The organism is Flavobacterium sp. J372 (genome assembly GCF_024699965.1).
GTDB lineage: Bacteria > Bacteroidota > Bacteroidia > Flavobacteriales > Flavobacteriaceae > Flavobacterium.
The window spans coordinates 1-57,218 of record NZ_JAJOMZ010000005.1 but is presented as its reverse complement, the minus strand read 5'-3'; the positions used below and the strand labels follow the sequence as shown (position 1 = coordinate 57,218).

The window sequence follows — 57,218 nt, the reverse complement described above, 5'->3', positions numbered from 1 at the left end:
CATCCAGGCGGTAGCCAGTGCGCGTGCAGCATCAATGTTCCACAGTTGGGCGGCAGCGCGCACACGCCTTTGTACGGGCCAAGCGCGTTATTATGCTGTACGCGCAGCCGGTAAACACTTCTTACCTGGCCATTGTCCATCTCTCACGGGGAAGTGTACAACAATTTCATTATTAGTAATTGAAAGAATTTTTTTAACGCTTTCATCAAGGCCCAGTAACGTAAGCAGCTTTCAAACTGGTTTTTTACGTTTTCATACATTTATTCTGTAAGGGCTTTTGTCGCTGTTGCCATTGCTATTTAATTTACAACCTGTTATTTAATATTAAGCGCTCATTTAAAAAAGCGTACAATATATGTTGCTGTCGTTAAATGCTGAAACCTTTTTCATTAATACTTCCCGAGAAATCCCATTAAAATAACCTATACGGCAAAAATAAGAACGACTTAAAAAGGCACACTGAATTGCATATGTGATACTCTTAATAAATCAGCATCTATGTAATCATCTAATAGTCAGTCTTATAAATTGGGGAAAACTAAAACGTTTTTCTTGCAAAATTTTCTGTTGCTAAATATATTATCTTAGTGGCAAACTATCAGATTTGAAAGCAGTTTTGTGCTATATAGCATTTTATAATCGGACTAATTCCCCGGGCCTGCTGGGCGGGCGGCGCCTCTATACTTACCGTGCCCCTGCTTGTTTACGCATTGGGTGTATCACCTGTTATTGCAACCGCCTACTCACTATTTATTGTGAGGAACAACATCTGCTTTGGCGCTGCGCAGAATTATTATAAAGACAATTTAGCTGTAAAACAGGCCTGATGATTGCTTTGCCATCATTTATTGCAGTATTGCTTACACGAAGATACAATGGTTCCTGCCCTTCCCTGAAATATATATTGATCTGGCGGTTGGTTGTAGAACCCGGTGCATCATGACCTTGTTATCATGGTGCTTGGGTCTCGGATAAATGATTAGGTGCTGCAATATCACTTATTTTTATGAAAAGTGATGAATCTGCATCTGTAAAAAAATTCAGCTACATTTATGTATTGCCTTTTTTAGTCATACTTATTGGTGCAATAATGGGGCTCGTAGGCTCCGGAAGCGGAGGCTTTATGTTTATACCTTTTTCATGCTTGTTTTCTTTTGTGGATTTGCTCATGGGAAAAGCCAAGTCGGCACCTCGTTGTTGATAATAGCTCTAAATTCACTTACAGGCCTATTGGCGATTTGCAGGAACATTAGTATCAACTGGTCTTTTTCTCCCGGTCCTTTTCTGTGGTCCAGTTTTTGGCAGATAGCCTCAGGAAGCCACCTGCACAGGTAACACCAAATGAAAACCAGTTCAAGTGTGGTTTTGGTCGGTGTATACTGCTAATGGCAGCCTTTACACCGGCAAAAGAATTTATAGGCCTTTAACCCAACTCACAAAACAAAAACATTAGTGAAAAATACAAAAAATAGATACCGGATGGGTGGTACAGCACGCTTATTACCCTTGAAAGTAATGGTCGAGGCCGCAATCTTTTGGATCCTGATACGGGAGGTCGAGTCTTATATTGATAAAGCTGCCAAAGACTTGTAGAAAATTAAATATATTTTTGAAACTCATTTCTCATGCCGATTTTGTCTCGGGACATTTAGACCTTTCATAAAAAACGGGTGCGCAAATTGTTTGAGTACCCGTCGGCAGAGCTCGGGTTTCAGCGGGCATATTGCCACAGACGGGAAGAATCCAAAGTCGGGAAGTATACTGTAAGGGCTATCCACACCCCAAATCACACAAGGTAAGCACCCGTTACCTGCTGATGAGAAAATAACAAATAGTAGACGTAAATTGAGTAACTGGCGAGATACATTGTTTATAGAGGATGTAGGGAAGGCCTGAATCTCGTGCAGGGACTCCACCCCTAGAACTCATACAGGAAGTGCTTGCAGGCCATTTATATGATTCGCTGCGTAATAAAATAATGCCGTTGCCGGATGATATTACTGGAGTATCCAAGCCACGGCGCAGGCAGTGCTCGGGGCAAAAACATGAGCAAAGAAACGACTGATACATTGGGTAACCAGAAAAAGTGAATTATGCCCTGCGTGCAGACATGACTAAAGAAGAATTCACCAAAGAACTTGACGGCCTCGGCGCTCCCCGGCCTATTTTCCTCAAAACGTGATGCTGAACATAAACGGTGGCCAAAGCCTTGATAAAATTGGTGGAGCGCGGCGGCAGGGCACTTTCTCCCGAGGGATTGAAACAGCAGAGCAGGTAACACAGAAGCTATAATTCTTGATGTTCGCCATGAAGATGATTTTTGTGTAGACACACATACCTGGTTCAATATTTATAAGTCTGAATCGGAAATTTTGCCCCCATGGGTTGGTGCACTTATCATGGCTGTTAATCAGCCATTACTGCTTGTAACCCCGAAAGGTAAAGAACAGATGGCCAGAACCCGCCTAGGTCAAAGCATTGGGTTTGATAATACATTGGGGTATCTTAAAGGTGGAATTTCAGCCTGAAAAATGCAGGTTTTGAGACTGACAGCCTTGCAAGCATATCGCCGGAAGAATTTGAAACAGCTATAGCCAATGAGGAAAGAGATACAACAATTGACTCACGCAAGCCCGGGGGGGAGTTTTCCGGCGGGCATATACTTGAAGCCGCGAATATTCGGCTTATTAACGTAAATGAAAGATTAAAAATGAAATACCTGACAGGTATTTCTATATTCATTGTGCAGGCGGCGAAGTAGAAGTGTGATTATGGCCAGCATACTTAAGGGCCGCGGAATACATAACATGACTAACGCACAAAAAGGTTTTGCGGGAATTAAAAACACCAATATACCAACAACGCTTAACAGTGCTGCCTGCAGTTAATTATTTTTCAATTGCAAAATATCTTAATGAAAGTAATTTAGATTATTGGTACTATAACAAATACAGAAAAAATAAATGAAAAAGTACATTTTATTTTTTGCTGTAGCAGGCATGATAGTAACATGTAGAAAGCTTGGCAGAAAATGAGTTTGAAATTACAGGGAAAATTGACAAGCCAACTTGACGGTAAAAATGTAATTCTGGGAAAACAAGGCGGAATGATGGGCTTTGTACCTGTTGATACCGCAAAGGTTGAAAATGGTAAATTTACTTTTAAAGGTACAGTAACCGACCCCTCTCTACACGTTTTAAATGTTGAATTTTGTGCTGGCTGGCAAACAGAGATTATTCTTGAAAACGGCGAGATAGAAACCCGATGTTGATGTAAAAGATTCAATCTTCAATACGTAAAAAGCGTAGCGGCATTCAACAATGATAAGTTTTCTGATGAGTACCGCTAGACCAAAGGACAAACAAGATGCGCCGTGAAATGATGGACTCGTATTAGCGAAAATCGCAAATGATGCAAATGCATTGAAGCGCGGATCGTAGTCTCAGGATACTGTTGCTATGAATAAACTTAACAAGAAGTATCAGGAACTTTCCTTAAAAGAATGCAGGATAATGCGATTAGATTTTGTTGAAAAAACCTAAGGCATATATGGCGGGCGGTGCAGCTTATAACAGTCAGATGGTTAGCATGCAGACAAAACCGATAACTGAACTTTTACTGAAATACTACGATAAGTTTGATGCTGACCTGAAGAAAACCAAAGAAGGCAAAGAGCTTGCTGAAATGATTAAAAACAATGGTATGCCCGCACCTATGGCACCACAATCTCCGGAGGGCAAAAGCGGCTGCACAGCCGGGTGAAAGCGCAGGCAGCGGGCTTTAGTGCGCCAAACCCCGACGGAAAAACTGTTTCAATTTAAAGAAAGTTCTCCTCGGTAAAGTAACTAATGTAGAATTCTTTTGGGCATCAGGTGGTGCGGCCCATGCCGTAAAGAGAATCCTAGCGTGTTGGCGCTTTATAACCGTTACCACAAAGGAAAGGCTCAATACCAAGGGCGTTTTGCTTGATATTAATAAAGCAAAGCTGGAAAAAGCTATTGCTGCAGATAAGCTTGAATGGACACATGTAAGCAATCTTAAAAATGGGACGAGCCTATTGCCAAGCTATATCGTGTTGAAAGTATACCTGCCACATTTGCACTTGATGCAAAAAGGTAACATGAAGGAGCTGAAAACCCTCTCGTGGATCTGACCTTGTCTAAAATTAAAGCACTGATTGAGGCCAACAATTTCGGAAATATTTATATTGAAGGCTGCCATTGAGCAGCCTTTGGTCTTTAAACAGCTTCACTCCCAGCCTATTAAAAATACTTATTAAAATAGCTCTCACAGATGTCTTACTTTGACCTGAAAAACAACAATACATATGACGCAACCGCTTCAGCAGGTGGAGATACTCGCTTTTAAGCGGCCAACGAGGATTGAATTCAAGCCGTTGGGGAAACCTTCGTGGTAGTTCGAATCCCGCTCTCCCCACGAAAAAGGGCGAATACGGAAAATCAAGCTTTTCCAAATTTTACAAAAACCCACGGCATGGTCTATAAAAACCTGCGAAATCAATGATTTGCAGGGTTTTTTTATTTCCCTGCACTTCACCAGAATTTGGAAAACGGCACCACAGTTCTCTAGGCAAAATCCCGGCAAAATACAGCGCAGAAAAATTTTGCCACAAGATGGTAATTTTAGGTTGTTGCTTTTTTTAAAAGTATTTCCATACATTAGCTGTAGTATACGGTATTTTATATGAATTTAATTAAAATTTAGGGAAAGTGTACAATACAGGATTAGCAGATTTTGAGTTGGCAGCCGTATAGGAGGCTTAATGATACAGAAATTCAGGATTTCCTGAAAATGTTTGTATCCAGATCTGTGAGAAAGAAACAATTAATTGTACAACCCGGCTTTACCGTGATCTAAGAGATTTTATATTGTAGACGGGGCACTACGCTCATTTGTAATCAATGAATCTGGGCAGGAAATTACCATTGCTCTTGCTGTCAAAGACTGGTGGATTACAGATTATAAACTCCTATATTTATCAACAACCAGCCACTTTATTTGTTGAAGCACTCTCCCATTCTGTGATTATGGAACTCTCCCTTTGATGACGAAAAATATTTAAAGCAACTCAACCCTAAATATGAGTCCTTTTCCGGATCATAGCAGAAAGGGGCTTAGCGGCACAACAGAGGCGTATGATAGCCCTTCATACTCAAACTGCTGTGCAGCGTTATGAAAATTTTGCCAGGCAGTATCCGCAAAGGGGAAGCTTTTATACAAGAGGATTCCACAATATATTATTGCTTTTTTTAGGCATGTCTACAGAGTTTTTGTCAAAAATCAGGAATAATAAACTCTGAATGTTGAACTACTTCAACCTTATTTTTTAAAATACTTCATTTTCCCTGTCAGCATCCAAAGTGAACTTTGTACTGTAATCAAAATACAATGCAAAATGAAAGCACTTTTCAGCCCGTTAAGCCTGCGGGGCTTAACTTTAAAAAACAGGATTGTACTGTCGCCAATGCAGCAAGTACAGTGCACAAAACGGAAAGCCCGGCCAATGGCATCTGGTCCATCTCGAGAAGCCGCGCTGTAGGGGATCGGGATTGGATTTTAACCGAAGGCACCGCAGTGCCTCCGGAGGCGTGTACCTTACCAGATGTTGGAATCTGGAACCAGGAACAGGTACAAGCATGGAAAGAAATTACAGACTTTGTACATGCGCAAACTGTAAAATAGGTATCCGGGCTATGGCATGCAGGAGGTAATGCCAGTACAAGCCATCTTAGAGCAGGGCTTTAAACCATTAAAAGCTAAAGACGGAGGATGGAGTCCTAAAAGCTCTGCAGCAAATCTCCAATTAATGAACACCAAACTTCACAGGAAATGACTTTGGAAGAAATTGAAAAAGTAATAAATGATTTTCAGCAAGCTGCAAAAATGCTTTAGACGCCGGATTTGACGTTATTGAGCCTTATGCCGCCCACGGTTATCTGCTGCAACAGTTTTATTCGGCTTTAACTCAATAAAAGAAAAGACATGTATGGCGGCGGTTTTGAAAACAGGATCCGGTTGTTGCGGAGGTAGTAACCCCAGTAAGCGTGAAGTAATACCTGCTACTATGCCATTATTTGTACGGCTCTCGGCAGTTGATTACAGCAATAGTATAGATGCGTGGACTATGGAAGAAAGTGTAAGGCCAAGTGAAAACCTGAAGGAATTGGGTGTAGATTTTGCGAACGAGCCTGGAGGCGTTTTTGTACAAGGTTGATCAAAACATTGCGAAGTCGTGGATACAGCAACTGCCACTGGCAACAAATCTATTCGTAACCACGGTAAATATTCCTGTAGGGGCCGTGGGAATGATTGTGGATGCGTTTCAGTCTAATGAGATCATCGAGAACAAACAGGCAGATCTCGTGGTAATAGCCCGTGAGCATTTACGTGATCCTTATTTCGGCATTCATGGGGAAATGGTTGAACCTTGATGACCCGTAGAAATTACATGGCAATGCATAAAAGGGCATTTTAAAATTAAAAATTTATCTAATAATGGAAAACAATGCTGGATTATTCTCCCATTTCCTGGTATGGAGCCGTTTCTGCCGCTTCAGGTAGGGATGAATAGTAAATTAGCGAAAACCGGAGTGTAGGTCCTGTGCATGCCTCAATGATCTCTTTTGCTATTGGGGTAATAGCTTTGGTCATGTGGAGAATGTTTTACCGTCCCAAATGGGGGGGGAATGCAGTGTTTAAAAGATGCCCCCGCATCGGCCCGTCGGGAGGAGCTTTCGAGCAATTTTATGTCACGCCAATAGTGGGCTTTTCCTAGAATTGGTCTTGGAAATGACCTTCTTCGGACCTCAGTAGCAGCTCCTGATTACCTCTGTGCTCATGGAGAACCTTTAATATTATGGGTGCCTCAGGAACACAGTATCAGCTTTGGCAGAATTATTGGTATTACCCTGATTGGAGAAGTGGCTTATTATAAATTTGAAAATATTAAGCCCTAAATCTCGTGAAGCAACTAATTATAATCATTAGGTTTATATAAAAGCCCCTCATTTATCACGAGGGGCTTTGTTTATAAGAACTTATACTATAATATTATACGTTAAAACGTAAGTGCATAACATCACCGTCTTTTACAATATATTCTTTTTTCTTTTCTCTCAACGCGTAGCTTCCCGGCTTCTTTTACTTTTGCTTCAGAACCGAATGCTACATAGCCATCGAACGCTGATGACTTCGGCACGGATAAAGTCCTTTTCAAAATCGGTATGGATAATTTCCTGCTGCCTGCGGCGAGGTATCACCTACCTGTATTGTCCAGGCCCTTACCCTCTTTTACCCCGGCTGTGAAGTAAGTTTGCAGTTTTAAAAGTTTATAAGCAGCCCCGAGTAAAGCTGAAGCTCCGGGCTCTTTAAGGCCAAGGTCTTCTAGAAACACTGGCGCTTTCTTCGTAAGTTTCCAGTTCAGTAATATCGGCCTCTGTACCAACAGCCAATACAATAACCTCTAGTGACTTCTCTTCTTTCAGCAAGTTCACGAACCCACTCTACATATTTATCTACCGAGAGCGGCGGAGTCCTTCATCAACATTACAGAAACATAAAAGCACAGGCTTTGTAGTAATCAGCTGGAAGCTTTCCATCAGGTCGGTTTCATCCTGGTTCTTTGGCTGTACTACTCCTGGCAGATTTACCCTGAAGCAGCACTGCTTTTTTATATTTTCAGGCAAAGCATCTTCAACAACTGCTTCTTTAATACCGGCTTTTGCAGTGCGCTTTACTTTTTCAAGACGTTTTTCTACAGTTTCAAGGTCTTTTAGCTGAAGCTCAATATCAATAGTTTCTTTATCACGTATCGGGTTTACACTGCCGTCAACGTGCACAATATTGTCATTGTCAAAGCAACGCAGTACATGGATGATGGCATTACACTCACGGATGTTCCCCAGAAACTGGTTACTAAGCCCTTCGCCCTTACTGGCACCCTTTACAAGCCCGGGCGATGTCCATAATTTCAACAGTTGCAGGTACCACACGCTCAGGGTTTACCAGCCCTTCAAGCTTTTGCAGCCTGGGGTCGGGTACATTCGACCACACCCACGTTTGGCTCAATAGTACAAAAACGGAAAGTTGGCGCTTTGTGCCTTAGCGTTTGACAAACACTTAAAAGTGTTGATTTACCCACGTTTGGTAATCCTACAATACCTGCTTTCATGTAAAGTTGTTATTTTAAGGGTGCAAAGATAATCATTTAGGCTGTTGAATTAATAAGATAATTAGACCTTCGGTTTTTGACTAATGGCGTGTTGCTTATGGCTAAGCAGACTTTATGACTACTTTATCTTTTCTTTATCAACCATTTTAACAATACGCAGGTACTTTGTAGGCGTAAAACCCATTAAAACGGAAAATCATGAAAAATATAGCTTTAGCATTGGCACTGGCTTTGGGGCTTTCTGTAAATGCACAGGTAAACAGGAATGTTACACAGGAAACTACAACTAAGCGTACCACAGTAAACAATGGTGTACAGGAGTAAAAAGTACCGAAGTAAACTAAACACGCACAGCGCAGCAAGAACTTGATTTTAAAGATGCTGAATCAAATAAATTAAAAAAGACTTGAGGGACCACTCCTGTAGCGGTAACAACCCCTACGCAACGGTGTCGCGTGATGGTATCCCTACACAGGAAATTGACCCGCCAAGCTACTACACCCTGAATGGCCAACGCTATCAGTTTGTTACAGACAAAACCGGTTACCGTGTGATTTCGGGTGATAACCAGAACTTTGGTACAATGAGGAGAACATCAAATAACAACTATATTTACCGAAGCGGCACTACAACATCAATTGGTTACTTTGATAAAGCACGGAAACTTTGTAGCTGAAAGTTATGATGATAAAACCGATGGTGTTACAGTGCAGACATACAGCCGTGTAAGGCCGTAAAAATTCTGAAAGATCACAATATATACTCTATGAAAAGAAAAATCCTGAAGTTATGCGCTCAGGATTTTTTATTACACTAATGTTAATTACTCATCGCCATGTAAAAACGCCTGAGGATTAAGCAGCGTTTCTTCGCTTTCCACGTGATTTTCGTCAGGCACACAGCAGTCTACCGGGCATACTGGCAGCACACTGCGGCTCATCATGGAAACCCTTACATTCAGTACATTTATCAGGTACGATGTAGTATATATCGTCCTGATATCGGCGTATGAGGCTCTTCAGCATCAATCTCCTCGCCTGTCGGTAAAACAATCCTTCCGCGAAGTTTGGTTCCGTCTTTGTAGCGCCAGTCATCAGCGCCCTTATATATCGCAGTATTAGGACATTCAGGTTCGCATGCCCCGCAGTTTATACATTCATCTGTTATAACGATAGCCATAGCTTGTCTCAAGTATTTTAGTAGTAAATTTGCACCAAAATTACGCCCAAAACTATTCATACGCAAATACATTAGCATTACTTTAGCAGCACGTAAAGCAGCATTCGCAGAACTTGGCAGGTTTTTATCGCAGTTTCATGAAAATGGAAGTGTGGAAGATGCAATTGTAAAAAAATAATTCACCCTTTTTGAAGACTTTTTACAACTTATACAATTGTCGCAGTCACACAATCGCTGGTTTACGCCTTGAACAGGTTTATTTTGCGATTGAATCATGGGCTGAAGCGCTCAACTCCTCAAAATCTTGATAAATGGCTATCAGCCTATGATACAGAGAATGTTCATCCTAAAAAGTAGGCCTTATACTGGCAGGGAATATCCCGCTTGTAGGGTTTCATGATTTTTTGAGTGTATTGATCACAGGCCATAAAGTTTTGGTGAAAACATCAATCAAACCACCAGCAACTCTTGCCATTCCTGGCAAAATACCTCATCACAATTGAACTGAAATTTGCTGACTATATTACATTTATTGAAGGAAAGCTTGAAGGCTTTGATGCCGTTATTAAATAGGCAGCAACAATACCGCCCGCTATTTTGAATACTATTTTAAAGACAAGCCGGCTATCATCCGTAAGAACTGTAACCCCCGGTATAATGCTCACAGGCGATGAAACCAAAGAAGAGCCATAAAGCGCCGGGCGAAGATATTTTCAGGTATTTTGGCTTAGCCAGCCGTAATGTATCGTAAGTTGTTTGTGCCTGAAGGCTATGACTTTACAAAGTTTTTTGAAGGATGTAGGTAACACTTAAAAGATGTTATTGTTATGAGAAATAGATGTTAATAACTATGATTTATAACAAAAGTGTTTTTCTCCTGATGAGTAATTTCAAAATTCTTGATAAATGGCTTTTTTGACGATTAAGGAAGATACCGGCTATGGATCACCCATATCGAGTGTTTTTTACGAGTACGATGAAACGATGTGAAAGTTGCTTGAAAAATGAGGCTTGAAGCGTGGATTAATCAACCAATCGTAATGTGTTGTAAGTCAACCTAAGATACCCAATAAAAATAGCTTTTGGCTAAAGCTCAGCATCCACGTTTGGGACTATGCCGATAATGTGGATACAATTTCATTTCCGCCGTACTATAGCCGAATTATTATGATTTTTTTTCTGCGATATTTCTCCCGCATTTTGCGGAATTGGCACGCAATGAATTTAACTGTCTATTAACAGACAGAAAATTAAGAAGCAATTCCTCAGTGTGGGTCCTTCGGTCCTTCCTATGGCGGGAGGTTTTTAAAAGCGCAGTAGCTGTAAATCTGATTCTTAACGGTGCAGAAGTATCTCACTTCTTGAACCATCGCAACCCGCAGTTAAAGATTTTGCAAAAAGTACAATGGACTACGCCCGTGCTCTGCCTCCTGGTTCTATGGGCCTTGAGGCGAAAGGCCATCAGCATTTATTTCTTGCTAACCATGTGCTTGATTCTGAACTCAGTGGGTACCTTACAAACTCAGAATTGAAAACCAAAGCAAAGTGGTCTGATCTCTGATACTGGCAAATTCGGGCTGAAGAAAGCAACAATTGAAAAAAATAGTTTCACTCTGGGCAACATGTGAGATTTGTAGTATCTTCAAAATAGACAATTACAACTCCATATCCCGAAAGAATTATAACATTCCAATATTAAGATTATTTCCATTGTACCTGGATTATATCACCATTTTCAAGTAATTTTAGATGTCTGGTTTTCTTCCTAAAACAAATGTTTGAACTAAGTGCGATATGACGGGACGATTTTATGAGCCAGATTTTTTAAGTTCGAATTGATATTGATACAGCAGGAGGTCAGAAAAATATAAATCATCGGTACTTTCAACAATTGCCTTTATAGAAAAGAAAGATTTTATTTGGAAAAGAATTTCAAATATTCCGGGAATTACTTGGACCTCTGGCGCTAAGTACATCTAATGCGCCAAATAATGCACAACACAACCATCTCAAGTTTCCGCAGTGGCTACATCCCATCCCCACCCTTCAATGGTTAAAGGCTAATGGCGCGGGTATTTTCAGCTATGGAAAAACGAAACACCTCTAAAAAGCAGAACTGATATACAAAGAAATTGAATCGTAACCCGCCATTTGTTGGTACTAAGAAAAAGAAGCATGACTGCCTCGAAAAACGAACTGCACCCTTCTACCAAAGATGCTTGAGGCAACACACCGAAACGTTTGATAAATTGTAGTCAGCACATATGGGCATCCTCAACCCAGGTCACGCAGAAGGGTTGGGCGATTTATGGGCGCCCATCTGCTAATCTACAGCGCGTGTTATTGAAAGCGCGCAGGTGCTTGTAAGATAGAACCTGAAAGCAAACGCGAATATAAACCATTGGAAAAGCTCAGCCTAGCCAATCACACTTAAGAGACAACAGCCATACATCAAAAAGAAGGGTAATCAGACCATAAATCTGAATCCAAACCTGAGAAACTGAAAATAGTTGAAGCAATGACTTTATTTCAAAAAAGGTATAGCTGTACTTGAAACAGCTTATTTTTGAATCATGGAACACCAAAAAAGAAGGGTAGAAACAGGGTGGAGCTAATCACAACTAACGCCAATGAACATCGAGCGCGAGCCACTGGTGCGCAGTGCTACAAAAGTACCCAAAAAATATATTATAGATGCATGTCCGGATCTGCACCTATTGGGTCAAAGTGGCGTAGGCATGGATAATATTATGTTGACTAGCGCCCTCGCTGAAAAGTATATATCCACTTTATTAAAAACACTCCTCGGGTCATCATCGCAGATCTCTGTTGCGGAGCTTGTGTCAAGGGCCACGATTCACCGTATACGCGCTTTACATGATGGGACAGAGGAATATGCCGTTCGGAGGCCGCTGATATTACTAATTTTAAAGGCCAAATAAGCTGCTTATGCTAATGGCATTGAGCCTTCGTGGCAAAAACTCTTGGTCATTATTGCTCTCTGCAAAAATAGGTCGCTCGGTAGCGCGAATTGCTTTAGGTCTTTAGCATGTGCGGGTTATAAAGATGAATAAGTCAGGGAGGCAACGCCGATTATACGGCCGGATTTCGCCAATGGCCAGTTCGGCTGGATAAGCAAGAGACAATCAATATCTGGGCCTGGAAGATATGGTCAGTATGGCAAGCTGATCTTATGAACACCGCAAATGTGGGTACTGTATACTGAGGTGATTTGTCAAGCTGAAATTAGTGGTACATAGAACCTATAAGGCCTGTTGATTTGTAAGGATGAATCAACGGATCACGCGGTGGCATTGATCGATACGCGAAGCTGTCCTGACGATGCACTTCGAGCCATGTAAAGCTGAGACGGTGCGGGCTCTTGATGTTTTGTATTATATAATCGGAAACCGGCAGTGGTGGTGTTGATGCAATCAAAAATGTTCCTCTTACACCCAGATTAATATTGAAAAAGCGTCTACGCTTGAAGCGCAGGACAGGATAGAAATACAGAACCTGTTTATGAGATAACAAGCCTGTTAAAAACTAATAATACTGAATCATGCCTTGCCGAAATATTATGAAGCGGCCTATTGAGTGCTTTTTGCCTGCTATTAGAAATAAAAATACAATATGACGGCGCGCACTAAGCCGGTAAATACCGGGCAAACGGGCAAACTAGTTTATTGTTCGTGGTGGATTTATGAAGGTTTCCTGGCAGGAAATGGCAATCGAAGATACAAAACTTAACTTCTTTTGAGAACGCAATGCATTGCAGGGTAAAGAAGCGGTAAGGCAACATATGGCAGAAGTTTGACAATGGACAAACGAAATTCACGTTAATCCAACTTAATTGCTGCTGTAACTTGCTGCACCACGGGCTACTAGCAGACAATATTAGAAAACTTGAATCCGGCCGGATAGCATCAATGATTATTCGTGATGGGGGGTTCATGATTCACGAACTGCAAAAACGGCTGAGTTAAAGCGCTTTTGTAATTGAAAAAGAGTAACAGACACTGACGCGCCAAATTTGATTTAAAAACGCGCCCACTGGCGCGCTTCTCGCTTTGTACTTTAAGGTAAACTTATCCAGTAATCATATCTTGAATGATTTGCGCCTTTGCCAATGATTTGAAAGAAGCTGGGCAACCTTGAATTCTTCAAACAGTAAACTGTCACAGGGCAAATGGTAGCGGGCTGCCAAAACGTGATGATCACTTACAGCCAAGCGATGAGCTGGAATGGGAAAATGTGACTTTGTTTGATAGGATCTGGGCTTGAATTTGGTTTGGTTTGGTCGGCAAACCCAAAGAGGTAGATTTCAAGGAACAGCATTATCTTGAAAATAAGAACATACTGATGGGTGACAGAGTGGAATAACCGCTTCAACCAGAATAACCGTTTTTAAGCGATATGCGTATAGAATATTTCTCAAATGAGAAATTTATGGTTATAAAGCGGAATTACATGCTCTACAATTACCTTGTTTACTTTCAACAGAAAACCAAGAGGCTTGGCGGAATGTGGTCCCAGAATTTGGGTTTTCAATAAGACACCAGCTGAAACACATTTTTGAGGCTAATTCTCTTATGGACACATAATGATTTATATGGAATCCGGAAAGAGTAAGGCTTTCTTTCTTCATTACTTTCTCCTGGTGTTTGAATGGCAAGAGTACATTTGCAAAAACTTATACCAGTAATGTCCGGCTTTGGATTAGTACTGAGTAGGTATAGCTTATCTTGAGCTTGAGCGACTGGAAGCCATCTGGAACCAGCCAAAAAAAGATTACAACCATATGCATACAATGCCAGGGCTCGTAATATCATTGCTGCTTGTTTTCCGTACAAATACGAGCTTAGGACCGCTGGTGGTAATGCCGCAACAACGTGGAAGCATTGGTAAAAAACATTTAATTTTGCATTGAAAGCTGGCAGTAATGCTGATTGAAAGAGTGATAAAGAGATTATGCGCAGTTGTATTCCCGCTTATGCTGAAATACTTAGATAAGCATTTGGAAAAACGAAGATATAAAACCACTGAAACTTTTCGATGATGCCATAACTCTCGGGAAAAGACCATGATAGCCTCAAGTCGAATCAGCTCGCTAAGAGTATTACCGGAAAACTCAATGAGTTTTACTTAGCAGGTAAAATAACAGAGTGACTAGGTTGGATCGTTACTTAATGCGGAATGTACAAATCATTTACCGACATCTGAGGTGCTTGTGAACGAATTAAGAACACGCCCATACCCTACTTTCACAGTAAGCATTCAATTAAGAAATTTATTTTCTTTGGCGTGACGGTGCGCTTTAGCCTTTGGGTATGTTCTCCAATTAGGGTATTATGTAGAAAAGGTTGTGGGCTTTATATTTTATGGGCTGATAAGCCTGAATTAATTGCCGAAGAAATTGAAGAACCATTTCCGGGCAATGATCCTAACGACCTGCCAACAAAAAAGATTGCATCCAATAGTAAAAAAGAATGTGGATGGAACTTCTGTGGCCAAAGCCAAGAAGCACAACAAAACAACAACCCTGGCAAAGATGCCAGCTGACGATAAAGTTGACAACAATGCGCACTATGATGATAAAGGCGCGGTAAACAACCTCGTGATGATGAGCGGGACCAAAAAAACAGCCTGATTTGACTGGGAACCGCCGAAGACAGCCGCACAGGCAGGAAACAAATAGGTGGCGTTTATTTTTGCTGAGAACTTGCGAAAATATCAGTGCCAGAAGCCCGTTACATATTTATGAGGAATTTTTTACTTATTTCTTGTTCTTTCGATGGCCCGCGTCGGTAATCAGCGTAGCCTGACACCCTGGCAAAGGCACCTGCTACAAATTTCAAAGCAAAAGAAACCTGGGAAAACAGCATCCTCCCCAAGCCTGAAGCGCCGAGAGTATTCTCGATATGAACTCCGCCTAAAGAAAGGAGTCCTGCTTGCCTTTAGGATTGAAAGCAATAAAGATGAGTCTAGTATGATGCAGCAGGATAAATAATTTGAGTACAACTTCCAAAGTAAGCCGCTAATACTTAGAGTAATCGTGTTACTATAAAACCAAAGTGCGGAGGAAAGTCTCTGAACGCCCATGATGGCGGCAACCGCAGGAGTTGGGGCGGGGGGGACAAAATCGCTATAGATGATAGCACTTTCAAGACGTAGATTTTCGGGTGCTGAAGATGGCGACATGATCAAAAGCATCGGGTAAAGGATGTAACGCGCGGTTATAAAATATTACGCCAAAGCGAAATCAGCTTCAGTCAATACAGGTAACATTTTGCAGCCCGGTTTCAACAAGGTGAGACGCGAGGCGCCTAATCAGGGCTTACTCCGTCCTAACACAGAGGACTTCAGGTGTATGTGATGAATCAAACTACTCCCAGCCAATGAATGGAACCTGGGCCACAGGATTTGAAAAAGCCATATTTGACATTCGTGAAGGAGTAAAAAATTATCTGAGCACCTAAGTCTCCTTTATTGTGCCAGCAACTACGTATCAATCTTAATTCTCGCCAGGTATTAACTCAACCAAAAAAGGAATTACCATGTAAAAAAATGAGAAATTCCAGGCAATATATAAATAATATTCCTGTAGTAAAATTGGAAGTCGGACTTCTAAAAGCGATGCACAAACCGGTAATAACCCGAGGGACACTTCAATGCCGGCAATAGCAACCATGAATTTGACGAAAGAAAAACAAATAAGGGGACGAAACAAAACGTAATAGCTGAGAAATAAACAAGCCATGGAAAGACAGCATCTCAGCTCTTTAAGCTAATCAATTTCGGATTAATTCTGTCGTATCTAAGAAAATATCTTGGAAATGATACCTTCACTCAACAGGCATCACTCAAGATCGCAACTCCTATAGCCACTCATTGCTTCGGTATAATCTGTGTTTACGTTTGAATCTTCGGCTTCTTCAGTTCTTTCAAACCACACTCTAAAAGGGGTGTAAAAACGCCAAAAAAATCAATAGCGTTAAAAACGAACAAATCTCAGCAAAGAGTATAATCTTTTCTTTCGGCGTTAGCTGTATCCTGCTATCGTCTGGCTTTTTAGAAACTTCTACCAGCTCCATAAATTACTTTTAACACCATAAATTGATAAAATATAACACTCGAAAGCTAAAGTCGCTAAAAATCCATGCTGGTGCAGAGGATTTTTTATTGCTAAGCGAGCTTAAAACCTCAGTAGCTGGGCGGCTTCTCTGAATCATTCATCGATATAGGGAACTCCTAATTATTCCTCGTCTCTTTTAAAGCGGTCGTTAATGAAGTCCATGGCTTCAACTGGGTTCATATCAGCAAGGTATTTCCCTCATGATCCACATACGCTGTATTGTCTTTTCATCAAGGAAGAAGGTCATCCCTCCTGGTGCTTGATGATGCCGGGTCAATAGCGAGGAAAATACGCTGTTGGCAATCTTCCTGTCAAGCTGAAGCTCCATGTTGCCGGTACCTTTAAATTCACCAAAGATAACCTCATCCATCTTAGAGCCGGTAACGGAAGGCGAAGTAGCAATGATACTAAGCGAGCCACCGTTCCTCGATATTACGAGGCCGCACCAAAGAAACGCTTAGGTTTTTGTAGCGCATTGGAAACAACACCACCGCTCAATACCTTACCCGATGCCGGCTGAACTGTGTTGTATGCATGTGCGCGGCGACGGTTATCGAGGTCACAGGTATCACGACATCATGCCCGCATTCTACAGGGCGCGTGGCTTTTTCAAGAACGATGTTGGCAAGCATACACGTCGGTCGGCAGGCTCATCAAAAGTTGGTGCGCAATAACCTCTCCCCTAACGCTGCGCTGCATATCGGTAACCTCTTCCGGCCGTTCATCAATTAGTCAAACGATAAAGATACACTGCAGGATGGTCGGCAGCTATTGGAATTGGCTATATCTTTCTTTAAGAGGTGGCATTTGTCCTTTACCAGTTTTAGGCTGGGCCACAATCATACCGCGCTGGCCCTTACCTATAGGCGAAAACAAGTCAATGATACGTGTGGATACAGAGCTCTGCCTGCCTGCAAGGTTAATTTCTCTTCAGGGAGCGGCGTAAGGTGTTCAAACCTGCAGCCTAGCTCGCGCAACTACCTGCGGGTCATGGCTATTTATTATTAAGCACCCTCTGACAAGCGGAAAATATTTCTCTCCTTCTTTTGGAGGGCTACCACACCTTTTACAGTATCACCGGTTTGGTAAGTCCGCAAAGGCGTATCAGTGAAGTTGACAGACAACTATCATCAGGAGAAAGCAAGTTAAGTTGTAATCACTTGAGCGCAGGGAAGCCATGAAACTCGTCTGGCATCATTTCCTGTACGCCTTCGCTTCCTATTATACCGTCAAACTCATAGTCTGGCTCGCACTAAATTGTAGTTCAGGTTGATTTTCAGCGTTGCGCTGCGGCGGCCTGGGTTTTCACGTTGCCGGCTGATTTTCCCTACCAGACTGGCTGTCTTTTGCCTGGGTTTGGCTCGCCCTTCATTATTTAAATATATCACGATGATTATGGTACTTCCGCCGGGTGGTTAGGGGTTGTTGGCATTAGCACGCTCAATCATAGCCTGCCTTTCCTCTTCCGTCAGTACACGTTTCTCTCTGGCCTGTTATCGTTATTATCAGCTTTTTGCTCTTGCCTGTTGTCACGATTTTTTTTGCTCTCAGGCAGTACTTTGTTTTCGTGCGGCTCTTCGTTTTGCGCTTGTTCAGCTACAGGAACAACATTTTCAGCCTCAGCCGGTTTTTTGATGATAATCCTTTCCTTTTGGCGTACGCTCTGTATTTTTAATTTCTGCAGGCGCTTCAGGAGCAATCACTTCAGTCGCAGGAGCATCTTTACTTATCCTTGCACGCTTAGGGCTTATCGGCAACAACTTTTCCCCTGCTTTTTCTTTTAGCGGTACAACCTTATCAGGGTTTGCAGCCTGGTGGTCAAGTATCTGGTAAACCAGTTCTTCTTTTTTAAACCCCTGTACTTACTGATATTGGCTTTCTTGGCAATTTCCTGAAGTTCAGGCAGCTTCATCCTTATTAATTCAGAAATTTCGAACATGTATAATTAAATGGTTAAATTAAAGGGTAATTTCAAAATGTGTGGGGAAGTAATTTTTTGAAAGGCAATGCTTCGCAGAATGAAGCACTTATGATTTTGTATGGCAATATTACGAATTAATTTTACTATCCAATAGCAATTATAAAAGAAAAACATATTTTTGTACAGCAAAACAGCAGGTATGATACAAAGAATACAGAGCGTTAACATGTTTGCGGCACTTATTGCCTCGGGTGTATTGCCTTTGTATTTCCATTATGGGTAACCAAAAGCGGCATGGAGTACTACTTTATGCTCAACCTTGCGTTTGTAGTTTTGTTCAGCTTCGAGCACCACGTTGTGCATCATCAGCATCTTTACTTATAAAAAGAGGCAAAAGCAGTTTGTAATGAACCGGCTGAACATATTGCTTAACTTGATTTTACTAGGCTTATTTATATACCAGTCACTAAATTTATCCGGAGAGACCGATCCTGAAAAGGTGGTTTCTAGAGAAGGGTATTGGGATGTTTCTTCCTATCATTTCTATCGTTTTCCTCAGCCTTGCCTAACAGGGCTGTAAAAAGGACGAAGATCTCGTAAAATCTGTTGACAGGCTTAGATAACTCTATTAACTTAGTTTTATTAGTGCGTAAAGAATCCGGAACCTGCCAGTTCCGGGATTTTTTTATTTTAACCCCTTTTCCCCAGCTCTATCACTTCAAGGTTTTGCACTTTGCCTTTCTCTACTTCAAATCGCAGCATAGTACGCACCTGGTGAAATCCTGATATGCCTGCCGCGCCGGGATTCATGTGCAGCAGATTCAGCTTCTGGCTCAAACTGCACTTTGAGTATATGTGAGTGTCCGCAGATAAACAGCCCCGGCGGGTTTGCTGTAATCTCGCTGCGTATAGCGGGACTGTACTTGCCCGGGTAGCCGCCAATGTGGGTAATCCATACATCAAGACCTTCACAATCAAAACGGTTATGCAACGGGAACTCAAGCCTTGCTTCACCATTATCTATAGTCCCGTAAACTGCCCTTAATGGCTTCTTTGATGGCATCGGTAACTTTCAGGTCACCGATATCACCTGCATGCCAAACCTCATCAGCCAGCTTTACATATTTTAATATAGTACCATCCATGTAACTGTGGGTATCGCTAAGCAGAAGGATTTTTTCATTTTCTTGGTTAAAGAGTAAAGCAAAGTTACATAGTTACAAAGTCATTTACACCACTTTTTTTAAAAACTGAAACTTTATTTCTCTGAAGCTTTGCAACTTTAACTTTGCGACTTATTGAGTATCTTTGCAAGTGCAACAAACACAGCCTTGAGATACTTCATAGAATTTGCTTATAACGGGAAAAATTACTGCGGATGGCAATACCAGCCTCATAGCCCGTCGGTACAGGAAACACTGAACAAAGCCCTATCTACCCTACTTCGGACGCAGATTGAAGAAGCAGGGGCGGGCCGTACCGATACAGGTGTTCATGCCCGCCAGATGTTTGCAATATTTTGATTATGGTGAGTGTTATAGACTCTGATTCGCTGACGCAAAACTGAACTCTTTTGCCGAAGGATATCGTCGTGTACCGGTTTATCCCGTTACATGATGATGCCCGGGCAAGGTTTGATGCTGTGAGCCGTACATATGAGTACCACAAATACATACTTTTAAAGATGCTTTTGACCACGAGGGCAGCTGGTATTTCTTTCATAAGCTGGATGTTGATGCCATGAACGAAGCCGCTAAAATACTTTTGAATATAGTGATTTCCAGTGTTTTTCTAAAACACATACCGATGTAAAAACGTACATTTGCGATAATAAAAAAGCGTACTGGGCACAGAATGGCAGCAAGCTGGTGTTTACAATAACTGCCGACCGTTTCCTGCGGAATATGGTGCGCAAGCAATTGTAGGGACATTGGTAAACATCGGGCTGGGAAAACATCTGTTGAAGACCTGAGAAAAAGACCATCGAAAGCGAGGACCGCAGCAATGCTGGCGCATCGCCAGCCTCTCGAATATGGGTTATATCTTACCAAAGTTGAATACCCTTACATTAAAAGCCGTTAGATTAATAATGAAAGCCAAAACATCATCATTTAAAAAAGTAATGCACTATGTTGCCCCTTACCGCTCGCGGTTTGCCTGGGTTATAGTTTTGCCATCACACTCTCTATATTCGCTGGGTACGTCCCTATTTACTTAAGCAAACAGTTGACAGCCATATTGTACAAAAAGACAGTACAGGACTGTTATTTTACATTATGCTCATGGCCGGGGTGCTTCTGCTTGAAGTAGCTTCGCAATACTATTTTACATATTAAATGAATTGGCTCGGGCAGGATATCGTGAAAGATATCCGTGAAAAACTGTTTCGCCACATCGGCGCTTTCCGTATGAAGTTTTATGACAATGAGCCTGTGGGTAAGCTGGTTACGCGTACTGCTTTCGATAGTGGAGTCGATAGCACGCATCTTCAGCCAGGGATTGTTTATGATCATCAGCGATTTGTTAAAAATGGTGGTTATCCTCGGTGTCATGTCTCTACATGAACTGGAAGCTTACCATCATCGTGTTGCTTGGGGCCATGCCGATATTGGTTTAGGCCACACGCATCTTCCAGAAGAAAATGAAAGGTGCTTTTGAGGAAGTCCGTACACAGGTAGCCAACCTAAATACCTTTGTGCAAGAGCGGGTTACAGGGATGAAGATTGTGCAGCTTTTTAACCGTGAAGATATTGAGTACGAAAAATTCAAGCAGATAAATAAAAAGCATAATGATGCCTGGCTGAAGAATATTCTTTTACAACTCTATCTTCTTCCCTATTGCTGATATCATCTCGTCGCTAACCCTTGGTTTCGTAATATGGTACGGGGGTATTAGTATCATCAACGGCGATAACATTACCACACCAGGTGACCTGTTTGCCTATACCATGTTCATCCCGATGCTGTTTAACCCACTGCGCCAGATTGCAGATAAGTTCAATGAATTGCAGATGGGTATCATCGCATCTGACCGTGTGTTTGAATTGTTGGAATCTGAAGGCCAGGTACAGAAAAACGGGACAATTGAGGCAACCCACTTTAAAGGTAACCTTGAGTTTAAAGATATTCGCTTCAGCTATATTGACGGTGAGGAAGTAATCAAAGGGATTAACCTTGCTGTACCTGCCGGGCAAACCGTGGCCATCGTAGGCTCAACCGGTGCGGGTAAATCTACCATCATTAACCTGCTGAACCGTTTCTACGAGATCAACAGCGGAACTATTACTATCGATGGGGACCAACATAGACGATTTTACCCTCGACAGCCTTAGAAAGCAAATAGGCATTGTGTTACAGGATGTATTCCTTTTTGCCGATACCATCCTCAACAATATCACCCTTTATGACCCCAACATAACCCGCGAACAGGTGGTTGCCGCGGCGAGGGCTATTGGTGTACATGACTTCATTAACAGCCTGCCGGGCGGTTATGAGTACAATGTAAAAGAACGCGGCGTGATGCTGTCGTCAGGCCAAAAGGCAGCTTATAGCGTTCCTTAGGGCTTACGTGAGTAATCCGAGTATATTGATTCTGGATGAGGCGACATCTTCTGTTGATACCTACAGCGAAGAACTGATCCGCAACGCCACGGAGAAAATCACCCAGGGGCGGACTTCAATCGTCATAGCCCACAGGCTTGCAACGGTAGTAAACGCTGATAAGATAATCGTAATGGACAAAGGCCGGATTGTTGAAGAAGGCCGCCATTATGAGCTTATCAACCGTGAGCAGGGCTATTACAAGAATTTGTATTATTCACAATTTGCGGTGGAAAGTGAAGGATAATCATCAAAAGTATAATTCATGGACAACCAGATCAAATCACTGCAAAATCAGATTCGACAACTTCGCCTTGCTTTATTAAGCCTGTCGGGAATATTAATTATTGCCATGTTAGCATCCTTTACATTTGAAAAAAATGATATTATACGAACGAAAGGAATAATCATAGAAGACGTAAATGGCAAGCCTTTTATAATGATGGGCAACCCAATACCAACGCATAAGCTTCGCGACAGGAAAGATACAATGGCAGGCCTTGTGTTTCTGGACGAAAAAGGCACTGACCGACTTTATATGGGAAAAGACGGAAAATTACAAATGGGCGGAAAACTTGAGGACCGAAATTCTGCAGGATGGTCTTATATCATTAATGACACTACAGGAGATGAAAGGGGTGGTTTTGGTTTCGCAGATGATGAAGACCGCATTGGCTTAGGGGCTTGATTATGGCGGAAAGGACGGTGGCGAGGCAATTTATCTATATGCTTCAAACGATATAGCGTACCTGCTTATGAATACTAATACTAATGACAGGGTAAGGCAGCGCGCAGTTTTATGGCATGAAACTAAAAATGATCTGACACAAATAAAAATAGGTGATAAAACAACTGATGAAAGGCTTGTATTGCGTACGGTAGGAGAAAAAGCTGTTATTTCTTATAAAGCTGACGGTAAAAACAAGAACATCCTGGAATAGTGAGGTGAAACTATCAAATTCACTTTTAACATTTTACCATAATCAAATAAATACCTATTTTCGTACGCATAAATTAAACCTGCAAATTACATTACCATGAAATACGATATTATAGTTTTAGGCAGCGGCCCCGGCGGATATGTTACAGCCATTAGGGCTTCACAGTTAGGCTTTAAAACAGCAGTTATAGAGAAAGAAAGCCTTGGCGGAATCTGCCTTAACTGGGGATGTATCCCTACCAAAGCGCTACTTAAAAGTGCACAGGTTTTTGATTACCTGAAGCATGCAAGTGATTACGGACTTACCGTTAAAGAATTTGACAAAGACTTTGGCGCCGTGATACAACGCAGCCGCGGCGTAGCTGACGGCATGAGCAAGGGTATACAGTTCCTTATGAAGAAAAACAAGATCGACGTTATCGAAGGCTTTGGCAAAGTGATGCCTGGTAAAAAAGTAAGCGTTGAGAAAGACGGCAAGAAAGAAGAATATTCAGCTGACCATATCATCATTGCGACAGGCGCACGCTCACGCGAATTGCCTAACCTGCCGCAGGATGGTAAAAAAGTAATTGGTTACCGCCAGGCAATGACGCTTCCTGAGCAGCCAAAATCAATGATAGTTGTTGGTTCAGGAGCTATTGGTGTTGAGTTTGCACATTTCTACAATTCAATGGGCACGCAGGTTACTATTGTTGAATTTATGCCAAACATCGTTCCGGTTGAAGATGAAGACATTTCAAAACAATTTGAGCGTTCGCTTAAAAAATCGGGCATAAACATTATGACCAATGCATCTGTTGAGAAGGTTGATACATCAGGCAACGGCGTGAAAGCTACCGTAAAGACAGCAAAAGGTGAAGAAATCCTTGAGGCTGATATATTGCTTTCTGCAGTAGGCATTAAGTCGAACATCGAGAACATAGGCCTTGAAGAAGTTGGCATCGCGACAGATAAAGATAAAGTTCTTGTAAATAAATATTACCAGACAAACATACCGGGTTACTACGCTATTGGCGACATCGTTCCGGGCCAGGCGCTTGCACACGTAGCTTCTGCTGAAGGTATTCTTTGTGTGGAGAAGATTGCCGGGCTGCACGTAGAGCCGCTTGATTATGGCAACATACCTGGCTGTACCTATGCAACACCAGAAATCGCTTCTGTCGGCCTTACAGAGAAACAAGCTAAAGAAAAAGGCTATGAGCTGAAGATTGGTAAATTCCCATTCACAGCTTCAGGTAAGGCAAAAGCTGCAGGAACACCAGATGGTTTCGTAAAGGTTATCTTTGACGCCAAGTACGGTGAGTGGCTTGGCTGCCATATGATTGGCGCCGGCGTAACCGATATGATTGCCGAAGCTGTTGTGGCGCGCAAGCTTGAAACTACAGGACATGAGATAATCAAGTCGGTTCACCCTCACCCTACCATGAGTGAAGCTATCATGGAAGCCGCTGCGGCTGCTTATGACGAGGTGATACATATATAGATTTAATATCTAAGATTTCAGAATTAAATCCGTTCTCATTGAGGGCGGATTTTTTTATGCAGTACTTAGAAAATAATTTGGTACTCTTTTCTAAATGCCTATTTTTGGAAAAACTTAACGTATGGCTCCAGCAAAATCAATTCAGCCCGCTGCAACAAAGCGTAACAAATATATAGCCTCGCTGCTGGCGTTAACCGTCGGAATTTTTGGGATACATCAATTTTACCTCGGCAACAAGAAAGTTGGGAAAGAATTTCTGTTCACTTGTATTTTCATAATCCCTATAATTCTTGCTTTTTTCAGGGTATTGGGTTATTATTCATGAGTCAGCAAAAGTTTGATGAAAAATACAATATGAAACATTGTATTGACTGCGATGAAGATTTGGGAATCATGTCAACTGAGACATACTGCTCAGACTGTGCACCGTCTTCTTCATCAGAAAAATTGTCTTTCAGATCAGGATGATAGTGATAGTGAGATTTATATCGATTCAAAAGGAAATTTAGTGAGCCGGACCGACATAAAAAAGAAAAACCAAAAATCGCTTAAAGTTTCACCAGCATCAACCAAAGAAACCCTTGATGACATTATGAAGGAGATGGATGAGCTTGTAGGCCTTGAAGGCGTGAAAGAAGAGATCAGTACACTTGTAAATTTCATAAAGGTTCAGAAACAAAGGGAAAAAGCAGGCCTGCAGTCTTCAACGTTATCTTACCATATGGTGTTTACAGGTAATCCGGGAACAGGTAAAACAACTGTAGCAAGAATAATTTCAAGAATATACAAGCAATTGGGAATATTAGACGGCGGGCATCTTACCGAAACAGACCGTTCTGGGCTTATTGCGGAATATGAAGGGCAAACCGCTGTAAAAGTGAATGATGTGGTTGATGCCGCTCTTGACGGTATTCTCTTTATTGATGAGGCTTATGCATTGAATCTTGGCCATAATGAAACTTACGGTAAAGAAGCAGTAGCAACGATTATTAAAAGAATGGAGGATGACCGCGAGAAACTTGTTGTGATACTTGCCGGCTACACTGGCGAGATGAAAACATTTATTGAAACAAATCCCGGATTTGAATCTAGGATAAACCGCTATATAAATTTCCCCTGATTACAAACCTGAAGACTTAGTTGAAATTTTTAAACGTCAGTGTGCGAAAGCCGATTATACACTGACATCTGATGCAGAAAACAAAGTTAAGGACGTTTTTGCGGCAGCTTATGCAGAGCGTGACCAATCATTTGGTAATGCCCGTTTTGCACGAAATGTGTTTGAAAATGCAATGGAACTTCAGTCAAACAGGCTGGCATCAGGCAGGAACCTCTCTAAAAGCGAACTTTGCACTCTTATACCCGAAGATATTGAGGCACCAATGAGCCTGGCATAATCACGAAAAAAGTATAAACAAATCTTAGCAGGATGTTATATTGCATCCTGCTTTTTTATTTTAACCATAACTTTATTAAAAAATGAAGCTATGGCGACAAAGACAAAAACAAAAAGAAAAAAGGCAGCACCAAAAAAATAAACTTGGTGTAAAAATTCATTAGTCAACAATATCAACGCGAGGAAAAAAAAAAACAAATCACGTTCAAAAAAGAAGTCTACCGTTTCTAAGAAGTCTTATAAGAACCTGAAAAACAATTGGGGCAAGCGCAAAACAAAAAAGAAAAGCAACAAGACGAAATCACGCAACAGGAAAACACGCAGCACTAAATCGCGTAAGAAAGCTAAATAGTTTTCAGGGCCTCAATCAGCAGGTCGATATCTTCTTTAGTATTATAATGACTAAAGGAAATCCGCAATGAAGGTTTTTTAAGGTCATCATCACAAAGTATTTCCTGTAATACATGAGACGGTTTTATGCCGCCCGACTGGCAAGCACTGCCACGGCTTACGGCTACACCTTTCATATCAAGCTGGAAGAGTATCATTGAGGTCTTTTCTTCCGGCAAAGGCAGCATGACATTGGCTATGTTATAAAACAACATCTCATGCCCCACTCCCTTGTCAGTGCCGTTTACTTTATATCCGGGGAAATGGTTATCCAGCTGCTCAAAAAGATAACCTTTAAGATTACTGATATGTTGTCTCTCAATGTCCAAATTAATGTAAGATAGCTCCAAAGCTTTGGCCATCCCCGCAATTTGGTGTACAGCTTCTGTACCGGCACGCAGGCCTTTTTCCTGCTCACCGCCTGCAATTATTGGCTGTATTCCTAAACCTTTCCTGATAAATGCAAAGCCAACACCTTTTGGCCCGTGAAATTTATGTGCACTGGCAGCAGCAAAATCTACCGGCAAGTCTTTAAAACTTATTTTTTCTTTGCCAAAAGTTTGAACCGTATCGGTATGAAACAGCGCATTATATTGCCTGCATAAATTACCAACAGCTTGTAGGTCTAAAACAACGCCAGTTTCATTATTTATATGCATCAAGCTCACCAGCGTAGGAATATTATCTGAAAGTAACGCTTCAAGATGTGAAAGTTCCGGTTGGCCTTTACTATCAAGCCTAACCATATTGACCTGCGTGCTGAATTCTCCAGCAACAAGTGCCACAGTATTTAGCACGGCATGGTGTTCAGCACGGCTCGTGATAATTCGTTTTACGCCAAGATTTCGTACCGCACTTTGTATTACCCAACTGTCGGCTTCAGTCCCGCCTGATGTAAAGATTATCTCTCCTGCATCTGCACCTACCAATGCGGCAATCTTCTTACGTGAAGCCTCCACAATTGTTTTAGCGCTCCCGCCAAAACTGTGTAGGATGACGGATTACCATATGCAGATGCCATTACTTCGGTCATTTCTGCAATCACTTCAGGCCGTAATGCAGTTGTTGATGCATTATCAAGATAAACTCTTTTCATGCTGCAAAATTACTGAAAAGAATTTACGTTATATATCGGTAAACAATGCGCTTAAAAACATTATTTTTGCTGAAAACAAAATTGAAAATGAAAAAGATATTTGGGCTTTTGCCATGCTGTTTCTGCTTACAGGCTGTGATGATGGCGATATAACTTTTAAATCATTCAACTTTACAAATGCTACGGCACAGGCATGTACAAACAGCGGCATCATATATAAAGTTCAGGGTAGCGAAGCGCTATTACTTCAGTTAGCTCCTAACACGCTTATAAATGCTGAAAATAAAAATGAAGTAGGTGATGATATTCCGAGAATGATTACCCTTGAGGCTCAAACACACTAGTCTATCGCACCTACAACGGCCCAGTGAGCTCTACAAGCATTTGCAGCGCTGTGCCACCCGCAAACCCAGCTGTAGTAGAAGAATATAGTGCACAGGCAGGTGGAATGCTTAGCATTATTACCAAAGCAGTTCGCAACAGTCAAAATGTACTCACAGGTTATAATCATGTCATCACAATCATTAATGCTACATTTAGCCGCGAAGAAGAATCAATCATTATTACTGATAATGTTTTTGGATCGTTTATAAGCCCTGTAACATACAGGTTTAGTTTTAAAGATGAGGCATCAACCGTTAGCCTTCAAAACTGCGATGGAAATCTTATCCCTGCCGGAAATGCCTTTATAGTTAATGGCGATGAGGCATTATTTTTCGACATTGAACCAGCGACATATCCGACCACTGACGGTGGAATAGCAGTTGTAAATTTTGGAATAGCAGGCGAGACACAGGAAATAATTTTTAATGAATATAGCGGCACCGCAGTGGCTACGTTATTTTGTGATGCTGTACCGCCTATAACACCGGTAGTTACAAAACAGTGGGAAGCAATAGCCGGCGAACTTAGAATTCAGACTAGTATAGTTGCAGGGGTGAGAGAGCACATATTTTTTCTCGATAATGTAACTTTCATGAATAGGGCTCAAAATGCAGAGCAGTTCACTATAAGTGCGACTGGCGGCTACAGGGTAGGAAAACTCACGGTTGCGAATTAGAATTACCTTTTAGGATTTTGTTTTATGTAGACCTGTAGTGCACCAAGGCCGTATTTTTGGTAATCAGCTTCGCTTACTATAATATTGTCATATCTGCCGAATAAGAATTCAAGTTCGGCTTTCAGCACACCTTCGCCAACGCCGTGTATAAAAACAACTTTGGGTATGCGGTTGGCAATGGCAAAGTCAAGCTGGCGCCTGGCTGTTTCAGACTGTAATGTAAGGATTTCATAATTGCTCATACCGCCTTTTTTCTTCACAAGCTTTTCAATATGAAGGTCAATCTCAAGGGTAATATCATCCTTACGGGATTTCTTCTCTTGTAAAACTGCGTTTTTTGGTTCTTTCTTTTTCCCGAAGCACAGCACCTAAACTCTTACCTTTAAACAAAGAACCTAAATCATTATCATTGTTTATTTTAATAAGTTCTGAAGCATCAAATTGAAGAAGAAAAACCTTCACCTAATTTCAAGCGTTACCTTTCCATTGCTGCACGACTTTACTACCCCGCTGAAAGAATCGTCAAGCACTGCCGCTTTATCCCCTATCTTAAACTTCTGTGTCGTCATTACGGTTGTTTTTACTTGGCACTTTGTTCATGAGCCTCATTATTCCCAACATAAATATAACTATACCACCAACCATTATGTATTTGTTGGGGTTTGTTTTGGATTGTTCATAGAGTGCCAGAAATGCACAGGCAAAGGGAATAACTGTCAGAAGAAAATTTTTCATATTTCAAAAAATACTACAATTCAAAACCATAAAAAAATCCCGGGCGCAAAACCGGATTTATATTGATAGAAATCAGAAATTACATATTTGCGCTTACATTGCTTGCAAAAAACACGGCCATAGCAATTATACCAACAATGTAACTCGCAATAACAATTATCATTACAATTCCTAAAAATTTGTAGTGCGACTTAAGATTTTCAAAGGCATCAGTAAGACTGTCGCTGTTGTTAGAGTTAAGAGCTTTTTTGGTGTTCGAAGCAAACTTAAAAAGGTAAAGCACCGGGAAAAAATACAGCAAAGCCAGGATAAAATAAATCCCGCCTAAAAGGGCCGGTGTAATGAATGACGACGCACCCAATCCGCCGCTCACTTAAGGCTCCGCCGGCTGCAAATACAAACAGTCCTGCCAGCACCATGAAAGCAATGCCAATAAAACCAATAATTGCTAAAAACATAGCCCACTTTGCGGCCGTCTTAAGGTAATCGCGTGCAGCTGCAGATACCTGTAATTCAAAAGAATCAAATGGTGAATTGTACTCCATAATTGGTTGGTTTGGTTATTAATAATTTGGGTTGATTATTTTTCAAATTCGGTAAGCGTCTCTGTAATGATACGTACACAGTCAAGAAGCTGCTCTTCATTCATTACCAACGGCGGTGCGAAACGGATAATATTACCATGCGTTGGTTTTGCCAACAAACCTTTTTCGCTCATAGCCATGCAAATATCCCAGGCTGTTGAGCTGTCTTCCGTGTCATTAATCACTATAGCGTTTAAAAGTCCTTTACCGCGTACCAGTTTTACTATATTGCTGTGGTTGCAGTACTGACTAAGTTTATCTCGGAACAAGCGCCCAAGCTTCTCTGCGTTCTCGGCAAGATTTTCTTTTTCAACAACTTCAAGTGCAGCAATGGCGACTGCTGCTGCTACAGGGTTACCCCCGAAAGTTGATCCGTGCTGGCCTGGCTTGATTACATTCATAATTTCGTCATTTGCCAGTACGGCCGACACAGGGTATGCTCCGCCCGACAATGCCTTGCCCAGTATCAGGATATCCGGCTGTACATCTTCATGGTTAACAGCCAATAGTTTACCTGTGCGTGCAATACCGGTTTGTACTTCATCAGCTATAAATAACACATTATGATTTTCGCATAGCTGTTTTGCTTTTGCAAGGTAACCTTCAGAAGGTACGTAAACACCGGCCTCGCCCTGTATAGGTTCTACAAGGAATCCTGCGATGTTTTCCTCAGATTTCAACACATTTTCAAGCGCATCAAGGTCATCATACGCAATTTTGATAAATCCGGCAGTATATGGCCCGAAGTTTTTTCTTGCGTTTTCATCATTGCTGAACGATATGATTGTGGTTGTACGCCCATGGAAATTATTTTCGCAAACAATGATTTTCGCTTCCTGTTCAGCAATGCCTTTACGTTCATAAGCCCATTTACGGCAAATCTTTATTGCGGTTTCAACGGCTTCAGCTCCGGTATTCATTGGCAGCACTTTGTCAAACCCAAAATATTTGGTGATATATTCTTCATAAACCCCAAGCTGGTCATTGTAAAATGCACGGGATGTAAGCGTAAGCTTTTGGGCCTGTGCAATCATTGCATTAATGATTTTAGGATGGCAATGCCCTTGGTTTACTGCAGAATATGCCGATAAAAAAATCGTAATATTTTTTCCCTTCAGCATCCCATACATATACTCCTTCACCCCTGCTTAGCACCACCGGCAGCGGATGGTAATTATGTGCACCGTACTTGTCTTCTAACGCAATTGCATCTTTTGAACCCAATGTTTCTAAAACCGACATTCTAAAAATAATTTTTATTCTTTGTATTAGCAATTCCTGCTTTTGGAGAGAAATCATCCGTATATGGTGCAAATTAATAAAAATTAAATTAAGCATTGTTTATTTTATATTAAATGCAATAAAAACCCCAACTAATGGGGTTTGCAAATCAAAAGGCAATATCATCGGCACTTGGGCCGTAACTGCCGGGAATAGGCACATCAAGCAGCCTGAGGTAAACTCCGAGCTGTGCCCTGTGGTGTATCGTTTGTGATATTGACATACGTATCACCTCATATTTAGTCTCCCTGCTATGGATGATGTCTCCGCTACGCAGTACCCATTCTTTACTAAGAAATTCTTCATCGGCAGTTTCAAGCGCTGCTTTTCCTTCTGCCAGGCAAGTTTCAAAAAAGTCAAGCAATTCACCCGTGCTGGCAACCTGCCTATGTTCGTATGGATTGTTTTCAAAATCAAGTCCATCTGTAGTCATCGTCATGGCAACCCAACCAGGAAGTTCTGCAAGGTGTACTGCAAGCCTCATTAGGCTCATGCTTTTCGGGTGCGGCTGCCAGTCAAACTTTTCTGCAGGAACGCGCGCCAGCATTTTACGGGTTGTTTTGGCTTCCTGCTCCAGTTCATTTAGCAATAATGCAACAATTTCAAAATTGGTAGTTTCCATAATATCAGTAGTTTATTTGTTATTATGGAACAAAGTTGCAACCGCGTAGTGACAACCCTATGTCAGCAGTTTTTGAAAGTGCATTTTTTTGCAGCATTTTTTCCAGAAGTTCTGCAACACGAATTTTAAGTGACTCAGGTTCAACTATTTCTCCATAATCAGCAAACATCATAAAATAGCGTGCAAGCCCGTCTTCAATGTGTTGGGATAAAAATGTCATCTCAACATAATCACCATCAATTCTTTCAGATACAAAACCGTGTCGGTGGCGACTTTCCTGCATGTATAAAGCCACTTTTTTTCAAGGCGTATTACTGCTTTCTGCATGGAAAGTGTTGATTTTTGTTTACTTTGGAGGTCATAATATGCTGACAGTGAAGTATCCTGGCTATGCGAAATTGAAGTTAACTGCACGCTCACAATCCTGTCGGCGCGGAACTGCCGGTATTCATTGCGAAGATGGCACCACGCAACAGTATACCAGTTTTCATATTCATGGAAAATCCCAATAGGCTCAACTAGCCGCTGACTGTCTTTTTCATTTCCAAACGCACGATATATAAGCTTTACAGCCCTTTTTTCAGCAATACCTTTAAGCAGAACATCCAAAACATTTACAGGAGGAGAATTATCACGCCTTTTGTTGTTAACGATTATATTGCTATCGAGATTTTCAAGCAGGTCTTTTTCTGTTCCGCGCAACACGGCTTTTATTTTAAACATAGCAGATGTGTAATGCTCTCCCAGCGTTTCATCTGTAAATTTTTCCATGAGCTTTTCTGCTGTAAGGAATGCCATTGCCTCTTCACGGGTAAACATTACAGGGGGCAGCCTGTAACCATCTACTAATGAATATCCTATACCTGCTTCGCCATACAGCGGAACTCCGGCTTCTTCAAGCGTACGTATGTCGCGATACACCGTCCGCAAGCTTATATCAAATCTCTCAGCCAAATCCTGAGCTTTTACAACTCGCTTGGATTGTAACTGGATAAGTATAGCGGTAATGCGGTCAAAGCGGTTCATTATTTTAAGAAAATTGATTCTCAAATATAAAATAAAATCCCGACGGAAAGCCGGGATTTTATTTTGCAATGTATCAAAAATTAAGCAAGTGTAGCGCTTGAAGATATCTCGGTATTTAATAACCTGGATATAGGGCAATTTTTTTCTGCTTTAGTTACAAGCTCCTGGAATTCAGAATCTTCAATCCTTTCAACTTTTGCTGTAAGGGTAAGATGAGAGCTCACAACCGAGCCATCCTTAAAATCAACATCACATTTAGTAGAAATTTCACCAACTTCATAGCCGGCCTCATTGATATATGCCGTAAGCTGCATGGTGAAACATCCTGCGTGTGCAGCAGCGATAAGTTCCTCAGGATTAGTGCCTACGCCCGATTCAAAACGTGTTTTAAACGAATATTGGGTATTATCAAGTACACCGCTTTGTGTTGATATTTTACCTGCGCCTTCTTTCAGAGAGCCGTTCCAAACGGCTGTAGCGTTTCTTTTCATGATATAATGTTGATTAAGTTTTGCGGCAAAACTGCCAAGGATAAAGTTACCGAATTATGAAACCCGCAAGAAGGCAAGTGATAACAATTAACAAAATATTAATACGTTGTTTCGTTCAGGAATTTACCCTCAAAAGGTCAAGCAGTTTTAGTGTGACATTCCAGTTTCGGGTTGTCGCTTTCACCTTAAGTTTATTTTCAATAAGATTATTTGACAATTTAGATTCAGATGCTTTTGATTCCAATTTAAAATACAGCACATCTTCATATAATGAAATCAAATCATCGCCAATCGGGGCCTGCATCAGTTTTTCAATATTTTCTGCTGTCGGAATTTCGGACAAAAACGTTACATACAGCTTTTTGCTCCCCTGCCCTTCCGGTTCGCGGCCATCGGTGTAAGGCATATTGTCAATAGCTTTTTCAACTTGCTGTGAATCAAGAACAAAACCGTTACATCAAAGCCGTATTCAGCTAATATCATCTTTTCAATTTGAGAAGCAACTTCTTGTTTTGATGATGATTTAGCTTTGAATATCACATTTCCGCTTTGTATATAGGTCTTTACATCAGTAAATCCTGCCGCTTCAAAAAGTGTACGCAGGGCCTCCATTTTAATTATCTTCTTTCCGCTCACGTTGATGCCGCGAAGCAAGGCCAGGTATGTATTCATAGCGAAATTGATTGGAATACGAAGGTACAAAAGCCACTTTAAATTAATTCAGTGAAATTCACTGCAAAGCCTTATTTTTGCCGCATGGGAAGAAAAAGGACAGACAAGATTATTTTTGAAAATATACGTGTGCTTGATGCCGGCGCCAAGGGCGTATCGGTAGCCAAGGCGCCGGACGGTAAAGTGATATTTATACCAAACGTAGTGCCGGGTGATGTTATTGATGTGCAGACATTTAAAAAGCGTAAGGCATATTACGAAGGAAAAGCCGTCCACTTCCATCAATACAGCGAAGACAGGATTGAGCCGCGTTGCCCACATTTCGGTTCGTGCGGTGGCTGCAAATGGCAGAACATGGACTATAAAAAGCAGCTGTTTTATAAAAATCAGGAAGTGTACAACAACCTGGAAGCGCATTGGCAAGATTGACCTGCCCGAATTTGAGCCTATTGCCGGGCCGGAAGAGCAATTCTTCTACCGTAATAAAATGGAGTTCTCCTTCAGCAATGCCCGCTGGATGACCGAAGCTGAAATACAAAGCGGTGTTGAGTATGAAAACCGCAACGCGTTGGGCTTCCATATCCCGAAGATGTGGGATAAAAATTCTTGACATTACAGATTGCTACCTGCAGGAAGACCCAAGCAACGCCATACGTAACGAGATACGCGATTTTGCCAACGCCAATAACCTGGCGTTCTTCAATCCGCGTGAACATTCGGGGTTATTGCGTACACTGATGATACGTACCGCTTCAACGGGCGAGATCATGGTGCTTATTCAATTCTTTGAAGATGATAAGGCGGCGCGTGAGTTGGTGCTTGACCATCTGATTGCGAAATTCCCGCAGATAACATCGCTGCAATACGTTATCAACAGCAAGGCAAACGATACGCTGTATGACCAGGACGTGATTCTGTATAAAGGCCGTGACTATATTCTCGAGGAAATGGAAGGCCTGAAGTTCAGTATAAATGCCAAATCATTCTACCAAACCAACTCAGCCCAGGCATATGAGCTGTACAAAATAACCCGCGAGTTTGCAGGACTCACCGGTAAAGAACTGGTATATGATCTTTATACCGGCACAGGCACTATTGCACAATTTGTTTCAAAAATGGCCGGGAAAGTAATTGGTGTAGAGGCTGTGCCTGAAGCCATTGCCGACGCTAAAGTAAACGCAGAGCGCAATAATATAACTAACTGCGAGTTTTTTGTGGGAGACATGAAGGTTGTGTTTAATGACGAATTCATTTCGACACACGGCCACCCAGATGTTATCATTACCGACCCGCCGCGTGATGGTATGCATAAAGATGTGGTTGACCAGATACTGAAGATTGCGCCACAAAAGTGGTTTATGTAAGCTGTAATTCAGCTACACAGGCACGGGACCTTGCCCTCATGGATGCTGATTATGAAGTTACCCGCGTGCGCCCTGTGGATATGTTCCCGCAGACGCACCATGTGGAAAATGTTGTACTTTTTGGAAAAAAAGAAAGAAATAACCGCTATGAAAAAAGCCCTTGTGCTTACTGCTGTACTTCTTGCAGGCAGCTTTTACCTCAGCTGCGAGAAAGATGATATATGTGCCGAAGACACACCTACTACACCGAGTGTAGTGGTTGAATTTTATAATAAAGATAACGCAACAGTACTTAGAACAGTTGATGACTTAGCCATAATTGCGATAAATGAAACCGACACCCTTCCGCTTAATGATACCGGTACGCTGGTTGGTACTGTAAGCAGGGTGCCGCTGCCGCTTCGCACAAATCAGGATGTTACAGAATACAGGCTTATATACCGCTCACGTGCTACAGACGGCACACGAAATGAAGATTTACTGAAGTTGGACTATACCCGTACTGAAACTTATGTATCACGCGCCTGTGGGTACAAAAACAACGTTTACGCTCATACCCCCCACACCTGTTACAAATATAATTACACCCGGCGCAGATGGTACCCGCTGGACTGCGGCAAACGGCATCAGCATAGAAAATACCAGTATAGAAAACGAAACCGAAGCTCATGTCAAAATTTATTTTTAGCCTATCGCTTTTACTGGTGAGCATTACCGGCTTTGCCCAGACTGCAAATGATACAACCACTGCTCCAGAGCCTGTTTATAAAGACCGCTATGGCCCGCGTGTAGGCGCTGACCTGTACCGCCTTACCAGAGGTTTATATAATGATAATTACAGAGGATTTGAAATTGTGGCCGACTACCGACTTACAAAGAAATACTATGTGGCGGGAGAAATTGGCAATGAAGATTTTACTGTTGATGATGACCAGCTGAACTTTACCACACAGGGACAGTATATTAAGATTGGTTTTGACTATAATGCCTATGAAAACTGGCTCGACATGGAAAATATGATATATGCCGGTGTGCGCTATGGTTTCAGCCGTTATAGCCAAAACCTGAACTCATACCGCATTTATGACGCATCTGGATATTTTGATGAAACTATCTTTTATCCTGACCGAAAATTCGATGGGCTTACCGCGCACTGGGCCGAGGTTGTTGGCGGTGTAAAAGCAGAGATATTTGATAACCTTTTCCTTGGCTTCTCAGTAAGACTCAACTACCTGATCACCGACAAAAAGCCAGAGAATTTTGACAACCTCTACATACCGGGCTTTAACCGTACGTATGAAGGGAGCTTTGGCGCAGGTTTCAATTACTCATTATCGTATTTTATTCCGCTGTATAAGAAGGATAAAGTACCGAAGGAAGAAAAGAAGTAAATCAATTACTTTTCAATTTGATTACCCGATTGATATGCCATGTCAAGCGATCGTATGATCCATTATCAAGTGCTCTCTGTCCTGAAAGCATACTTGTAAAAAATACCGGCGTATCTTTCAAAGCACTGTCTTCTATAATTTTGTTGATCCTATCTCCCTCACAAAATTCATGCTTAAAAGGGAAAAGGCCACGGCAAAATGCATTTGCTACGACAATCGCCAATGGCTCGATTTTTTCAATATTTTTTTTGGAAAGAGCGATTTGTGAATCTAAAAATGTCTTCCTTCAATATGATTATAATATATGTGTTTTACGAAGTTTTGATTTGTTTCTCTTAAATAGAGTAAATCAATATGTGACCAATCTTTATTAACCTTCTTTGAAATTTCTATAAATTTATTGAAATAACGGTGGCTTTTATCGTTATAAAATAATCTTTCTTCTTTATCTATTGGAGATAATATGATGGGTTAATCCCAACAAACAATAATGATTTAGTTTTTGTTTCATCAGGAATTGCATATCCTCGATCATAAAGTGGTATGCTGCGAAATTGCTCAATATTCCATAAGCTGTTAATTTCATCTTCGAAAATTTCTTTTATACTAAATTTATCCATTAGCTTCAACATTAAGTTTACTGTTTCTCCTGCTGTACCCAAAGTATATAGCCAGGCCTATCAATAGCCAGATAGTGAAGTAAATCCAGTTCCAAACGCTAAGTTCTGCCATCATGTAAAGACAGCAGATAAGCCCCAGCAATGGTATAAGAGAAAGGTTTTTCCTGTAAGCCCAAACAGCCAACCCAACCAGCGTGAATAAAAATATCCACATAGGTATCTTGTGTTTGAAGAGTTCAAAACCGCTTTCGTATTTTTGAGCATCAGGTATGGGCATGTTTTCAATCAATGAGTTATAATTGCCGGGGCATTTTCCTGCTTGTGCAACAGTATCCGGGTAAGGTCGTCAAGGCTGCCCCTGTCATTTGGCACAAGGTAAGCATGAACATCAGCAATCTGTTCATCGTGCAAAGATGTCACTATTTCTTCGGGCGATTTTACCCTTGTCTCATTTGTAAGGAATGCCATGGTGGATTCTTTAAACTGGGTAAAAAGTATAACTAATCCTGCAACCAGCCCCAATGGCATGATATATTTGGCATTTACATATGGTGTGCGGAATTTACCTCGTGGTACATCAGGCCTGTTCTGCAACACTAATACTCCTGCACAAACAAGCACAAAAGCGAACAGCGTACCAATACTGCACAGGTCTGTCACTATGGTAAGGTTCAGGAAAAGCGCCGGCACAGCCACCACAAATCCGGTAACTATTGTAGCGTATGACGGTGTTTTAAACTTCGGGTGCACTTTAGAGTAGCGCTTTGGCAGCAGGCCGTCGCGGCTCATGCTCATCCATATACGTGGCTGCCCCATCTGGAAAACCAGCAGCACACTCGCCATGGCAACAACCGCACTAACTGCTATAATTCCGCTCATCCATTTCAGGTCAAGTGTATCAAATACAAACGCTAAGGGGTCGCCAACGTTCAGCTGGTTATACTTTACCATACCTGTTAATACTAAGGCAATAGCAATGTATAATGTTGTACATATTATAATCGCCCACATCATACCTTTAGGCAGGTCGCGCTGTGGGTTTTTGCATTCTTCCGCAGTAGTAGATATAGCATCAAAACCAATATAAGCAAAAACACCGCCGAAACACCTTTAAGCACTCCTGCAGCTCCATTAGGCGCAAACGGATCCCAGTTGCTGGTATCAACATAAAATATACCCACTGCAATTACAAGCAGTATAATACACAGCTTCACTACTACCATAAGGTTACTGGCATTGCGCGATTCTTTCTATGCCGCGGTAAACCAAGGCTGTTATCAATATTATAATGAAAAGTGCAGGCAGGTCAGCCACAAAGTGAATCGGCCCAAGTGTAGGTGCAGTTGTCCATGCGGTATAAGCAGCCTGCATCCCGGCATCAAGGTCAGCAAAAGCTTTACCGCCTTTCATGAGTGCGGTAGCATCGGCAAAGCCGTTTGAAGCTGAAAGGTAATCCATCTGTATCCATTGCGGAAGATGGAGGCCGCCACTTTCGAGTAATCCGATAAAATAATCGCTCCAGGAAATGGCAACCGTTATATTACCTATGGCATATTCCATGATGAGGGCCCAGCCAATAATCCAGGCTATCAATTCACCAAAAGCAACATATGAATAAGTGTAGGCACTGCCCGATACCGGAACCATAGAGGCAAATTCGGCATACGCAAACGCCGCAAAGCCGCAGGCAAGCGCCGTAAACAGGAACAGGAAAATTACTGCAGGCCCACCATCAGCGCTGGCCTTACCTATGGTACTGAAGATACCTGCACCTATTATAGCCGCGATGCCAAATGCAGCCAAGTCTTTAACTGTGAGGTGCCTGCCTAGCGACGGCCCGTGTGATTCGTCATTAACCCGTTGTAAAATATCTTCTACCCTTTTTTTCCTGAATAAATTGTTTAGTCCCATTTGTTTTATTGCGAGGCATTTTGCACCTTAAAACAAATATAAAAAAAGTTGCGGGCATTTGGTTATTTCTTAAATATTTCCTAAATTCTGTTTAATAAGAATTTTCTATACCACTATAAACATTTACAATCAATAAATACTATAAGCAAAATTGATTATATCTAAATTTGCTATATCAAAATAACACATTAAACCTAAACGATATGTCATTAGTAGGAAAAATTCCCAAAACATCTCAGTTGACGCGATTTCAGAAATGGGCGACAACATGAAGATAAACATTTTTGAAGAAGCAGTAAACAACAACAAAAAGTATTGCTTTTCTGGTACCCGAAAGATTTTACTTTTGTTTGCCCTACAGAGCTTCACGCTTTCCAGGCTGCGCTTCCTGAATTTGAAAAGAGAAACACAATGGTGATAGGCGCATCATGTGACACTAACGAGGTTCACTTTGCATGGCTTAACACTGCAAAGGATAATGGTGGTATTGAAGGCGTAACATACCCGCTTCTTGCCGATACCAACCGTAACCTTTCAAACATCCTTGGCATCCTTGATATTGAGTCGACTTCATACAGCGAAGAAACTGACTCTGTAGTAATTGAAGGAAGCAACGTTACGTACCGTGCTACTTACCTGGTAGACGAACAAGGCAAAATTTTCCACGAAAGTGTAAATGATATGCCGCTTGGCCGTAATGTGAATGAATATCTTAGGCTGATTGATGCTTATACACACGTACAGGTTAAAGGTGAAGTTTGCCCGGCTAACTGGGAAGAGGGCAAAGAGGCTATGACGGCTGACCGTAAAGGTGTTGCTTCTTACCTTTCAAACAATTAATTACTAACACTTTAACAACACACCTTAAAAATTATGTTACAGGAATTAGAAAGAGATAATCTTGCGGAAATTGTTGCAGCAGAGCCTGTTGTAGTAGTACAGTACTCAGCCGGATGGTGTGGCAACTGCAGGATAATGAAGCCAAAATTTAAAAAAATGGCTGGTGAGAATGAAAATGTAACTTTTGTACTGGCTGATGCAGAAAACTTTCCTGAATCGCGCAAGCTGGCCAACGTGAGCAACCTGCCAACGTTTGCAACTTTCAGGAATGGTGAGCTTGTAAACCAGATACAAACAAATAAAGTAGAACTTTTAACCGACCTTGTAAATGAAGTTACCAGTAATTAAGCACCTAACGCAGTTTATTGAAGATAACGACCAGGACTACGTTATTGAGGCCCTTGAAGTACTTGAGGCGCTTACAGAGGTTCCGTCATTAAAAGACGAAGAGCTAGATGTAGTTGGTGAACTTATCTCAAACATGTATGGTGCACTTGAGGTACACAAAATGATAAAGGACGGTATGGAAAAGAAAGAAGCGCTTAACGCATTTATGATGCGGGTGCTTGGCGCTATAGATAAAGGTTAGCAGTACGCTTAACTTTGTTTTTCATAATTTGGTTATTAAGAAAACGCTCCTTAAAAAAGGAGCGTTTTTTATTTAAAATCAAGACGTACAATGCTGTTTTGCCCTGCAGCTATGGCAGATTTATCGTTAATAAAGCGTATAGTGTGGAATGATTTTTCATCGTGAATCTTTTTCCATGTAGCGCCGCGGTCATAGCTGTACCACACACCGGATGGCCCAACAGTTACCAGACCATCGCCATCGCTTTTTGGCACAAACTGCACGCACGAAGCATACCCGAATGCTGTACCATCGGCCATCACTTTCCATGACTTCCCACCGTCTTCCGTGAGTATTTTGTTACCTTTATTTCCTGAAGAGTTGGAATAGTCGCCGCCCACTGCAAAACCGATATTATCATCATAAAAATCTACAGAAAACATTCCGGTTGGGGCATCCCCCTGCAAGATGGGTGTTTCGGTCACCGACCAGTTTTCGCCTTTGTCTGCAGAATAAAACACGCGCGATTTTTTACCCCCTGAAATGATCCACGTTTTATTGCCATGAACTACAAGGTTAGTATTGCTTGCCGCAAAACAGGCTTCTCCCTCTTCTACCATAGGGAGTTTAATGCATGACATTTTTTTCCATGTATTGCCGCCATCTCGTGTAAAAATTACAGAGAGACATTCATTTACCGGGTCGCCAATGGCTATACCTTCGTCATCATTCCGGAATTTCATGCTGTCGTAAAACACTTTTTCGCCCGTTTCGGTGTAAACCAGCTTGTTGTGCTTTGTGTCTTTGGTAACTTTATAAAGCAACGCCGGAGTACCTGCATTTAATAAAAACACAGCATCTTTAGTTTGGGCAATAGAACGGAATTCAGGATAAAGTGTATCTTTGAGATTACACCGGTCAGGGCTTTACCTCCATTTAATGGTAATGCACCAAAATTTCCCATACTGCCGGCATACCATACTTTGTCGCCGTCAATGGTAATGGCACGAACACCTATGTCCTGTTGCTCATGAAGGGTTGTTGTTGTAACCGTGGTGAATTGTGGCTTGTAGTCTTTCTTTTCTTTAGCGCATGAGAAAAAATAACATGGCGCTGAAAAGCCCTGCGAAGTACTTCATTAGTGGTTGGTTTTACGCTAAAGTACTCAAATTTTCAGCTTATGCGAAAGAACTTTATGATTTCATAATGACACTAAACCGTCCTGTCCTTCCCGTCAAGCATATAAATCCATATCATACGTGATAGCCTGAAATTGAATGTGCTAAGCAGTACAGCCATAATTGCGATTATCAATAATATCAGTGCATAATTATCTGTAATTAAAAATGAAATGATGAACACCGCAATCATTTCTGCTACAGTCAGCCCATAGCTTACGTACATAGAGCCGAAAAAAGTAGCCGGGCTCTTTTTCAAATTGGTGACCGCAAACCGGGCAATGCTCGTTCATGCGTGGCATGGTAAAAAGTAAAGGGGTTGCCTTTTTTGTAAAACACTTTTCCTTTTTCACACTTCGGGCATCTTTCGCCCAGTATTCCTTTAATAGCAGACATGGCTTTTATTTTTACCAAAGGTACAAAGGTTTTACAGTTACAGGGTTACACAAATTTCGCAATAATTTGTACTTTTAAGACATGGAAAAACGGAATTACTTGACATTGAACTTTTCAGCGGAAAAGAAAATCATGACGGTTTCTATATTAACATACTGGAAAATCATCTCGAAGCTTTCCATAAAGATATTTCTGTACCGCATAAGCATGACTTTTATGTGGCTGTACTTTTCACGCACGGAAGCGGTGTGCATGAAGTTGATTTTACTTCTTACGCTGTTTCCCGTGGTGCATTATTTTTCCTAAACCCGGGGCAAACCCACCATTGGGAACTTTCAGATGACATCAGTGGGTACGTTTTCCTCCATACACGTGCTTTTTATGAGCAGCATTATACGCAGAACCGCCTAAGCCAGTTCCCTTTCTATTATAGTATTCATAATATGCCTGTGGTTATGCTTGATAAAGATGAGACACAATCTGTTGAAGAATTGTTTGCCAATGCACTACATGAAAGCCTGAGTAATGACCTCATGAAAAGGCAAAAGCTCCTCAGCCTGGTTGACCTGATTTATATTGAAAGCACGCGCGAATATCTTAAGATAAATAATGACACTGCCGCTTCCGGCCCTTATTCTGATATCTATATACGTTTTGAGGCTTTGGTTGAGAGAAACTTCCTGACGATAAAGTCGCCATCGCAATATGCCGATATGCTCGCCATCAGTGCCAAACACTTAAACAGGATTGCAAAGGCCGTAGCGGGAAAAACCGCATCTGATATTATACAAGACAGGGTATTGCTCGAAGCGAAAAAGAATTGCTGCTGCACCGTGATAATTTTGCAGAAATTGCTGCATATCTTGGCTTCGAAGACTACGCCTATTTCTCACGCGTGTTTAAAAAACGTACAAGTGAAACGCCGTCGGAGTTTGTGGGGAGGTATCGAACAACTTAACACTTAAATGCCCGAGAGAAGTTCTCGGGCATTTGATATTAATTACAATATTAGGTCTTATGCTTAATATGCCATCAACTCCTGCAACGCCTCTTCAAAACGTTGTTTCGGCAGGTATTGGTCTTCAAGTGCCTTGGTGAATGGTATGGCGCTTCAAGGCTTCCTACACGTTTTACCGGGCCATCAAGCCACTCCAAAGCAGTTCCTCCATAATCATGGCTGATATATCACTGGCCACACCGCCAAACAATGTATCTTCCTGAAGGATTATAATCTTGCCTGTTTTCTTAACCGATTTATAGATAGCCCCTGTATCAAGCGGCTGCAGCGTGCGAAGGTCAAGCACATCGGCTTTAATTTCGGGGTTTTTGTCAAGCGTTTCAAGCGCCCAGTGGACACTGCACCAAATGAAATCACCGTAACTGCATCTCCTCTTAAAAGCGCAGCCTGCCCAAATGGTATGGTGTAGTAATCTTTTGGTACATCCTGGTAAACGCTCCGGTACAGAGCTTTATGCTCAAAGAACATCACCGGATTGGGGTCGTTTATAGCGGTAGCCAGAAGTCCTTTTGCATCATACGGGAAAGCCGGATACACCACTTTCAGTCCCGGGTTTTAGTAAACCATGCCTCATTGGTCTGCGAATGGAAAGGCCCTGCCTGTACACCCGCACCGCAAGGCATACGCACCACCACATCAGCATTTTCCTGCCAGCGATAGTGTACTTTTGCTAAATAGTTTACAATCGGGTTGGAAGCCCGTAGAAACGAAATCTGCAAACTGCATCCCGATCACCGACTTATATTTATTAATGGATAAGCCCATACCTGCCGAAACTACGGCCGACTCACATATTGGTGTTTTCGAACACGGTCTTTACCGAACTTCGCTACAAAGCCATCGGTAATCTTGAAAAGCGCCACCGTATTCAGCTATGTCCTGGCCCATGATCACAAGATTTTCATGACGCTCCATCGATTGGCTAAGGCCTTGCGAAATTGCATCAATCATTCGCAATATTCTCAACATCACCTGAAGGCTTAACTTCTTCAAAATTATATGGTTTGTAAACATCATTTAATTCTTCACTTAAGCTGGCTTCAATGGCAGGCTCGGCAGAAGCCACGTTGGTAATGTTCATCAATTTCTGCTTTAAGTTCAGCTCGAAGCGCTTCGTCTTTTCATCGGTAAGCACACCTTCTTCTTTAAGGTATTTGCGGTAGTTGTCAACCGGGTCTTTTATCGCCCACATGTCCATCAACTCCTGCGGAACATATTTGGTACCACTCGCCTCTTCATGCCCACGCATACGGAACGTCTTGAACTCCAGCAAAACCGGGCGCGGATTGCTGCGCATCGACTCTACAATACCCGTCAGCTGCGTAAAGACCTCGGTAAGTTATTACCGTCGATTATATGCGACTCAATGCCATACCCTATGCCTTTATCAGCCAGGGTTTTCACAACGATATTGTTCGTTTGTAGGTGTTGACAGCCCATAACCATTATTCTCGATGATGAAAAGCACCGGAAGTTCCCATACGGCAGCAATATTCAACGCCTCGTGGAAATCCCCTCACTGGTGGCGCCTTCTCCTGTAAATACAGCAGTTACTTTGCCTTCGCCGCGAAGTTTGTGAGCTAGTGCAATACCATCGGCCACGCCAAGCTGCGGCCCAAGGTGCGATATCATCCCGATGATCTTAAACTCCTGCGTACCGAAGTGGAAAGAACGGTCGCGGCCTTTGGTAAACCCGTTAGCCTTACCCTGCCATTGCGAAAACAATCTGTACAGCGGAATATCACGCCCTGTGAAAACACCCAGGTTACGGTGCATTGGGAGAATGTATTCGTCTTTATCCAGTACGGCAGTAACGCCAACTGAAATAGCCTCCTGCCCTATGCCTGAGAACCATTTTGAAACCTTACCCTGGCGGATTAGGATAAGCATCTTTTCCTCTATAAGGCGTGGTTTTATTAATTTCTTATATAAATCAAGTAATTGTTCGTTGGTAAGCTGTTTCCTGTCGAATTTCATGGTGATTTTTGAAAAATCGTTAATGTGTTTGCAACGCCAAAGGTAAAAAAATAACAAGTGAAAGGCACAGTGTGATAAAAATTTATTTTGACGATTTAGGGCATAAAAAAAGGATATCCCAGATCCGGAATATCCTTTTAACTGTAAATTATTTCTCGTTAGCGGAGGTTGAAACTTGAATTAGCAACAAGCACATCCTTATCAAACACATTTACAAAGTAAGTGCCTTTGGCAAAGTCTTTACCCGAAAGTGTCTCGCTTATATCAACTGTCTTGTTCTGGAAGTTTGCAACAGTTGTAAAGCTGTAGGTAAGGGTGTAGTCTCCAAACACTTCTGTTTTCTTTTCGCCCAGCACATTGTTCTTGCTATCGATGATCTGTACATAATACATTCTGTCGCCGGCTTTAGCTACTTCGTTACCTGCAATTGTAAAGCTTATCCTAAGCTTATCAACCCTGCTGGCTTTATCAGTCGCCACAAGCTTACCTGAACTACGTTCCTTAAATGATTCTGTTTTCAGGTTAAGAATTGTAAGCTTTTGTGCTTTCTCAACAGTTTTGGTAAGATTGTCATTTTGCTTCACAAGGGTATCACTGTACCTTCTTGATTCGCCCAATGCAGCAGCAGTTGTATCACGCTGCATCGTAAGGTCGGCATTCTCGCCTTTCAGCCTGTTATTTTCAGCCATCAGCCTGTCCATGTCACGCTTCAGCCTGCGGTAATCATCACGGAAACGGCTCAGCGTAGCAACATCACCTTTAGATTTCTCTACCTGGGCAATCAACTCCTCAATTTTAGCGCGTTCTGCTTCCAGCTCGCCTTTAAGTCCGCTGTTTTCAGCAATGGCTTTGTCATAATCGGCCTTGGCGGCATTTAGTTCAGCCAGCAAAGTATCTTTCTCGTTTGTAAGTTTTACTTCAGTCTCTTTGCTGTCAGTGCTCATTTTATACATATACGCCAAACTACCCAACAGTAAGATAGACAGTACAATAATGATAGCTTTTAAACTTGAATTGCTTCTTTGATATTCCATTGTTGTAAGTTTTTTTCAAATTTATGGCTTTTTACATTTTGCCTTTATCTTTTTAACGAAAATTAAACTAAAATAGTATTTTTGGTTACCACAAAATTGCCATGGAAAATATAGTAAGGTTCACAGAAAACAGCCTATTGAAGTATACTGCCGAGCGCAGCGGCGAGATTAAATATGGTGAGCGTATACAAGTGCTGCCACCGGGTATTACCATTGAAGAAGGGCTTGCTGCAACCGATGCTGAATTTGTATTATTAGGAATACCCGAAGATGTAGGCGTACGTGCCAATTATGGCCGTCCCGGCACTGCAACAGCCTGGGAAGGCGCTCTGAAAAGCATAGTAAACCTACAACATAACAAATTTTTTAAAGCCGGAAGGCTGTTAATACTCGGCTGTGTAGATACTGCCGAAGCCCTGCAGCAGGCTGAAGGCCTTGACCCTAACGAAAAAGCAGACCGTAAAAAGCTTTCGGCCCTTGTAGAGCAGCTTGATAAAGAGGTATCGCACATAATAACCCTTATTGTGCGTGCAAAGAAAACACCCATCATTATAGGCGGTGGCCACAACAATGCCTACGGTAATATTAAAGGTACAGCGCTGGCAAAGGCCGCCCTGTAAATGCTGTTAATTTTGATGCGCATACCGACTTCCGCTTGCTTGAAGGGCGCCACAGCGGTAACGGTTTCAGCTACGCTTATGAAGAAGGCTTCCTAAGGAAATACTTTATCTTCGGGCTGCATGAAAATTATTGCGGCAAAGGTGTAATGGAAACCATTAAGAAAACCGAGGGCCGCGTTAAATACAATACCTACGAACAGATTGCCGTAACGCGTGAAAAGGTTTCACTGCCGAAATGCACAACGCCCTTGAGTTTATAAATGATGAACGATACGGTAGTTGAGCTTGACCTTGATGCGATTGTAAACGTGGCCAGCAGTGCCATGACACCTTCAGGCTTTAGCGCTGAAAGGGCAAGGCAGTTTGTTTACTTCTTCGGGAAACAGAAAATGCGGCATACCTGCACATACGCGAAGGCGCACCAAGCCTTGATAACGCTGCCAACAGCCATCTTACAGGAAAACTCATTGCTTATCTTGTAACTGATTTTATGAAGGCAAAGACATCATTAGTAAACAATGCTGCAATAACTGACGAATCTGCTCAAAATTCCGCTAAATATTAAAAGCGTATCTTTGCCGGGCCGCAATACTTATGCTGCGCCTTATTTAGAAACGATTAGATGAAATTTGAAGATTTAAACCTGCTGAAAAATATACAGCAGGCCCTGGGCGATGAAGGCTATGAAACCCCTACCCCTATACAGCAACAGGCAATACCTGTTATACTTGAGGGGACAGACCTTGTGGGCTGTGCGCAGACCGGTACCGGAAAACGGCGGCCTTTGCCATACCTATACTTAACAGCCTGCACCGTATTGTAGGCAGCGAAAAGAAACGCAAATACATACGCACGCTTGTAATAACACCAACACGTGAACTTGCCCTGCAGATTGGCGCCAGCTTTGACACGTATGGAAAATAGACCAACGTAAGGCAGCTTACCATTTTTGGCGGTGTGAACCAGACATCCCAAACCGACCAGCTTAAAAAAGGCTGATGCTTATTGCCACTACCCTGGCCGACTGCTGGACCTGCACAAGCAGGGCTTTATTGACCTGAACCACATGCACCACCTGGTGCTTGACGAGGCTGACCAGATGCTGGATATGGGTTTTATAAATGATGTACGGAAAAATCATTAAGCTCACTCCGGATAACAGGTAGACGCTTTTATTCTCGCTACTATGCCGATGGCAATACGCGAACTGGCAGATACTTTCTTAACCGACCCTAGGTGTGGAAGGGTGGCACCAGCATCATCTACCGTTGAGCGTGTGAAGCAGCAGCCAAAACAAGTAGATAAGGGTGATAAGCGCAAATTGCTACACCAACTTATCCGAACGAAAACCCGAGCAGTGCGGAAGCCTGGTATTTACACGTACAAAGCACGGCGCTGACAATGGTGTAAAAGCATTGAAAAAGCATGGGGTAAATGCTGGAATTCCATCTCATGGCTTATTTAGTGCCAGAATGCCCGTGTGCGCGTGCTTGAGGGCTTCAAGAACAAAGAAGTATCGGTACTGGTGGCTACAGATATTGCCGCCCTGCGGTATTGTGATATTGAAAGCCTGCCGTATGTGATAAAACTTTGACCCGCCGAATATTCCCTGAAACTTATGTACAACTGTACTGGCGCAATAAATGTGGTAATGATGGGTCACACATCTTTTTGCAGTAACATTAACCGCCTTACCCAAAGATATTGAGAAGCTTTGATATTTTTTTAACTTACTATTAAATTCCTTACCCAATAGGCAACGCACCCTGAACCCTAAACCGGATGCAAACCCGACCTGCGGAATAAAAATAAAAACCCGAATAATAAGAACAAATTCTGCGTAAGAGCGATGTCAAAAAAGAATGTGCTGGAAAACTAACTGGCAGCGTGATTGAGATTAGAAAGGGCTGCCTAAGCAGCCCTTTCATCATATCAGATAAATTTAAAAACTATTCAGTCCAGAAATATGGGTTTTTTGCAGCAACTGAAAATGCAGCTAAAAAGCGCCTTTTTTTCCGTATCATTCAGATCGAATTCTTCAATTTCGCGCAATACAAAATTTAATGATAGTTTCAAAATCTTCAAATGATAGCCTTATTGTAAACATTTAAGAATAAATCTACATCATAAAGGTTTTGATGAATCAATTGATCATTACAGGCTTCTGGTAATAAAACCTTGTAATCAAATTTATCGTCCTGAGAATATTTTACCAATTGCATTGAAGTAAGCTTATACCGCTCTTAACATTTGCCAGTTCATTTCGACTGGAAGAGTGTATTCATTAATGATTTACTATCATCTTCACTGGCTGTTTTCAAAAGATATGAAGTCTCCACTGATAGATTTTGCCGTTAACCAGTCTTTGGCTTATACCACCATAATATGACTCTTCAAGGATGCTACTGTGCAGATATCCTAACTCATTAAGGTTTACAAATTTTGGGTTTGTAATTTCGGAAAAAAATTAATATCATACCTCCTTCATATTCAATTAGTTCAGGCATACCTCCCCGTTATTTGCACACGCTCTTGGTTTCACTGTACAATAAGCCATGTATGACCCACCGGCCGCACCAACAACAGCTCCCGCAGCAGAAACCACTGCATAACCTGTACCGCTGGTTGCCGCACCTGCAGCAATTGCCAGTTTCTGAACTCCCCATACACCTGCTGCAGCACCTGAAAGGTCTCCTGTTGCAACAGCTGCTACCTGCAACACCTTTACCCCAAAACCCGCCTCTTTATTTGCAGCGCTTTGAGGATGTTTTGTAATGAAGTCATTATTGAATGCCTTAAGATTTTCAGCATTACAGCATGAGAATCCTGCACCTGTACACTTTCATGCTCAGAGCAAGAATATATACCCACTGCCAATACGAATAATCCAATAATTGTAAAAAATCTACTTTTTAAAAGTTTTCATTGTGAATTGATTTTAAATAAAACGAAGTATTATTTCAAACTGGCCAATTTGATAATGCAAATATAAGATTATATTCTTATATAGAAAAAGTGATATCGACAAAATACGAAAATAATCGATGAATATTTTCTAACAATACGTTGGCTATATTGTCAGGAGTATATATCAATGAAATGTATTCTTTCTAATGTATATATTTGCTCTTATGAAATATTTTGGCAAGTACATTGTAATTTTTTGTACCCTTTTAGGAATAAGCGCTTTATCTCAAACAAGATATGAGCAGGATTTCCTTGAACTGTGGAATGACTATAACGACAACTATGCCTATTTTGAAAAGCAACACATTGACTGGGCAAAGGTTAAAGATATATATCAGCCACAGGCTGCTGCTATCAAAGACGACGCACAATTTATAACCTTTCTTGAGCAGGTGCTGCAGGAGTTTCATAACGGGCATGTTTCACTTACAACCAATCTGCCATCATCAAACAGGATAATTCCCTCAGGTAACGACCTGTTTGCAGAAAAGCGGGGTAACTATTACTTCATTGCAGATGTAAAACCACAATCCGGCGCTGAAGCATGCGGACTGAAACCGGGAATGCAGTTACTGAAGTTTAATGGTAAAGCTGTTGGTGAGGAGCTAAAGCGCTTTCTCCCAAAATATATAACATCTTATAATGAAAGCATGTATTCTTATGCTTTAAATATGCTGATGGCAGGCACGCATGATACACAGCGTGAAATTACACTCATAGAAAATGGTATTGAAAAAATATACTATCCTGATGCGCATAAACCTGTAAGGCCGGAAAAACTTCTTGACTACAAATTACTGCCGGGCAACATAGGCTATATTAAAAATAAATAACAGCCTGGGTAATACCGATGTTATTGCTGAATTTGATAAAGCGCTGGACGATCTTATAAAAACAAAATCTATAATACTTAACCTTACCGATACTCCCGGCGGTGGCAATACTACTGTGGCGCGAGGTATAATGGGCAGGTTTACCTGCAGCCCATTGCCTTACCAGAAGCATGTAATCAACGAAAAGCAATATGGCACTGTACGCAGCTGGGTTGAATTTGTATCGCCGAGAAAACAAACTACACAGGAAAACTTGTAGTGATGGCAGGCCATTGGACGGGCAGCATGGGCGAAGGCATGGTAATTGGGTTTGACGCCATGAGACGCGCAAAAATAACGGGTACGAAAATGGCGGGTCTGCTTGGGGCAATTTACACCTACCGGATGAAAAACACAAACATCGGTTACCAGATTCCCATCGAAGGCATGTACCATGTTAATGATACGCCACGAGAAGATTTTATGCCAAAATATATCACAGCCAATTCTTCAGAAACTTTTGCGAAAGCTCTATCACTCGCCAGATAGTTTCTGCAAAACTTGCCGTGATGTCAAAGAACGATTTTGGTTCAAAAATCTTTTGCAAAATTACGATGCCTTTTCAACATCATTGTTACAAAACCCTTTCAAAAAAGTGCAGTTCATCGATTTTATTTAACTCGAAATACAAATACTTGTTTTTCAATTATTTAATTAAGACTAAATTGCCTTTTGCATGAGAAAATAAATCTTACAGAAAACTAGTAATTCAGACTACTAATTATTTGTTAATTGCTGCACTCGCAAAAACAATAGTGCAATAAAATTTATGGCCTGAAAATACGTTGAAGGATTTTAGTAATTTTACCTCATGAAAAAATTAGGATTGCTGCTTGCACTTTTTTGCTTCCAGATAGCATTTGCACAAAAGCCAGCTGTAAAAAAACAGTCACCAAATGACTGGGATGAACTTGACAAAAACTTCGTTCAGTTAGTTGATGCTTTAGTTAAAGGCGACAAAGCTAAATTTCTTAGCCTCAGCCTGAAAGAAGTTGATTGCGTTGACTGTGTTGGCGCTTATGGACGTAGCTGCTGACGGCACTATGTTTGTACCCGCCGAATTCTTTTTTGCGGTAATAGGCCAAAAGTTTACTGAGTCGCCGGTATACAAGGCCATGGCAAAAAAGGTTACTCATTCAGCTCTATAACCTTAAAAGGTTTCAAGCCCAAAGTAATGCCTAAAGATTACCCTAAAGACCTGAAGCTGTACGAAGTATGGGTTGAAACATACTACCCGGGCGAGTTCTCAAAAGTTCATAAAGGCACGAGCCATAGCTTTAGATTTGTGAAAGTAGGTGGCAAATTCAGGTTTTACGGGCTAACATCAATCCCGTAATTATGCGGGCTCTCTTTGTTGCTATATCATTGATATCGTTTGCCTTATACTCACAGGTAAAGGTAATGACATATAATATCCGGCTTGATTTGGTAAGCGATGGTGAAAATCGCTGGGACAACAGGAAGGATATGATGGCAAGCCAAATTTTGTTCTATGAGCCTGATTTTATGGGAGTTCAGGAAGCCCCTGCCGAACCAGATGCAGTTTTTAGCAGATAAATTAACCGGATATAATTACATTGGCGAAGGCCGCGATGGCAATGGTAGTGGTGAGTACTCGGCTATCTTCTATAATAAGCTCAAGTACAAGCTGGTACAGCAGAAAACATTTTGGTTATCACCTACTCCCGATGTTCCTTCAAAAGGATGGGATGCTGCTTATAATCGTATTTGTACCTATGGTTTGTTGGAAAATATCAGGACAAAAAAGAGGATTTGGGTTTTCAACACACATTTTGACCATGTTGGAGAATTAGCACGAATTGAAAGTACAAAGTTGATTATCAATAAAATAAACGCAGTAAATACTAAAAACTACTCAATTATTCTCACGGGCGATTTTAATCTTGAAGATTCTGCCGAAAGTATTAAACTATTGTCGGCACAACTGCATGATTCTAAACTACATGCGTTGCAAAAGCACGGGCCTGAAGGCACATTTAATGCTTTTAAATTCGATAAACCCGTTATTACGAGGATAGATTACATTTTTACGTCTCCAAATGTAACAGTAAACAAATATGCCGTTCTAAGCGATTCAGACCATTGCAGGTATCCAAGCGATCACCTGCCGGTTTATACCGAACTGGATATCAAATAATTATTTAAAATTTATAGATTTGGTTGTAGTAATTGATGCAATACAGTAAGGCTGAGATAGCGCCATTGTTGCCATACCTTCAGGCGATTTCTTTTATTGTAACTGTTACACTTTTGCCATCGTCTGTAACATTTTCAATACCGATACTATAGCCACCGCTGTTCTTTTGTCCCATAAACAATGCTATGACAGCCTGTTTTGAAAAGTCAACTACAGGCGCAGTGCCAATTCCAAGTTGGCTGTATAAACTATTGAGTTCAGCCTGGGTTTTCACAACTACATTACCCTCAATTTCCCTGCCACCGTATTCTTCCTGCTTCAGAATTTCATAGCTAATAGATGATGCTGCAGACTTATCTGCCTGATTATCTTTTGTTTTAGAATCTTTACCTGCATTGCAGGCAGCAAATAAAATTACAGTAAATGCTATAACTAAGTTTTTCATGCGTGCTGTTGTTGTTTTAGGGCTTTGCGGTAAAGCTGTTCGTACATTGGTAAAATATTCTTTATATCAAACTCCTGCGCTACTTTTAAAGCATTAGACTTAAATTCATACAGCCTGTTGTCATCTTCAAGTATAGCTATCGCTTTTTTTGCCATACTCTCAACATCGCCTACATCAGCCATATAGCCCGAGTACCCGTCCTTATTTACTTCAGGCAAACCACCGGAATTGCTAGAAATTACAGGTACTCCACAAGCCATAGCCTCAAGCGCAGCAAGCCCGAAACTTTCTGTTTCAGACGGTAACAGGAACAGGTCACTATAGCATAAAATCTGGTCTATCTCGCTGCTGTTACCAAAGAAAATTACTTTGTCAGAAATTCCTAATTCACTGCAAAGCTTCTCAGCGGCTGCACGTTCGGGCCCGTCACCTACCATCATAAGTTTGGCAGGCATAACTTTTTGTATCTCGTTGAATATCTTCACTACGTCAGGAATGCGTTTTACTTTCCTGAAGTTGCTTATATGTGTTATAATCTTTTGCTTATCGGTTGCCATAAGCCCTCTATGACATGCAGAAGTTTCATCAACTTTATTCTTGTTAATCTCAATGAAGTTAGGGATTACAACAATATCACGCTTAATGTCAAACAACCTATACGTTTCATCTTTAAGGTTTTGCGATACCGAGGTTACAACATCACTGTGATTGATACTGAAGCTTACTGCAGGTTTATAAAACGGATGGTTGCCCACCAGTGTGATATCCGTGCCGTGAAGCGTTGTTACCATTGGTATCCTTATACCCTGCTCTTTCAGCATTTTCTTGGCCATGTAGCCCGCGTAAGCATGCGGAATAGCATAGTGCACATGCAGCAGTTCAATGTTATGGAGCTTGACCATATCTACCAGTTTGCTTGATAGTGCCAGTTCGTAGGGCTGGTAATGAAACAGCGGATATTCAGGCACATGCACTTCGTGGTAATGCACATTTGGGTTAAGCAGCGCAAGGCGAACCGGCTGGCTGTAGGTTATAAAATGTATTTCGTGGCCACGGCGTGCCAGCTCAAGGCCCAGTTCTGTTGCTACTACCCCGCTTCCTCCAAAGGTTGGGTAGCATACAATAGCTATTTTCATCAGGAAACATTAAAGTACGAAATTACATAAAAAACAGGCCTCAACCTGTTTTGTGTATAATTAACGAATGCTTGCCAGCTACATCATCAGCGTTTCAGGTTAGCTTCATATCGGTCTATCCACTGCTGTACAGTCATTTTGGTAACAAGTTCGCCTATAAGGTCAAACGGAATACTCTCCGGCTTTTTAAAGCGGATACAGCTCTTACCCATATCAAGCTTAGTCTTCACATATTTTGGATATCTCTCCTACAAACCAATCATGAAGGTCTTTGTCGGCATAAATGCCCATGTGGTACAGTGCAATAAAAATTCTTTTGAGATGCTATGCCCAAAAAAGGCAACGGCTGCTTTGGGTCGCAATGATAACCTGCCGGATAGATTGAATGTGGTACGCCCCAGCCCAGCATGCCATACCCCATGCTCGCTAAAGCCCTCTGGTAGATTTTTTACTATTACTTCCCGCAGTTTTTTCATAGCCGCCCTTCTTTCTTCAGGAATAGCTTCAAAATATTCATCAGCGTTTTTAGCGTCAAGGTATTGCATAATTTTTCTTTTAATCTTTATATTTTGAAGCACAAATTCTACTCATGTATTAGCTTGTGCCCAACGGCTGGCTACTTGATAATCGCTTCTTGTAGAACCCGTTGTATATCTTCTCGAATATTTTCTTTTGATAGTTTGTTTTCGCCTGCTTCAGGATAGGTACGGTTACTCAGGAACACATACACAATTCCGCTCTCCGGGTCAGCCCATGCCATAGTGCCTGTAAAACCGGTATGCCCAAAGCTTGACTTTGAAACACATCCACACGTTGGCCCTGATTTTTCAAGCTGTGGCTTATCAAAACCAAGCCCGCGCCTGTTACCTGATTTGCATTCCCAGCATGTGTTAAATGTATCAAATGTTTTTGAAGAAAAATACTGCTTATTCCCGTAGTTACCCTTCTGCAGGTACATTTGCATTATTTTGGCTACATCCATAGCGTTTGAAAAAAGCCCTGCATGCCCGGCAACACCATCCTGCATTGCTGCGGCCATATCATGTACGTAACCCTGATCACCTGGTAACGGAAGTAGTTATCCACCTCTGTGGGAGGCATTTCAAACATATCCCACTTACGCAGCGGATTATAGGTTGTGGCAGCCGCCCCTAATGGTTTATAGAATGAGTCATTAGCAAGCCTGTCAAGCGATTTACCGGTTTTTGCTTCCAGATATTCCTTAAACAGGATAAATGAAAAGTCACTGTATTTATATTCAGCTTTTGGAAGCAGCTTGCTTTGGGCGATTTTGCTTATGATTATACCAGGATAATCTTCGCGCAGGTAAAGGTTTCCGGCTACCTGATGTGGAAATTGGGGGCTGTACACCTTGCGGTAATAGGCCGAATCAGGGTGTTTTGTTGCATCAAGTGTTTCCTGGTAAAACGGCATCCACGGCTGGAAACGTGCCTGATGCAGCAGCATGTCTTTTTACCGTAATATTCTTCTTATCTGTATTAGCAAAACTCCGGTAAAATGTTGCCAAGTTTATCGTCAAGCTTAAGCAGGCCTTTATCATACAACTGCATAATGTTCGGTAGTGTTGCCAGTATCTTTGTCAGCGAAGCCACATCATATACGTCACTGTCTCTTCACCTTCATATCTCTTTTGTCATAAGTATGGTAGCCAAATGATTTTTGGTAGAATACCTTTCCGTTTCTCGCAGCCAGTATCTGCATACCGGGTGTCATTTTTCATTTATCGCCCGGTTAGCAATCATATCAATCTTTGTAAGTATGGCAGGATCCATCCCGGCATTGCGGGGGTTGTAAAGCCAAGCCTGTTAACCGTTTGCGTAGGCATGCCAAAAATTGACTTTATATACATTGCTTATTGAAACCGGCAGTTTACCTTTAGCGGGAACAGCCCCGAATATCACCTCGGCAGCAACTGTCTGGGCGATAAGATTATTTTGATAGGCCAGTACTACAGAATTAAAGTTCTTATAATTCTTGATGGCATTTAGCGTATACGGCTTGGCAAAACAGTAAGAATGGCTTTCCGGCCTTTAGCGATGCTATCAATCCATACTAACTCTTTATCACTGAAGTTATGTTTCTTCCAGGCTCCGTCAGCTTTATGGAAACCAATTATCACAGTTGAAAATTCCTTAAGTTTTGCCGTTACAAGATGAAGGCTGTCTTCCTGCACTCAGTTACTTCAGCGTATTTTCTCAAATGCTTCCAAATATTGGCTGCCGTCATCATCGCCAAGCTTTACGTAAGCAATTTTTCGTTTTCAAGCCTGCTGTACCGGTAAAATTTCATCATCATTTTTCAAGACCGTCACAGCTTCTTCGTATAGCTTGTAATTCAGGTCTTCATAGTGTGATTCATCCAGGTCGGCATACAGGTTGGCTGTATCAACAGGAGTATATTTTGTAAGTCCAACCCCCGAGCCTGTAAGCTAAAATCTTCTTCACCGAAAAAGCAAGCCTGTTTCCGTTGAGGATACTGCTCGGGTATATGCTTCACGAAAACGCTCTATGGCCACTCGGTACATTTTCAGCAAACAATAGTATATCATTACCCGCCAGGAAAGCCTCCAGGTCAATATCTCTTGGCTGCATAAAAGCGCTGGCGCTTTCATATTAAGCGCATCAGTAAAAATAAGGCCTTTAAAATCCATTTCACCCTGAACAACAATATTGGTTATAACATTATACGATAGCGATGTGGGGTAATTTTCTGTAGCTTCGATTGAGGGGACATTGAGGGGCAACCATTATGCTGCTTGGCCCCTCATCAAATAGTTTTTTGTACGGAAAGAACTCTCAGCCTATTAAGCCTTTTGGGAAAATCAGGAATGCGCTGTAACGTGGTGACCGTCGTTTGCGGTATCGCCATTGGCCTGAAAGTGTCGCCGTGGCAAATGCCAC

Annotated in this window: 58 protein-coding genes and 19 pseudogenes; 43 read left to right on the top strand and 34 right to left on the bottom strand. The window is 41.7% G+C overall.

Features of this window, described 5'->3' with window-relative positions; all coding sequences use genetic code 11:
* From LRS05_RS17475 to LRS05_RS16625, 9 genes are all read left to right on the top strand, one after another.
* The coding region (locus LRS05_RS17475) for a hypothetical protein (protein ID WP_308225051.1) at window positions 1-271 on the top strand (271 nt) is incomplete at its 5' end.
* Between the two features lie 735 nt (window positions 272-1,006).
* Window positions 1,007-1,201, top strand: coding sequence for a hypothetical protein (locus tag LRS05_RS16655; RefSeq protein WP_257869329.1), 195 nt, complete (start codon window positions 1,007-1,009; stop codon window positions 1,199-1,201).
* A gap of 1,830 nt (window positions 1,202-3,031) precedes the next feature.
* Window positions 3,032-3,271 carry a DUF4369 domain-containing protein gene (locus LRS05_RS16650; RefSeq protein WP_257869328.1) on the top strand — a complete coding sequence of 80 codons (240 nt, stop codon included), beginning with the start codon at window positions 3,032-3,034 and terminating at the stop codon, window positions 3,269-3,271.
* A 257-nt stretch (window positions 3,272-3,528) separates the two neighbouring features.
* Window positions 3,529-3,762 carry a hypothetical protein gene (locus LRS05_RS16645; RefSeq protein WP_257869327.1) on the top strand — a complete coding sequence of 78 codons (234 nt, stop codon included), beginning with the start codon at window positions 3,529-3,531 and terminating at the stop codon, window positions 3,760-3,762.
* A 199-nt stretch (window positions 3,763-3,961) separates the two neighbouring features.
* The gene (locus LRS05_RS16640) at window positions 3,962-4,153 is read left to right on the top strand and encodes a hypothetical protein (RefSeq protein ID WP_257869326.1); all 192 of its coding nucleotides are present in this window, start codon (window positions 3,962-3,964) and stop codon (window positions 4,151-4,153) included.
* Between the two features lie 1,256 nt (window positions 4,154-5,409).
* The gene (locus tag LRS05_RS16635; protein ID WP_257869325.1) at window positions 5,410-5,703 is read left to right on the top strand and encodes a hypothetical protein; all 294 of its coding nucleotides are present in this window, start codon (window positions 5,410-5,412) and stop codon (window positions 5,701-5,703) included.
* A gap of 227 nt (window positions 5,704-5,930) precedes the next feature.
* Window positions 5,931-5,993: a hypothetical protein gene (locus LRS05_RS17775; protein ID WP_374707801.1), complete on the top strand. Its 63-nt coding sequence runs from the start codon at window positions 5,931-5,933 to the stop codon at window positions 5,991-5,993.
* 14 nt (window positions 5,994-6,007) lie between these two features.
* On the top strand, window positions 6,008-6,235 hold the full coding sequence (locus LRS05_RS16630) for a hypothetical protein (protein WP_257869324.1): 228 nt from the start codon (window positions 6,008-6,010) through the stop codon (window positions 6,233-6,235).
* Window positions 6,198-6,452, top strand: coding sequence for a hypothetical protein (locus tag LRS05_RS16625; protein WP_257869323.1), 255 nt, complete (start codon window positions 6,198-6,200; stop codon window positions 6,450-6,452). The genes LRS05_RS16630 and LRS05_RS16625 overlap by 38 nt, the downstream gene beginning before the upstream one ends.
* An 82-nt stretch (window positions 6,453-6,534) precedes the next feature.
* Here the strand turns inward: LRS05_RS16625 and LRS05_RS16620 are convergent, their stop codons facing one another.
* Entirely contained in the window at window positions 6,535-6,672 is a 138-nt protein-coding gene (locus LRS05_RS16620; RefSeq protein WP_257869322.1) for a hypothetical protein, read from the bottom strand.
* Here LRS05_RS16620 and LRS05_RS17770 point away from each other — a divergent pair.
* On the top strand, window positions 6,635-6,796 hold the full coding sequence (locus tag LRS05_RS17770) for a hypothetical protein (protein ID WP_374707800.1): 162 nt from the start codon (window positions 6,635-6,637) through the stop codon (window positions 6,794-6,796). The genes LRS05_RS16620 and LRS05_RS17770 overlap by 38 nt on opposite strands.
* Before the next feature lie 275 nt (window positions 6,797-7,071).
* On the opposite strand, the pseudogene LRS05_RS17765 reads toward LRS05_RS17770, so the two are convergent.
* Window positions 7,072-7,610, bottom strand: a pseudogene (locus LRS05_RS17765) (DUF933 domain-containing protein); the annotation flags it as partial.
* A gap of 422 nt (window positions 7,611-8,032) precedes the next feature.
* A complete protein-coding gene (locus tag LRS05_RS16600; protein WP_257869319.1) occupies window positions 8,033-8,191 on the bottom strand; it encodes a GTPase in 159 nt (52 codons plus the stop codon).
* A 198-nt stretch (window positions 8,192-8,389) separates the two neighbouring features.
* Here LRS05_RS16600 and LRS05_RS16595 point away from each other — a divergent pair, with 198 nt between their 5' ends.
* The gene (locus tag LRS05_RS16595; protein WP_257869318.1) at window positions 8,390-8,515 is read left to right on the top strand and encodes a hypothetical protein; all 126 of its coding nucleotides are present in this window, start codon (window positions 8,390-8,392) and stop codon (window positions 8,513-8,515) included.
* An 82-nt stretch (window positions 8,516-8,597) separates the two neighbouring features.
* On the top strand, window positions 8,598-8,867 hold the full coding sequence (locus LRS05_RS16590) for a hypothetical protein (RefSeq protein WP_257869317.1): 270 nt from the start codon (window positions 8,598-8,600) through the stop codon (window positions 8,865-8,867).
* A gap of 147 nt (window positions 8,868-9,014) precedes the next feature.
* On the opposite strand, the pseudogene LRS05_RS16585 reads toward LRS05_RS16590, so the two are convergent.
* Window positions 9,015-9,370, bottom strand: a pseudogene (locus LRS05_RS16585) (4Fe-4S dicluster domain-containing protein).
* 5,238 nt (window positions 9,371-14,608) lie between these two features.
* Between LRS05_RS16585 and LRS05_RS17760 the strand changes: the two are divergent.
* Both LRS05_RS17760 and LRS05_RS16580 read left to right on the top strand, forming a co-directional pair.
* A pseudogene (locus LRS05_RS17760) lies at window positions 14,609-14,779 on the top strand (hypothetical protein); the annotation flags it as partial.
* A gap of 58 nt (window positions 14,780-14,837) precedes the next feature.
* Window positions 14,838-15,020, top strand: a complete 183-nt coding sequence (locus LRS05_RS16580; protein ID WP_257869316.1) for a hypothetical protein — start codon at window positions 14,838-14,840, stop codon at window positions 15,018-15,020.
* A 1,601-nt stretch (window positions 15,021-16,621) separates the two neighbouring features.
* On the opposite strand, the pseudogene rho reads toward LRS05_RS16580, so the two are convergent.
* The 3 genes and pseudogenes from rho to LRS05_RS16565 all read right to left on the bottom strand — a co-directional run.
* Window positions 16,622-17,754 (bottom strand): annotated as a pseudogene (gene rho, locus LRS05_RS16575) (transcription termination factor Rho); the annotation flags it as partial.
* A 370-nt stretch (window positions 17,755-18,124) separates the two neighbouring features.
* On the bottom strand, window positions 18,125-18,262 hold the full coding sequence (locus tag LRS05_RS16570; RefSeq protein ID WP_257869333.1) for a hypothetical protein: 138 nt from the start codon (window positions 18,260-18,262) through the stop codon (window positions 18,125-18,127).
* A gap of 23 nt (window positions 18,263-18,285) precedes the next feature.
* Entirely contained in the window at window positions 18,286-18,444 is a 159-nt protein-coding gene (locus tag LRS05_RS16565; RefSeq protein ID WP_374707798.1) for a Rho termination factor N-terminal domain-containing protein, read from the bottom strand.
* A gap of 181 nt (window positions 18,445-18,625) precedes the next feature.
* On the opposite strand from LRS05_RS16565, the pseudogene LRS05_RS17755 reads away from it, so the two are divergent.
* A pseudogene (locus LRS05_RS17755) lies at window positions 18,626-18,995 on the top strand (DUF4293 family protein).
* Between the two features lie 121 nt (window positions 18,996-19,116).
* On the opposite strand, the pseudogene LRS05_RS16555 reads toward LRS05_RS17755, so the two are convergent.
* Window positions 19,117-19,571: pseudogene (locus LRS05_RS16555) on the bottom strand (metallophosphoesterase).
* A 186-nt stretch (window positions 19,572-19,757) separates the two neighbouring features.
* On the opposite strand from LRS05_RS16555, the pseudogene LRS05_RS17750 reads away from it, so the two are divergent.
* From LRS05_RS17750 to LRS05_RS16520, 8 genes and pseudogenes are all read left to right on the top strand, one after another.
* Window positions 19,758-20,508: pseudogene (locus tag LRS05_RS17750) on the top strand (tRNA pseudouridine(38-40) synthase TruA).
* Between the two features lie 7 nt (window positions 20,509-20,515).
* Window positions 20,516-22,273 (top strand): annotated as a pseudogene (locus tag LRS05_RS16545) (ABC transporter ATP-binding protein).
* An 18-nt stretch (window positions 22,274-22,291) separates the two neighbouring features.
* On the top strand, window positions 22,292-22,714 hold the full coding sequence (locus LRS05_RS16540) for a hypothetical protein (RefSeq protein ID WP_257869315.1): 423 nt from the start codon (window positions 22,292-22,294) through the stop codon (window positions 22,712-22,714).
* 67 nt (window positions 22,715-22,781) lie between these two features.
* Complete coding sequence (locus LRS05_RS16535; RefSeq protein ID WP_257869314.1) at window positions 22,782-22,967, top strand: hypothetical protein; 186 nt, start codon at window positions 22,782-22,784, stop codon at window positions 22,965-22,967.
* Between the two features lie 96 nt (window positions 22,968-23,063).
* Window positions 23,064-24,449 (top strand): dihydrolipoyl dehydrogenase, encoded by a 1,386-nt coding sequence (gene lpdA, locus LRS05_RS16530; protein WP_257869313.1) that lies wholly within the window; start codon window positions 23,064-23,066, stop codon window positions 24,447-24,449.
* Window positions 24,450-24,570: 121 nt separating this feature from the next.
* Entirely contained in the window at window positions 24,571-24,774 is a 204-nt protein-coding gene (locus LRS05_RS17745; RefSeq protein ID WP_374707797.1) for an NINE protein, read from the top strand.
* Window positions 24,775-24,957: 183 nt separating this feature from the next.
* Window positions 24,958-25,569 carry an AAA family ATPase gene (locus LRS05_RS16525; RefSeq protein WP_257869312.1) on the top strand — a complete coding sequence of 204 codons (612 nt, stop codon included), beginning with the start codon at window positions 24,958-24,960 and terminating at the stop codon, window positions 25,567-25,569.
* Window positions 25,559-25,846, top strand: a complete 288-nt coding sequence (locus tag LRS05_RS16520; protein ID WP_308225061.1) for a hypothetical protein — start codon at window positions 25,559-25,561, stop codon at window positions 25,844-25,846. The genes LRS05_RS16525 and LRS05_RS16520 overlap by 11 nt, the downstream gene beginning before the upstream one ends.
* Window positions 25,847-26,189: 343 nt before the next feature.
* On the opposite strand, the pseudogene LRS05_RS16515 reads toward LRS05_RS16520, so the two are convergent.
* Window positions 26,190-27,331, bottom strand: a pseudogene (locus LRS05_RS16515) (cysteine desulfurase family protein).
* Here LRS05_RS16515 and LRS05_RS16510 point away from each other — a divergent pair.
* Together LRS05_RS16510 and LRS05_RS16505 are read left to right on the top strand one after the other, a co-directional pair.
* Entirely contained in the window at window positions 27,304-27,675 is a 372-nt protein-coding gene (locus LRS05_RS16510; RefSeq protein ID WP_257869311.1) for a hypothetical protein, read from the top strand. The pseudogene LRS05_RS16515 and the gene LRS05_RS16510 sit on opposite strands and share 28 nt — an antisense overlap.
* Before the next feature lie 23 nt (window positions 27,676-27,698).
* On the top strand, window positions 27,699-28,391 hold the full coding sequence (locus tag LRS05_RS16505) for a hypothetical protein (protein ID WP_257869310.1): 693 nt from the start codon (window positions 27,699-27,701) through the stop codon (window positions 28,389-28,391).
* A 2-nt stretch (window positions 28,392-28,393) separates the two neighbouring features.
* On the opposite strand, the gene LRS05_RS17450 is transcribed toward LRS05_RS16505, so the two are convergent.
* From LRS05_RS17450 to LRS05_RS17735, 9 genes and pseudogenes are all read right to left on the bottom strand, one after another.
* Complete coding sequence (locus LRS05_RS17450) at window positions 28,394-28,759, bottom strand: Smr/MutS family protein (protein ID WP_308225043.1); 366 nt, start codon at window positions 28,757-28,759, stop codon at window positions 28,394-28,396.
* A gap of 446 nt (window positions 28,760-29,205) precedes the next feature.
* The gene (locus LRS05_RS16495) at window positions 29,206-29,409 is read right to left on the bottom strand and encodes a DUF5362 family protein (RefSeq protein ID WP_257869309.1); all 204 of its coding nucleotides are present in this window, start codon (window positions 29,407-29,409) and stop codon (window positions 29,206-29,208) included.
* Entirely contained in the window at window positions 29,393-29,671 is a 279-nt protein-coding gene (locus LRS05_RS16490; RefSeq protein ID WP_257869308.1) for a hypothetical protein, read from the bottom strand. Before LRS05_RS16490 ends, LRS05_RS16495 begins: the two co-directional genes overlap by 17 nt.
* Before the next feature lie 35 nt (window positions 29,672-29,706).
* Window positions 29,707-30,952 (bottom strand): annotated as a pseudogene (gene rocD, locus LRS05_RS16485) (ornithine--oxo-acid transaminase).
* A gap of 148 nt (window positions 30,953-31,100) precedes the next feature.
* On the bottom strand, window positions 31,101-31,613 hold the full coding sequence (locus tag LRS05_RS16480) for a DinB family protein (RefSeq protein ID WP_257868386.1): 513 nt from the start codon (window positions 31,611-31,613) through the stop codon (window positions 31,101-31,103).
* 22 nt (window positions 31,614-31,635) lie between these two features.
* A pseudogene (locus LRS05_RS16475) lies at window positions 31,636-32,639 on the bottom strand (helix-turn-helix transcriptional regulator).
* Window positions 32,640-32,719: 80 nt separating this feature from the next.
* On the bottom strand, window positions 32,720-33,130 hold the full coding sequence (locus LRS05_RS16470) for an OsmC family peroxiredoxin (protein ID WP_257868387.1): 411 nt from the start codon (window positions 33,128-33,130) through the stop codon (window positions 32,720-32,722).
* 115 nt (window positions 33,131-33,245) lie between these two features.
* Window positions 33,246-33,536 (bottom strand): hypothetical protein, encoded by a 291-nt coding sequence (locus tag LRS05_RS17740; RefSeq protein WP_374707796.1) that lies wholly within the window; start codon window positions 33,534-33,536, stop codon window positions 33,246-33,248.
* Entirely contained in the window at window positions 33,479-33,802 is a 324-nt protein-coding gene (locus LRS05_RS17735) for a DUF1697 domain-containing protein (protein ID WP_374707795.1), read from the bottom strand. The genes LRS05_RS17740 and LRS05_RS17735 overlap by 58 nt, the downstream gene beginning before the upstream one ends.
* 84 nt (window positions 33,803-33,886) lie before the next feature.
* Between LRS05_RS17735 and rlmD the strand changes: the two are divergent.
* The 3 genes and pseudogenes from rlmD to LRS05_RS16450 all read left to right on the top strand — a co-directional run.
* Window positions 33,887-35,285: pseudogene (gene rlmD, locus LRS05_RS16460) on the top strand (23S rRNA (uracil(1939)-C(5))-methyltransferase RlmD); the annotation flags it as partial.
* 28 nt (window positions 35,286-35,313) lie between these two features.
* Entirely contained in the window at window positions 35,314-35,874 is a 561-nt protein-coding gene (locus tag LRS05_RS16455; RefSeq protein ID WP_257869307.1) for a DUF6452 family protein, read from the top strand.
* Complete coding sequence (locus tag LRS05_RS16450) at window positions 35,835-36,557, top strand: DUF6048 family protein (protein WP_257869306.1); 723 nt, start codon at window positions 35,835-35,837, stop codon at window positions 36,555-36,557. Before LRS05_RS16455 ends, LRS05_RS16450 begins: the two co-directional genes overlap by 40 nt.
* Before the next feature lie 449 nt (window positions 36,558-37,006).
* On the opposite strand, the gene LRS05_RS16445 is transcribed toward LRS05_RS16450, so the two are convergent.
* Complete coding sequence (locus LRS05_RS16445; RefSeq protein WP_257868392.1) at window positions 37,007-37,177, bottom strand: hypothetical protein; 171 nt, start codon at window positions 37,175-37,177, stop codon at window positions 37,007-37,009.
* Window positions 37,170-39,088 (bottom strand): annotated as a pseudogene (locus LRS05_RS16440) (amino acid permease). The gene LRS05_RS16445 and the pseudogene LRS05_RS16440 overlap by 8 nt, the downstream one beginning before the upstream one ends.
* A gap of 203 nt (window positions 39,089-39,291) precedes the next feature.
* Here LRS05_RS16440 and LRS05_RS16435 point away from each other — a divergent pair.
* The 3 genes and pseudogenes from LRS05_RS16435 to LRS05_RS16425 all read left to right on the top strand — a co-directional run bounded on the left by LRS05_RS16435 (window position 39,292) and on the right by LRS05_RS16425 (window position 40,517).
* Window positions 39,292-39,928 (top strand): annotated as a pseudogene (locus LRS05_RS16435) (peroxiredoxin).
* Between the two features lie 33 nt (window positions 39,929-39,961).
* Window positions 39,962-40,276 (top strand): thioredoxin family protein, encoded by a 315-nt coding sequence (locus LRS05_RS16430; protein ID WP_257868395.1) that lies wholly within the window; start codon window positions 39,962-39,964, stop codon window positions 40,274-40,276.
* On the top strand, window positions 40,257-40,517 hold the full coding sequence (locus LRS05_RS16425; protein ID WP_257868396.1) for a hypothetical protein: 261 nt from the start codon (window positions 40,257-40,259) through the stop codon (window positions 40,515-40,517). The genes LRS05_RS16430 and LRS05_RS16425 overlap by 20 nt, the downstream gene beginning before the upstream one ends.
* Window positions 40,518-40,585: 68 nt before the next feature.
* Here LRS05_RS16425 and LRS05_RS16420 read toward each other — a convergent pair whose 3' ends face one another.
* On the bottom strand, window positions 40,586-41,350 hold the full coding sequence (locus LRS05_RS16420) for an oxidoreductase (RefSeq protein WP_257869305.1): 765 nt from the start codon (window positions 41,348-41,350) through the stop codon (window positions 40,586-40,588).
* A 358-nt stretch (window positions 41,351-41,708) separates the two neighbouring features.
* The gene (locus tag LRS05_RS16415) at window positions 41,709-41,933 is read right to left on the bottom strand and encodes a hypothetical protein (RefSeq protein ID WP_257869304.1); all 225 of its coding nucleotides are present in this window, start codon (window positions 41,931-41,933) and stop codon (window positions 41,709-41,711) included.
* Window positions 41,934-42,174: 241 nt separating this feature from the next.
* Between LRS05_RS16415 and LRS05_RS17730 the strand changes: the two are divergent.
* Both LRS05_RS17730 and LRS05_RS17725 read left to right on the top strand, forming a co-directional pair.
* Window positions 42,175-42,618 (top strand): annotated as a pseudogene (locus LRS05_RS17730) (AraC family ligand binding domain-containing protein); the annotation flags it as partial.
* A 272-nt stretch (window positions 42,619-42,890) separates the two neighbouring features.
* Window positions 42,891-43,028 (top strand): helix-turn-helix domain-containing protein, encoded by a 138-nt coding sequence (locus LRS05_RS17725; protein ID WP_374707791.1) that lies wholly within the window; start codon window positions 42,891-42,893, stop codon window positions 43,026-43,028.
* Window positions 43,029-43,200: 172 nt separating this feature from the next.
* Here the strand turns inward: LRS05_RS17725 and LRS05_RS16405 are convergent, their stop codons facing one another.
* From LRS05_RS16405 to LRS05_RS16390, 5 genes and pseudogenes are all read right to left on the bottom strand, one after another.
* Window positions 43,201-43,374, bottom strand: coding sequence for a transketolase C-terminal domain-containing protein (locus LRS05_RS16405; RefSeq protein ID WP_257869303.1), 174 nt, complete (start codon window positions 43,372-43,374; stop codon window positions 43,201-43,203).
* The gene (locus tag LRS05_RS17440) at window positions 43,296-43,625 is read right to left on the bottom strand and encodes a hypothetical protein (protein ID WP_308225057.1); all 330 of its coding nucleotides are present in this window, start codon (window positions 43,623-43,625) and stop codon (window positions 43,296-43,298) included. Before LRS05_RS17440 ends, LRS05_RS16405 begins: the two co-directional genes overlap by 79 nt.
* A 5-nt stretch (window positions 43,626-43,630) precedes the next feature.
* Window positions 43,631-43,807 (bottom strand): hypothetical protein, encoded by a 177-nt coding sequence (locus LRS05_RS16400; protein ID WP_257869302.1) that lies wholly within the window; start codon window positions 43,805-43,807, stop codon window positions 43,631-43,633.
* A gap of 224 nt (window positions 43,808-44,031) precedes the next feature.
* Window positions 44,032-44,978 (bottom strand): annotated as a pseudogene (locus tag LRS05_RS16395) (thiamine pyrophosphate-dependent dehydrogenase E1 component subunit alpha).
* A gap of 245 nt (window positions 44,979-45,223) precedes the next feature.
* Window positions 45,224-46,099, bottom strand: coding sequence for a hypothetical protein (locus LRS05_RS16390; protein WP_257868402.1), 876 nt, complete (start codon window positions 46,097-46,099; stop codon window positions 45,224-45,226).
* Between the two features lie 101 nt (window positions 46,100-46,200).
* Between LRS05_RS16390 and LRS05_RS17720 the strand changes: the two are divergent.
* From LRS05_RS17720 to LRS05_RS17405, 4 genes and pseudogenes are all read left to right on the top strand, one after another.
* A pseudogene (locus LRS05_RS17720) lies at window positions 46,201-47,284 on the top strand (formimidoylglutamase).
* Window positions 47,285-47,341: 57 nt separating this feature from the next.
* Window positions 47,342-47,643 (top strand): annotated as a pseudogene (locus LRS05_RS17420) (DEAD/DEAH box helicase).
* A 100-nt stretch (window positions 47,644-47,743) separates the two neighbouring features.
* The gene (locus LRS05_RS17410) at window positions 47,744-47,863 is read left to right on the top strand and encodes a DEAD/DEAH box helicase (RefSeq protein ID WP_308225053.1); all 120 of its coding nucleotides are present in this window, start codon (window positions 47,744-47,746) and stop codon (window positions 47,861-47,863) included.
* A gap of 42 nt (window positions 47,864-47,905) precedes the next feature.
* Window positions 47,906-48,118: a hypothetical protein gene (locus LRS05_RS17405; RefSeq protein WP_308225033.1), complete on the top strand. Its 213-nt coding sequence runs from the start codon at window positions 47,906-47,908 to the stop codon at window positions 48,116-48,118.
* A gap of 1,095 nt (window positions 48,119-49,213) precedes the next feature.
* Here the strand turns inward: LRS05_RS17405 and LRS05_RS16375 are convergent.
* A complete protein-coding gene (locus LRS05_RS16375) occupies window positions 49,214-49,438 on the bottom strand; it encodes a hypothetical protein (RefSeq protein WP_257869301.1) in 225 nt (74 codons plus the stop codon).
* 412 nt (window positions 49,439-49,850) lie between these two features.
* On the opposite strand from LRS05_RS16375, the gene LRS05_RS16370 reads away from it, so the two are divergent.
* The 6 genes from LRS05_RS16370 (at window position 49,851) to LRS05_RS16350 (ending at window position 52,716) form a co-directional block, all read left to right on the top strand.
* A complete protein-coding gene (locus LRS05_RS16370; protein WP_257869300.1) occupies window positions 49,851-50,519 on the top strand; it encodes a hypothetical protein in 669 nt (222 codons plus the stop codon).
* 261 nt (window positions 50,520-50,780) lie between these two features.
* On the top strand, window positions 50,781-51,047 hold the full coding sequence (locus LRS05_RS16365) for a hypothetical protein (RefSeq protein WP_257869299.1): 267 nt from the start codon (window positions 50,781-50,783) through the stop codon (window positions 51,045-51,047).
* A 322-nt stretch (window positions 51,048-51,369) separates the two neighbouring features.
* Window positions 51,370-51,594 carry a hypothetical protein gene (locus LRS05_RS16360; RefSeq protein WP_257869298.1) on the top strand — a complete coding sequence of 75 codons (225 nt, stop codon included), beginning with the start codon at window positions 51,370-51,372 and terminating at the stop codon, window positions 51,592-51,594.
* A gap of 138 nt (window positions 51,595-51,732) precedes the next feature.
* A complete protein-coding gene (locus LRS05_RS16355) occupies window positions 51,733-51,894 on the top strand; it encodes a hypothetical protein (RefSeq protein WP_257869297.1) in 162 nt (53 codons plus the stop codon).
* Between the two features lie 2 nt (window positions 51,895-51,896).
* Window positions 51,897-52,115, top strand: a complete 219-nt coding sequence (locus LRS05_RS17400; protein WP_308225031.1) for a hypothetical protein — start codon at window positions 51,897-51,899, stop codon at window positions 52,113-52,115.
* A complete protein-coding gene (locus tag LRS05_RS16350; protein ID WP_308225029.1) occupies window positions 52,051-52,716 on the top strand; it encodes an endonuclease/exonuclease/phosphatase family protein in 666 nt (221 codons plus the stop codon). The genes LRS05_RS17400 and LRS05_RS16350 overlap by 65 nt, the downstream gene beginning before the upstream one ends.
* 79 nt (window positions 52,717-52,795) lie before the next feature.
* Here the strand turns inward: LRS05_RS16350 and LRS05_RS16345 are convergent, their stop codons facing one another.
* From LRS05_RS16345 to LRS05_RS16320, 6 genes and pseudogenes are all read right to left on the bottom strand, one after another.
* On the bottom strand, window positions 52,796-53,161 hold the full coding sequence (locus LRS05_RS16345; protein ID WP_257869296.1) for a protease complex subunit PrcB family protein: 366 nt from the start codon (window positions 53,159-53,161) through the stop codon (window positions 52,796-52,798).
* Complete coding sequence (gene bshA, locus LRS05_RS16340) at window positions 53,158-54,297, bottom strand: N-acetyl-alpha-D-glucosaminyl L-malate synthase BshA (RefSeq protein WP_257868408.1); 1,140 nt, start codon at window positions 54,295-54,297, stop codon at window positions 53,158-53,160. The genes LRS05_RS16345 and bshA overlap by 4 nt, the downstream gene beginning before the upstream one ends.
* A gap of 86 nt (window positions 54,298-54,383) precedes the next feature.
* Window positions 54,384-54,842 (bottom strand): annotated as a pseudogene (locus LRS05_RS16335) (DUF1801 domain-containing protein).
* Between the two features lie 71 nt (window positions 54,843-54,913).
* Window positions 54,914-55,324, bottom strand: coding sequence for a serine hydrolase domain-containing protein (locus LRS05_RS16330; protein ID WP_374707799.1), 411 nt, complete (start codon window positions 55,322-55,324; stop codon window positions 54,914-54,916).
* Window positions 55,270-55,764, bottom strand: coding sequence for a serine hydrolase (locus LRS05_RS16325; protein WP_257869294.1), 495 nt, complete (start codon window positions 55,762-55,764; stop codon window positions 55,270-55,272). Before LRS05_RS16325 ends, LRS05_RS16330 begins: the two co-directional genes overlap by 55 nt.
* A 538-nt stretch (window positions 55,765-56,302) precedes the next feature.
* Window positions 56,303-56,491: a hypothetical protein gene (locus LRS05_RS16320; protein WP_257869293.1), complete on the bottom strand. Its 189-nt coding sequence runs from the start codon at window positions 56,489-56,491 to the stop codon at window positions 56,303-56,305.
* Window positions 56,492-57,218: the final 727 nt, after the last annotated feature.

Coding starts and splice junctions, on each gene's coding strand:
- LRS05_RS16445 (WP_257868392.1), bottom strand. CDS start 37,177: ATGGATAAATTTAGTATAAAAGAAATTTTCGAAGATGAAATTAACAGC.
- LRS05_RS16595 (WP_257869318.1), top strand. CDS start 8,390: ATGAAAAATATAGCTTTAGCATTGGCACTGGCTTTGGGGCTTTCTGTA.
- LRS05_RS16430 (WP_257868395.1), top strand. CDS start 39,962: ATGTTACAGGAATTAGAAAGAGATAATCTTGCGGAAATTGTTGCAGCA.
- LRS05_RS16655 (WP_257869329.1), top strand. CDS start 1,007: ATGAAAAGTGATGAATCTGCATCTGTAAAAAAATTCAGCTACATTTAT.
- LRS05_RS16635 (WP_257869325.1), top strand. CDS start 5,410: ATGCAAAATGAAAGCACTTTTCAGCCCGTTAAGCCTGCGGGGCTTAAC.
- LRS05_RS16345 (WP_257869296.1), bottom strand. CDS start 53,161: ATGAAAAACTTAGTTATAGCATTTACTGTAATTTTATTTGCTGCCTGC.
- LRS05_RS17740 (WP_374707796.1), bottom strand. CDS start 33,536: ATGCCTTACACCGATGGCCGCGAACCGGAAGGGCAGGGGAGCAAAAAG.
- LRS05_RS17400 (WP_308225031.1), top strand. CDS start 51,897: ATGCGGGCTCTCTTTGTTGCTATATCATTGATATCGTTTGCCTTATAC.
- LRS05_RS16480 (WP_257868386.1), bottom strand. CDS start 31,613: ATGGAAACTACCAATTTTGAAATTGTTGCATTATTGCTAAATGAACTG.
- LRS05_RS17735 (WP_374707795.1), bottom strand. CDS start 33,802: ATGAATACATACCTGGCCTTGCTTCGCGGCATCAACGTGAGCGGAAAG.
- LRS05_RS16470 (WP_257868387.1), bottom strand. CDS start 33,130: ATGAAAAGAAACGCTACAGCCGTTTGGAACGGCTCTCTGAAAGAAGGC.
- LRS05_RS16370 (WP_257869300.1), top strand. CDS start 49,851: ATGAAATATTTTGGCAAGTACATTGTAATTTTTTGTACCCTTTTAGGA.
- bshA (WP_257868408.1), bottom strand. CDS start 54,297: ATGAAAATAGCTATTGTATGCTACCCAACCTTTGGAGGAAGCGGGGTA.
- LRS05_RS16355 (WP_257869297.1), top strand. CDS start 51,733: ATGCCTAAAGATTACCCTAAAGACCTGAAGCTGTACGAAGTATGGGTT.
- LRS05_RS16330 (WP_374707799.1), bottom strand. CDS start 55,324: ATGCAGGATGGTGTTGCCGGGCATGCAGGGCTTTTTTCAAACGCTATG.
- LRS05_RS16350 (WP_308225029.1), top strand. CDS start 52,051: ATGAGCCTGATTTTATGGGAGTTCAGGAAGCCCCTGCCGAACCAGATG.
- LRS05_RS16630 (WP_257869324.1), top strand. CDS start 6,008: ATGGCGGCGGTTTTGAAAACAGGATCCGGTTGTTGCGGAGGTAGTAAC.
- LRS05_RS16540 (WP_257869315.1), top strand. CDS start 22,292: ATGGACAACCAGATCAAATCACTGCAAAATCAGATTCGACAACTTCGC.
- LRS05_RS16510 (WP_257869311.1), top strand. CDS start 27,304: ATGCATTATCAAGATAAACTCTTTTCATGCTGCAAAATTACTGAAAAG.
- LRS05_RS17405 (WP_308225033.1), top strand. CDS start 47,906: ATGCCGATGGCAATACGCGAACTGGCAGATACTTTCTTAACCGACCCT.
- LRS05_RS16620 (WP_257869322.1), bottom strand. CDS start 6,672: ATGACCAAAGCTATTACCCCAATAGCAAAAGAGATCATTGAGGCATGC.
- LRS05_RS16535 (WP_257869314.1), top strand. CDS start 22,782: ATGAATACTAATACTAATGACAGGGTAAGGCAGCGCGCAGTTTTATGG.
- LRS05_RS17745 (WP_374707797.1), top strand. CDS start 24,571: ATGGCTCCAGCAAAATCAATTCAGCCCGCTGCAACAAAGCGTAACAAA.
- LRS05_RS16600 (WP_257869319.1), bottom strand. CDS start 8,191: ATGAAAGCAGGTATTGTAGGATTACCAAACGTGGGTAAATCAACACTT.
- LRS05_RS16360 (WP_257869298.1), top strand. CDS start 51,370: ATGAAAAAATTAGGATTGCTGCTTGCACTTTTTTGCTTCCAGATAGCA.
- LRS05_RS16455 (WP_257869307.1), top strand. CDS start 35,314: ATGAAAAAAGCCCTTGTGCTTACTGCTGTACTTCTTGCAGGCAGCTTT.
- LRS05_RS16425 (WP_257868396.1), top strand. CDS start 40,257: ATGAAGTTACCAGTAATTAAGCACCTAACGCAGTTTATTGAAGATAAC.
- LRS05_RS16325 (WP_257869294.1), bottom strand. CDS start 55,764: ATGCTGCTGCATCAGGCACGTTTCCAGCCGTGGATGCCGTTTTACCAG.
- LRS05_RS16450 (WP_257869306.1), top strand. CDS start 35,835: ATGTCAAAATTTATTTTTAGCCTATCGCTTTTACTGGTGAGCATTACC.
- lpdA (WP_257869313.1), top strand. CDS start 23,064: ATGAAATACGATATTATAGTTTTAGGCAGCGGCCCCGGCGGATATGTT.
- LRS05_RS16365 (WP_257869299.1), top strand. CDS start 50,781: ATGGCAGGCCATTGGACGGGCAGCATGGGCGAAGGCATGGTAATTGGG.
- LRS05_RS16490 (WP_257869308.1), bottom strand. CDS start 29,671: ATGGAGTACAATTCACCATTTGATTCTTTTGAATTACAGGTATCTGCA.
- LRS05_RS16650 (WP_257869328.1), top strand. CDS start 3,032: ATGAGTTTGAAATTACAGGGAAAATTGACAAGCCAACTTGACGGTAAA.
- LRS05_RS16390 (WP_257868402.1), bottom strand. CDS start 46,099: ATGGAATATCAAAGAAGCAATTCAAGTTTAAAAGCTATCATTATTGTA.
- LRS05_RS16565 (WP_374707798.1), bottom strand. CDS start 18,444: ATGTTCGAAATTTCTGAATTAATAAGGATGAAGCTGCCTGAACTTCAG.
- LRS05_RS17770 (WP_374707800.1), top strand. CDS start 6,635: ATGATCTCTTTTGCTATTGGGGTAATAGCTTTGGTCATGTGGAGAATG.